The organism is Sphingobacterium sp. (assembly GCF_039596235.1).
Lineage (GTDB): Bacteria > Bacteroidota > Bacteroidia > Sphingobacteriales > Sphingobacteriaceae > Sphingobacterium.
In genome coordinates this window covers 173,015-230,685 of the sequence record NZ_JBCNKE010000008.1, presented here as the reverse complement: position 1 = coordinate 230,685, position 57,671 = coordinate 173,015, and the positions used below count along the sequence as shown (strand labels likewise).

46 protein-coding genes (2 of these 46 running past the window's edge) are annotated in these 57,671 nt (G+C 42.5%); 27 read left to right on the top strand and 19 right to left on the bottom strand.

Features of this window, described 5'->3' with window-relative positions; all coding sequences use genetic code 11:
* The 4 genes in view from ABDW32_RS17080 to pstB are tightly spaced (at most 5 nt apart) and all read left to right on the top strand, a layout consistent with a single transcriptional unit that may run on beyond the window.
* On the top strand, positions 1–650 hold the 3' portion of the coding sequence (locus ABDW32_RS17080) for a PstS family phosphate ABC transporter substrate-binding protein (protein ID WP_343564547.1). Its footprint begins 202 nt before the window's first position; 650 of the gene's 852 nt are visible here — the last part of the coding sequence; the start codon falls outside the window, past its left edge; the stop codon is at positions 648–650.
* A gap of 5 nt (positions 651–655) precedes the next feature.
* The gene (gene pstC / locus ABDW32_RS17075; RefSeq protein ID WP_343564545.1) at positions 656–1,546 is read left to right on the top strand and encodes a phosphate ABC transporter permease subunit PstC; all 891 of its coding nucleotides are present in this window, start codon (positions 656–658) and stop codon (positions 1,544–1,546) included.
* Positions 1,536–2,393 (top strand): phosphate ABC transporter permease PstA, encoded by an 858-nt coding sequence (pstA, locus tag ABDW32_RS17070; RefSeq protein WP_343564712.1) that lies wholly within the window; start codon positions 1,536–1,538, stop codon positions 2,391–2,393. The genes pstC and pstA overlap by 11 nt, the downstream gene beginning before the upstream one ends.
* Complete coding sequence (pstB, locus tag ABDW32_RS17065) at positions 2,383–3,129, top strand: phosphate ABC transporter ATP-binding protein PstB (protein ID WP_077437549.1); 747 nt, start codon at positions 2,383–2,385, stop codon at positions 3,127–3,129. Before pstA ends, pstB begins: the two co-directional genes overlap by 11 nt.
* Positions 3,130–3,255: 126 nt before the next feature.
* Here the strand turns inward: pstB and ABDW32_RS17060 are convergent, their stop codons facing one another.
* On the bottom strand, positions 3,256–3,666 hold the full coding sequence (locus ABDW32_RS17060; RefSeq protein ID WP_343564542.1) for a hypothetical protein: 411 nt from the start codon (positions 3,664–3,666) through the stop codon (positions 3,256–3,258).
* Between the two features lie 267 nt (positions 3,667–3,933).
* Positions 3,934–5,793, bottom strand: coding sequence for a von Willebrand factor type A domain-containing protein (locus ABDW32_RS17055; RefSeq protein ID WP_343564540.1), 1,860 nt, complete (start codon positions 5,791–5,793; stop codon positions 3,934–3,936).
* A gap of 80 nt (positions 5,794–5,873) precedes the next feature.
* Here ABDW32_RS17055 and ABDW32_RS17050 point away from each other — a divergent pair, with 80 nt between their 5' ends.
* The 3 genes from ABDW32_RS17050 to ABDW32_RS17040 all read left to right on the top strand — a co-directional run bounded on the left by ABDW32_RS17050 (position 5,874) and on the right by ABDW32_RS17040 (position 9,926).
* The gene (locus tag ABDW32_RS17050; RefSeq protein WP_343564538.1) at positions 5,874–6,452 is read left to right on the top strand and encodes a sigma-70 family RNA polymerase sigma factor; all 579 of its coding nucleotides are present in this window, start codon (positions 5,874–5,876) and stop codon (positions 6,450–6,452) included.
* Positions 6,439–7,707: a carboxypeptidase-like regulatory domain-containing protein gene (locus ABDW32_RS17045; RefSeq protein WP_343564536.1), complete on the top strand. Its 1,269-nt coding sequence runs from the start codon at positions 6,439–6,441 to the stop codon at positions 7,705–7,707. Before ABDW32_RS17050 ends, ABDW32_RS17045 begins: the two co-directional genes overlap by 14 nt.
* A gap of 248 nt (positions 7,708–7,955) precedes the next feature.
* Entirely contained in the window at positions 7,956–9,926 is a 1,971-nt protein-coding gene (locus ABDW32_RS17040) for a transglutaminase domain-containing protein (protein WP_343564534.1), read from the top strand.
* Positions 9,927–10,344: 418 nt separating this feature from the next.
* On the opposite strand, the gene ABDW32_RS17035 is transcribed toward ABDW32_RS17040, so the two are convergent.
* A complete protein-coding gene (locus ABDW32_RS17035; protein ID WP_343564532.1) occupies positions 10,345–11,826 on the bottom strand; it encodes a PLP-dependent aminotransferase family protein in 1,482 nt (493 codons plus the stop codon).
* 141 nt (positions 11,827–11,967) lie between these two features.
* Here ABDW32_RS17035 and bioB point away from each other — a divergent pair, with 141 nt between their 5' ends.
* Positions 11,968–13,050, top strand: coding sequence for a biotin synthase BioB (gene bioB / locus ABDW32_RS17030; RefSeq protein WP_343564530.1), 1,083 nt, complete (start codon positions 11,968–11,970; stop codon positions 13,048–13,050).
* Positions 13,051–13,131: 81 nt separating this feature from the next.
* Here bioB and ABDW32_RS17025 read toward each other — a convergent pair whose 3' ends face one another.
* Positions 13,132–15,645, bottom strand: a complete 2,514-nt coding sequence (locus ABDW32_RS17025; protein WP_343564528.1) for a phospholipase C, phosphocholine-specific — start codon at positions 15,643–15,645, stop codon at positions 13,132–13,134.
* Between the two features lie 102 nt (positions 15,646–15,747).
* Here ABDW32_RS17025 and ABDW32_RS17020 point away from each other — a divergent pair, with 102 nt between their 5' ends.
* The 7 genes from ABDW32_RS17020 (at position 15,748) to ABDW32_RS16990 (ending at position 25,193) form a co-directional block, all read left to right on the top strand.
* A complete protein-coding gene (locus ABDW32_RS17020) occupies positions 15,748–16,539 on the top strand; it encodes a response regulator transcription factor (RefSeq protein ID WP_343564526.1) in 792 nt (263 codons plus the stop codon).
* The gene (locus ABDW32_RS17015; protein WP_343564524.1) at positions 16,536–17,918 is read left to right on the top strand and encodes a HAMP domain-containing sensor histidine kinase; all 1,383 of its coding nucleotides are present in this window, start codon (positions 16,536–16,538) and stop codon (positions 17,916–17,918) included. The genes ABDW32_RS17020 and ABDW32_RS17015 overlap by 4 nt, the downstream gene beginning before the upstream one ends.
* Before the next feature lie 118 nt (positions 17,919–18,036).
* Positions 18,037–19,395 carry a TolC family protein gene (locus ABDW32_RS17010; protein ID WP_343564522.1) on the top strand — a complete coding sequence of 453 codons (1,359 nt, stop codon included), beginning with the start codon at positions 18,037–18,039 and terminating at the stop codon, positions 19,393–19,395.
* Positions 19,385–20,476, top strand: coding sequence for an efflux RND transporter periplasmic adaptor subunit (locus tag ABDW32_RS17005; RefSeq protein WP_343564520.1), 1,092 nt, complete (start codon positions 19,385–19,387; stop codon positions 20,474–20,476). The genes ABDW32_RS17010 and ABDW32_RS17005 overlap by 11 nt, the downstream gene beginning before the upstream one ends.
* Positions 20,477–20,496: 20 nt before the next feature.
* Entirely contained in the window at positions 20,497–23,604 is a 3,108-nt protein-coding gene (locus ABDW32_RS17000) for a CusA/CzcA family heavy metal efflux RND transporter (protein WP_343564518.1), read from the top strand.
* A 220-nt stretch (positions 23,605–23,824) separates the two neighbouring features.
* On the top strand, positions 23,825–24,658 hold the full coding sequence (locus tag ABDW32_RS16995) for a sulfite exporter TauE/SafE family protein (RefSeq protein WP_343564516.1): 834 nt from the start codon (positions 23,825–23,827) through the stop codon (positions 24,656–24,658).
* A gap of 133 nt (positions 24,659–24,791) precedes the next feature.
* On the top strand, positions 24,792–25,193 hold the full coding sequence (locus ABDW32_RS16990) for a DUF1634 domain-containing protein (RefSeq protein WP_343564515.1): 402 nt from the start codon (positions 24,792–24,794) through the stop codon (positions 25,191–25,193).
* Positions 25,194–25,213: 20 nt separating this feature from the next.
* Here the strand turns inward: ABDW32_RS16990 and ABDW32_RS16985 are convergent, their stop codons facing one another.
* On the bottom strand, positions 25,214–25,753 hold the full coding sequence (locus tag ABDW32_RS16985; RefSeq protein ID WP_343564513.1) for a GNAT family N-acetyltransferase: 540 nt from the start codon (positions 25,751–25,753) through the stop codon (positions 25,214–25,216).
* Between the two features lie 372 nt (positions 25,754–26,125).
* Here ABDW32_RS16985 and ABDW32_RS16980 point away from each other — a divergent pair, with 372 nt between their 5' ends.
* Both ABDW32_RS16980 and ABDW32_RS16975 read left to right on the top strand, forming a co-directional pair.
* Positions 26,126–26,752, top strand: a complete 627-nt coding sequence (locus ABDW32_RS16980; RefSeq protein ID WP_343564511.1) for a Crp/Fnr family transcriptional regulator — start codon at positions 26,126–26,128, stop codon at positions 26,750–26,752.
* A 107-nt stretch (positions 26,753–26,859) separates the two neighbouring features.
* Entirely contained in the window at positions 26,860–27,453 is a 594-nt protein-coding gene (locus tag ABDW32_RS16975; protein ID WP_343564509.1) for a YceI family protein, read from the top strand.
* A gap of 145 nt (positions 27,454–27,598) precedes the next feature.
* Here ABDW32_RS16975 and ABDW32_RS16970 read toward each other — a convergent pair whose 3' ends face one another.
* The 4 genes from ABDW32_RS16970 to ABDW32_RS16955 form a co-directional block, all read right to left on the bottom strand.
* Positions 27,599–28,384 carry an SDR family oxidoreductase gene (locus ABDW32_RS16970; protein ID WP_343564507.1) on the bottom strand — a complete coding sequence of 262 codons (786 nt, stop codon included), beginning with the start codon at positions 28,382–28,384 and terminating at the stop codon, positions 27,599–27,601.
* Between the two features lie 73 nt (positions 28,385–28,457).
* Positions 28,458–30,113, bottom strand: a complete 1,656-nt coding sequence (locus ABDW32_RS16965; protein ID WP_343564505.1) for an AarF/UbiB family protein — start codon at positions 30,111–30,113, stop codon at positions 28,458–28,460.
* A gap of 113 nt (positions 30,114–30,226) precedes the next feature.
* Positions 30,227–30,868 carry a hypothetical protein gene (locus ABDW32_RS16960; RefSeq protein ID WP_343564503.1) on the bottom strand — a complete coding sequence of 214 codons (642 nt, stop codon included), beginning with the start codon at positions 30,866–30,868 and terminating at the stop codon, positions 30,227–30,229.
* Positions 30,858–31,361, bottom strand: a complete 504-nt coding sequence (locus ABDW32_RS16955; RefSeq protein ID WP_343564501.1) for a sigma-70 family RNA polymerase sigma factor — start codon at positions 31,359–31,361, stop codon at positions 30,858–30,860. Before ABDW32_RS16955 ends, ABDW32_RS16960 begins: the two co-directional genes overlap by 11 nt.
* A 117-nt stretch (positions 31,362–31,478) precedes the next feature.
* On the opposite strand from ABDW32_RS16955, the gene ABDW32_RS16950 reads away from it, so the two are divergent.
* Positions 31,479–31,916 carry a thioesterase family protein gene (locus ABDW32_RS16950; RefSeq protein ID WP_343564499.1) on the top strand — a complete coding sequence of 146 codons (438 nt, stop codon included), beginning with the start codon at positions 31,479–31,481 and terminating at the stop codon, positions 31,914–31,916.
* A 143-nt stretch (positions 31,917–32,059) separates the two neighbouring features.
* Here the strand turns inward: ABDW32_RS16950 and ABDW32_RS16945 are convergent, their stop codons facing one another.
* The 3 genes from ABDW32_RS16945 to ABDW32_RS16935 form a co-directional block, all read right to left on the bottom strand.
* Positions 32,060–32,503, bottom strand: a complete 444-nt coding sequence (locus ABDW32_RS16945; RefSeq protein ID WP_077437576.1) for an Hsp20/alpha crystallin family protein — start codon at positions 32,501–32,503, stop codon at positions 32,060–32,062.
* 292 nt (positions 32,504–32,795) lie between these two features.
* The gene (locus ABDW32_RS16940) at positions 32,796–33,524 is read right to left on the bottom strand and encodes an ATP-binding protein (protein WP_343564496.1); all 729 of its coding nucleotides are present in this window, start codon (positions 33,522–33,524) and stop codon (positions 32,796–32,798) included.
* Between the two features lie 156 nt (positions 33,525–33,680).
* Positions 33,681–34,046, bottom strand: a complete 366-nt coding sequence (locus tag ABDW32_RS16935; protein WP_077437578.1) for a dihydroneopterin aldolase — start codon at positions 34,044–34,046, stop codon at positions 33,681–33,683.
* 177 nt (positions 34,047–34,223) lie between these two features.
* Here ABDW32_RS16935 and ABDW32_RS16930 point away from each other — a divergent pair, with 177 nt between their 5' ends.
* Both ABDW32_RS16930 and ABDW32_RS16925 read left to right on the top strand, forming a co-directional pair.
* The gene (locus ABDW32_RS16930; protein WP_343564488.1) at positions 34,224–34,952 is read left to right on the top strand and encodes a DUF1080 domain-containing protein; all 729 of its coding nucleotides are present in this window, start codon (positions 34,224–34,226) and stop codon (positions 34,950–34,952) included.
* Between the two features lie 157 nt (positions 34,953–35,109).
* A complete protein-coding gene (locus tag ABDW32_RS16925; RefSeq protein WP_343564486.1) occupies positions 35,110–37,290 on the top strand; it encodes a DPP IV N-terminal domain-containing protein in 2,181 nt (726 codons plus the stop codon).
* 100 nt (positions 37,291–37,390) lie between these two features.
* Here the strand turns inward: ABDW32_RS16925 and ABDW32_RS16920 are convergent, their stop codons facing one another.
* Positions 37,391–38,956 carry a M20/M25/M40 family metallo-hydrolase gene (locus ABDW32_RS16920; protein ID WP_343564484.1) on the bottom strand — a complete coding sequence of 522 codons (1,566 nt, stop codon included), beginning with the start codon at positions 38,954–38,956 and terminating at the stop codon, positions 37,391–37,393.
* 148 nt (positions 38,957–39,104) lie between these two features.
* Positions 39,105–40,793 carry an asparagine synthase B gene (gene asnB / locus ABDW32_RS16915; protein ID WP_343564482.1) on the bottom strand — a complete coding sequence of 563 codons (1,689 nt, stop codon included), beginning with the start codon at positions 40,791–40,793 and terminating at the stop codon, positions 39,105–39,107.
* A gap of 238 nt (positions 40,794–41,031) precedes the next feature.
* On the opposite strand from asnB, the gene ABDW32_RS16910 reads away from it, so the two are divergent.
* Together ABDW32_RS16910 and ABDW32_RS16905 are read left to right on the top strand one after the other, a co-directional pair.
* On the top strand, positions 41,032–41,607 hold the full coding sequence (locus tag ABDW32_RS16910) for a Crp/Fnr family transcriptional regulator (protein ID WP_343564480.1): 576 nt from the start codon (positions 41,032–41,034) through the stop codon (positions 41,605–41,607).
* A 225-nt stretch (positions 41,608–41,832) separates the two neighbouring features.
* Positions 41,833–42,294 (top strand): VOC family protein, encoded by a 462-nt coding sequence (locus ABDW32_RS16905; RefSeq protein WP_343564478.1) that lies wholly within the window; start codon positions 41,833–41,835, stop codon positions 42,292–42,294.
* Positions 42,295–42,448: 154 nt separating this feature from the next.
* On the opposite strand, the gene ABDW32_RS16900 is transcribed toward ABDW32_RS16905, so the two are convergent.
* The 3 genes from ABDW32_RS16900 to ABDW32_RS16890 all read right to left on the bottom strand — a co-directional run bounded on the left by ABDW32_RS16900 (position 42,449) and on the right by ABDW32_RS16890 (position 45,895).
* Positions 42,449–42,784: a HopJ type III effector protein gene (locus ABDW32_RS16900; protein ID WP_343564476.1), complete on the bottom strand. Its 336-nt coding sequence runs from the start codon at positions 42,782–42,784 to the stop codon at positions 42,449–42,451.
* A gap of 71 nt (positions 42,785–42,855) precedes the next feature.
* Positions 42,856–44,694, bottom strand: coding sequence for a UbiD family decarboxylase (locus tag ABDW32_RS16895; RefSeq protein ID WP_343564474.1), 1,839 nt, complete (start codon positions 44,692–44,694; stop codon positions 42,856–42,858).
* A 331-nt stretch (positions 44,695–45,025) separates the two neighbouring features.
* Complete coding sequence (locus ABDW32_RS16890; protein WP_343564472.1) at positions 45,026–45,895, bottom strand: hypothetical protein; 870 nt, start codon at positions 45,893–45,895, stop codon at positions 45,026–45,028.
* A 525-nt stretch (positions 45,896–46,420) separates the two neighbouring features.
* Here ABDW32_RS16890 and ABDW32_RS16885 point away from each other — a divergent pair.
* The 4 genes from ABDW32_RS16885 to ABDW32_RS16870 all read left to right on the top strand — a co-directional run bounded on the left by ABDW32_RS16885 (position 46,421) and on the right by ABDW32_RS16870 (position 53,326).
* On the top strand, positions 46,421–47,695 hold the full coding sequence (locus tag ABDW32_RS16885) for a deoxyribodipyrimidine photo-lyase (protein WP_343564470.1): 1,275 nt from the start codon (positions 46,421–46,423) through the stop codon (positions 47,693–47,695).
* A gap of 181 nt (positions 47,696–47,876) precedes the next feature.
* The gene (locus ABDW32_RS16880) at positions 47,877–50,618 is read left to right on the top strand and encodes a 2-oxoglutarate dehydrogenase E1 component (protein WP_343564468.1); all 2,742 of its coding nucleotides are present in this window, start codon (positions 47,877–47,879) and stop codon (positions 50,616–50,618) included.
* 63 nt (positions 50,619–50,681) lie between these two features.
* Complete coding sequence (odhB, locus tag ABDW32_RS16875) at positions 50,682–51,926, top strand: 2-oxoglutarate dehydrogenase complex dihydrolipoyllysine-residue succinyltransferase (protein ID WP_343564466.1); 1,245 nt, start codon at positions 50,682–50,684, stop codon at positions 51,924–51,926.
* Between the two features lie 323 nt (positions 51,927–52,249).
* Positions 52,250–53,326, top strand: coding sequence for a hypothetical protein (locus ABDW32_RS16870; RefSeq protein ID WP_343564464.1), 1,077 nt, complete (start codon positions 52,250–52,252; stop codon positions 53,324–53,326).
* Positions 53,327–53,332: 6 nt separating this feature from the next.
* On the opposite strand, the gene ABDW32_RS16865 is transcribed toward ABDW32_RS16870, so the two are convergent.
* Together ABDW32_RS16865 and ABDW32_RS16860 are read right to left on the bottom strand one after the other, a co-directional pair.
* Complete coding sequence (locus tag ABDW32_RS16865) at positions 53,333–55,258, bottom strand: sulfatase-like hydrolase/transferase (protein ID WP_343564462.1); 1,926 nt, start codon at positions 55,256–55,258, stop codon at positions 53,333–53,335.
* A 139-nt stretch (positions 55,259–55,397) separates the two neighbouring features.
* Complete coding sequence (locus ABDW32_RS16860) at positions 55,398–56,999, bottom strand: LTA synthase family protein (protein ID WP_343564460.1); 1,602 nt, start codon at positions 56,997–56,999, stop codon at positions 55,398–55,400.
* A 516-nt stretch (positions 57,000–57,515) separates the two neighbouring features.
* On the opposite strand from ABDW32_RS16860, the gene ABDW32_RS16855 reads away from it, so the two are divergent.
* Positions 57,516–57,671: the beginning of a valine--tRNA ligase gene (locus ABDW32_RS16855; RefSeq protein ID WP_343564458.1), read on the top strand. It continues 2,481 nt past the right edge of the window; the window shows 156 of its 2,637 coding nt (coding positions 1–156); it begins with the start codon at positions 57,516–57,518; its stop codon lies off the right edge, out of view.

The window sequence follows — 57,671 nt, the reverse complement described above, 5'->3', positions numbered from 1 at the left end:
CTTCCCTATTGAATGGGCAGGCAGATATCGCCAACTCCTCACGGCCGCTGACCGAAGAAGAACAGGCGCTCTTCAGAAAGAAAAAAATAGACCTCAAAACCGTTGTCTTTGCCGAAGATGCTACCGCTTTTGTGGTGCATAGCGACAATCCGATCTCGGAGATTGATGTGAAAACGCTGTCAAAAATCATGAGTGGGGAGATCGAAAACTGGAAATCTGTTTCCAGCAGGAACATTCCGATCAATATTTATGGCAGACAGAGCAGTTCGGGTACCTATTCATTTATTCGCAAGAAACTGAAAATAGTCTACAGCCAAAAGGCCAAGGAAATGACCGGCAATGCACAGATTCTGGAAGCCATCAAAATCGACAAATCAGGTATCGGCTATGTCGGTGCGGGCTATATCTCCAAAAAAATTCAAGATAACAAGGGGATCAAGGTATTGAAAATTAAAAATGATGTCAATTCCAATGCGATATCGCCCTTAGATCCAGCAGCGATAAAAAACAGGTTATATTTCTTCCAACGCCCCCTCTATCAATTTATTCCCGAAAAGTCATGGCCAAAGGTGCTGTCGTTTATCCAATTCGAAACCAAAGGGGAAGGAACGAAGATTATTGAAAACTCAGGTTATTACCTTATTCATTAAATAACATGCAGTACAAAAAACGAATAGCCATCGATCAGATCGCCAAAATCATATTCAAGTCTACCGGATATCTGGTACTTGTGCTTCTAGGAGGCATTTTCTTTATGTTGCTCTATAACGCGGTCGCTTTCTTTCTGGAAGTTTCGCCTTTGGATTTTATCAGCGGAAGCCAATGGAACCCCACAGCAGCAGAACCCGTTTACGGCATTCTACCTTTAATTGTGAGTACCACTATTGTTTCTTTGGGCGCGATGCTGATTGCCATTCCACTAGGTGTAGGTACTGCAGCTTTTATTTCCGAATATGCAAGTCCCAAACTTAAGACTATTTTAAAGCCTGCCATAGAGATGCTTGCAGCAATCCCTTCGGTCGTAATCGGTTTTTTGGGAATTGTATTGGTTGGTCCTGGAATAGCAGATCTAAACAATCTACCCAACGGACTGAACGCATTAAATGGCGCAATCTTATTGGCCATCATGGCTCTTCCAACCATTATTACCATCTCCGAAGATGCCATACATGCAGTACCGCAAACGTACCGTGAAGCGAGCTATGGCCTTGGCGCGTCGCGCTGGCAGACACTCCGTAAGATTACGATTCCTGCAGCGGTCCCAGGAATCATTGCAGCAGTCATGCTCGGACTCGGAAGAGCCATCGGCGAAACCATGACCGTATTGATGGCTACCGGGAATGCCGCGATATTTCCCAAAGGATTTTTTGATTCGGTCAAAACCATTACCGCAACTATCGCTATCGAAATGGGGGAAGTCCCCTATCAGACCACGCATTATTATGCCTTGTTTGCCATAGCGATTGTCTTATTCTTTATGACCTTAGTGGCCAATCTGATTGGTGAGTATTTTATCAACCGCTTTAGAAAATACCATGCTGCGTAAATTCAAAAAACTGGCACCTATTGTCGAATGGACTACACTTCTCCTCTCCACAGGACTTGTCTGCTTCTTTTTATGCGTGATCCTGTACGATATTTTCAGCAAGGGCTATCAGGTACTGTCCTGGGAATTTGTCGCTGAGCTGCCCACCAATGGCATGACACAGGGCGGTATTCTCACCCCGATCATCGGAACCGTATTTCTGACCTTGATCACGGCAATATTTTCCATTCCCTTTGGCATCTGTTGCGCCATTTATCTCAACGAATATGCAGAGAATACTTGGCTGACCCGCACAATCCGGGCCTCAATCCGCAATTTATCCGGTGTCCCATCCATTATCTATGGCTTGTTTGGTCTAGCACTCTTTGTTCAGGCGTTGAATTTCGGGACGTCGATTCTATCCGCCGGACTGACCCTAGGGCTCTTGTCCCTTCCCTATATTATCACAACGACGGAAGAGGCCCTGCTCCGTATTCCGCGAAGCATGCGTGAGGCCGCTCTGGCTGTGGGAGCCACCAAATTCGAATCCATCAAAGATGTGGTACTTCCCGCCTCTTTGCCCGGTATACTAACTGGCATCGTCCTGACATTGTCCAGAGCAGCTGGTGAAACAGCGCCTATACTCTTTACGGGAGCCGCATTCTATATCACCAATTCCTTTGGCAACCTTAATCAGGAGTTTATGGCATTACCCTATCACCTGTATATGTTATCAACACAACATCAGTCTATCGAAGAAGTCAGGCCCATCGCCTACGGAACAGCATTGGTGCTGATTATTGTGGTGTTCCTTATGAATTTAACAGCTTTCTATATCCGGTATAAGTTTAGAAATAATGAAAAGTAAATTGGTCGCAGAACAGCTCAACCTATGGTTTGGGAGCAAACAGGTGTTGAAGAATATCAATATCGAATTTGAAGAAAACAAAGTTACGGCGCTGATAGGCCCTTCGGGCTGCGGCAAGAGCACCCTTTTGCGAAGTTTTAACCGCATGCATGACCTCTATCCGGAGGCCAGAATCGAGGGACATATCAAGCTGGACGGCCGCGAGATCTATCAAAAAGATATAGAGGTTACTGATCTCCGTAAACGTATAGGCATGGTATTCCAAAAAGCCAATCCCTTTCCAAAAAGTATTTACGAAAATATCAGCTATGGTCTTAAGATTAATAATCTGATTGCGGATAAGGCGACCGTACAAAAAGCATTGGAAGAAGCTTATATCTGGGAGGAGGTTAAAGATGATTTAAAAAAGCCCGCCACACGGCTTTCTGGGGGACAGCAACAAAGGCTCTGTATCGCCCGTGCGGTAGCGCTACGTCCCGAAATTATTTTAATGGATGAACCTTGCTCCGCATTGGACCCAGTGAGTACCCTGAAAATCGAGGAACTTATTCATCATCTGAAAAAAAAATATACGATAGTTATTGTCACCCATAATATGCAACAGGCACAACGTGTCGCCGACAAAACGGTCTTTATGTATCTCGGGGAAATAATTGAGCAAGGCGATACGCATCAAATTTTTAATAATCCGCAACACGAAACTACGCGTAATTATATCAGCGGGCATTTTGGTTAATCTCTGACAATCCGAAATACACCTTTTGTGTGCATATTCCAGATTTTCTCTTATGTTCCGCAAGTTCCAGTTTTGCCGAACGTACTAAAAGATAAATGAGTTTAGTCAAGCAACAATAGGCTGATCCTAGCTTCCAAAAGGATCCGTCTTTTTCTCGGTTTTTAATATCCCGATCAAATGCTGTAAGGCTTTTTGCAAACGTTTGGCATCATCTTCGGTCTGGATAGCCCAAAGGATCTCTTCGGTGCTCGCGGCAGATTTATAACGGATTTGATAACCTGATTTTACACGTGCCACAACGAGCGGTTCGGATTTCGACAGATCGCTTCTGTAATGCTGACCAGTAGACAGAAAAACAGTCAGGACTTTGCCATCCACCGTAACCGTATCAATTTTGGTTTCTTTATAGCGATAGGCAATCTTATACAGCTTATTGATGTAGGCCATGGTCTGCTGTTTGTTGAGCGTTGTATTTTGGGCTTCCAAGCCACTGTGTGCTCCAAAAAAGAGAAAACATATTAATAGGAAGTTCTTCATGCTTCAAATTTATTAATAAACTCCACTTTCCCCATTTTATTATCTCAAATTTATTTATTCGTTGAAACAAAAAAACGTGATAAAGATACATTGTTTGAAAATTTCATAACATACAATCAACCAGTTTTAAGGCAAGTCCGGAAATCAGCCACAGGAAGTAAAGGGGATGTTCATTACTCCATTGTTTCTGACCAGCAATTTTATTACTGGTCAGAAACAATTTTCTTTCGAATGTTGATGTAACTCAGTGTGTATTCCAAATCCCTTTTACAATTTCGTTTTCGATAAATCCCGTGCATTTTCAGCCATTCGGATAAATTCAGCACGATAGCCCTCATTATCGGTTCCCTTTGCTGCCTTCGCACGTGCAATTAGACGGTCAAAATTAGCTTGCTGTTTAAAGTCCGAATCACGAAGTAACAGCCCCAGTTCGGCCACAGCCGTTGCAAAACGTAAATCTTCACTGACCTTATTCAACTCGGTTACCTTAGCTTGTACTACTTGTTGCTGCAATTTACTTTTTTCGCCATCCGGTTCCTTATAACGGAATTTGACCGTTGCCAACTCTCCGTTGCCTTTGACCTCAATATACTTAGTTGAATTTTGCTGGTATTTCAATGGATCTACCGTTCCGACCATCGTTGAGCTTACACCTACAGGAACGATTTCATACAGCGCTGTAACCACATGTCCCACGCCCATGTCGCCGCCCATTTTTTGATCGTTATTGAAATCTTCGGCTTCAAGCAAACGATTTTCATAACCGACCAGGCGATAGGCCTGCACATAATTCGGATTGAACTCAACCTGAATCTTCACATCTTTGGCTACCGTAAATAATGTCCCGCCAAATTCGGTCACCATGGCTTTCCGTGCTTCGGAAATATTGTCGATATAAGCGTAATTACCATGTCCTTTATCTGCTAGGATCTCCATCTTGCTATCTTTCAAATTTCCCATACCATAGCCAAGCACGGTCAGGAAAACACCGGATTTACTCTCTTTACTGATCAGTTGCTCCATAGATTCATCGCTGCTTTCGCCTACATTGAAATCACCATCACTGGCCAGGATAATCCGGTTGTTGCCACCCTTGACCAGGTTTTCCCGGGCAATCTCATACGCTTTTTTGATTCCTGCAGCACCAGCAGTGCTTCCCCCAGCCTCCAGCTCGTCTATGGCTGTTTTGATTTTCATTTTCTGGCTACCGCTAGTACTCTCCAGTTTCACCCCCGCTGAACCGGCATAAGTGACAATAGCCACACGGTCGATATCACGCAACTGATCCACCAGCATTTTCAAGGAAGATTTTACCAATGGTAAGCGACCTGGGCCCATCATCGATCCTGATACGTCGATCAAGAAAACCAGGTTAGAGGCTTTGAGTTGGTCTGTCGGGATATCTTTAGCTTTTAAAGTCACCCGCATCAACTGATGTGCCTCGTTCCAAGGCGCCTTGGTCAATTCGGTAACAATATTCACTGGATCGCCATTCTTCGGTCCCGTCACCTGATATTGAAAATAATTGATCATCTCCTCAACGCGTACAGCATCCTGATCAGGCAAACTGCCTGCATTGATAAACCGGCGCACATTGCTGTATGAAGCAGCATCCACATCTGCAGCAAATGTCGACAACGGCTCCTTCAATGGATTGATAAACTTATTTTCTTTGATTTTTTGATACGATTCCTGGCTTTGTTCCGGTATATAAGCACCACGAATATAGATTCCCTGTGCCTGACCTGCTAATGCAGTAGAGGCATTCCCGGTAATTGTATTTCTTTTCGCAACTTTACCATAGCCCACAACAACAACCTCTTCCAGTGCACGGTTATCCTGTACCATACTAATATCCATCGTCGCCTTTCCCTTTACCTTAACCCGTTGAGTAATATAACCAAGTGAGCTGAACGCTAACGTGGTTTTACCGGATGTTACCTGGATCTGATAATTTCCGTCACGGTCGGTCGTTGTACGGGCATTAGTCTCCACATTTGTGACCACAACAGCACTTAAGGCCATTTTTGTCTTTGCATCAGTCACCTTACCTTTCACTTCGTATTGCTGACCGGCATATCCACCAAGGGATAGCAACATGCTCATTAAAAAAAGTATTGTTCTCATATCGTTCAAATTTTGTCAAGGGATGCGTCGAATATTAAATTTCCATAAACCAGAAAAAAAAAATATTTTTAGCAAATAAAATGTTCGCATTCAAGTCGTCAAAAAAGGATTCCACGCAAGACCAGGAGCTCTTGCAGCAATATCAGGAGACCACAGATCTCAAGGTATTGGGAGACCTTTATCAACGACATGCCGAGATGGTCTATTATGTCTGCCTAAGGTACCTTCAAGATCCAGAACTGAGCAAGGATGCCGTAATGAATATTTTTGAAGAGCTTATCTACAAGGTCAATAAGCAAGAAATCAAAGACTTTCCGAGATGGCTCTATGTGCTTGGCAAAAACCATTGCCTGATGTATCTAAGGGCCCAAAAGAACAAACCACAAATTTCTTTGGATGAATTTGTGAAATATCCCGAAGATCTGCATCAGTATGAACAACAGGATGAAAAAGAGGAACAATTGACTGCAATGGAAGGCTGCCTGGAAAAATTACCGGACAAACAGCAACAGTCCGTCAGACTCTTTTTTCTGGAGGAAAAATGTTACAAAGAGATCAGCGACTCGACAGGATATAGCTTAAATGAAGTAAAAAGTTATATCCAGAATGGGAAGCGAAATTTAAAAAATTGCATGGAGGCTTGGAATGGGCGACAGTAATTATGATATAGCATACTTAAAGAAATACGTCAACGGTCAACTTTCTCCCAAAGAGATGTATGCCATTGAACGTGAGGCCCAACGTGATCCCATGTTGGCCGATATTCTTATGGGTATAGAAATGGATCAAAACAGTACTGTTGCTTCCGAACTTGACGCGCGCATTGCGCAGCGCATCGCGGATAAAAAAGAAGCCAGGATAAAAGTCTTCGACTGGAAACGATTGGCCATTGCAGCTACCGTAGTCGCTGTTTTAAGTGTCGGGATACTCTACTTCCAACAACAGAAAAATACATCTGAACAACAGCGCACCGCAGATGTTGCTGTACCGGTAGATGTGCCCGCACCGAAATCCAAACCACAGAACGATACGACGACCTCTTCGCCTATCGCAGCAGATAGCAAAGAGCAGGACAGCCCTAGGCTGGCGGACAACAATAAGCCCTCAGGCCTACCTCGATATACGGAAGAAGCCGCTCCGGTGCATAAGGATTCCCCGATCCGAATCGCTTTGAGTGAAAAGATGAATAGCGGCATCCACAGGGACCGAGCTATAGGTGATTCTAAGATGTTAGATAGTGTTCAGGTAATTGGTTATGTTCCTAAGTCGAAAAAAAATATAACCGGAAGTACGGTTATGATCCGTGGGCAACAGCCCAATCAGAGCAATGCGCTCGCCGGTCGTGTCGCCGGTGTCAATGTAACTCCGCAAACCTATGGTAGCCCACTACAGGTCACTGTACGTGACAAAGAAACTGGCCTACCAATATCGGGAGTTACCATCATACAGCCCAATAGTAAACTGGCAACAAATACTGATGCCCAGGGAAAAGCCACCATCCAGCCAAGCACCGTGGACTCATTGGTCGATATCATGGCTGTAGGTTATAATACAGTTGCGCTGAATATGCGCCGCAACAAAAACCTGAATATAAAATTGCAGCCTTCCAGTGCGAGCCTGGAAGAGGTCGTGGTAACGACCATGTCCGCACGAAAAATAAAGAGCGCAGAACCTGTCTGGGGATGGAAGTCATTTAATAATTACGTTAAAAAGAAAACAGCTAACAGCCGCTATGAGGGCACCGTACGCCTGAATTTCGATATCGATAAAGATGGATTCCCGTCCAATATCACAATCCTACAGAGTGCAAATGAGTATCTGGACAACCAGGCCAAGCAAATTTTACTCTCGGGACCGAAATGGAAAGGTGGGGACAACCGGTATGTCTCGCTGACATTTGATTTTAGGTATTAAAACTCATCAGGCCAGAACGGCAACTTGCAAAAAAAAAGCGCTTTCTGAAATCCTGTCGCTAAGATACAGCTTCGCTCATCCCCCTGCCAATTACCCTAGCTGCTTCAGTAGGCCTGCGCGAAATCACACCTAATGCAAGACACTATTTAAAGGCACCCGATAGCGATTAAAGCAAAAATTTTAATGTATAAAATCTAAGATTATTTCATACATTAGCACTATAATTCTTAACCATATAGTGACTTTTTATGAAAGGCTTTTTCACCAGTCTGCTTATTCTCGGCAGTTTTTGGGCTCATGCCCAGGATTTTTCATTCGGTAAGGTAAAAAAAGAAGATTTCGCCATCGATATTGGCAAGTTGGATACTGCCGCCAATGCCTTTGTCATTCGGGAATATGGTTCCGCACAGGTCAACTATACTTCGCAGAAAGGCCTGGTTGTGGAATTTTTAAAGCATGTCCGGATCAAAATATTGAACAAGGAAGGTTATGAACATGCGAACTTCACGATTGCACTTTACAAAAGTGGCAGTGAACGTGAAGTTGTCACTGACATCAAGGGGGCTTCCTATCACCTCGAAGGGGATAAAGTCATTGAAACAGAGATGACAAAGGCAAATATCTTCAATGAAAATTCTTCGGAAAACATTTCCCTGACCAAAGCCGCAATCCCACAGGTTCAGGAAGGAACAATTATTGAATATCGCTACAAAACGGAATCCCCTTTTATTTTTAACCTCAATGCTTGGGAATTTCAGGAAGAACTCCCCAAAATATATAGCGAATATGTCACCCGTATACCCGAAATATGTCATTACAAGTCTAATTTGAAGGGTGGATTTCCCATTAAAGACCGCAAAACCGAGAATTATAATACAGGATTAGAAAGTTCAGTTGGTGAAATCCTCGGTAATAAAACGACCTATATCATGGAGAATATTCCGGCCTTCCACAGCGAAGATTATATGACCTCCTCGAAGAACTTCCGGTCTATTCTCTTTTTTGAACTCGGGCGCTATAGCTTCCCTATGGGACCTACAAAGGACTTCTCCCTGACTTGGGAGAATGTACGGGAAAAATTGGTCGAAGATGAAAGTTTTGGTGGTCAGATCAAGCGCAAAGGAGCCTTAAAAGAATTTATCGAACCTGTGCTGCAGGGCGCGAATAATGATATCACAAAAGCATCCCGTCTCTATGCCTACTTTCAGAAACAGATCAAATGGAACAAGAAGCACTCGATATATGCGAAAAATATCAAAGAGGCGCTTGAAAAAAGAACCGGCAATAGTGCCGACATCAATCTCGGACTGGTCAATGCATTGCGTTACGCCCAGTTAGAGGCTATTCCAGTTATTTTATCCACACGCGACAACGGCTATGCTGGCCTGTATGCACCCGCATTATCGGAATTCAACCATGTTGTCGCTCAGATGAAAATCGGCGAAGAATACTATTTATTGGACGCAACTTCGCCCTATGAACCCTTCGGCAATATCCCCTTAAAATGTGTCAACTACCAAGGTCGTTCCATCCCGCTGACCGGAGAATCCGACTGGGTAAAACTGGAGTCCAAACTTCCCGCCTCTCAAAGTAATTTCTTCTTTGGTGAGCTGATGGAGAATGGTACGCTAAAAGGCAAATGGGTCACCTCCCGCAATGGCTATACGGCTTCACGCATGCGTGAACGCCTACAGGGCAGCAATTCCGAAGAGGAATTTTACGAAAAATTGGATGAGGAAAATAACCGTATCAAAATCAATAGTTTTAAAGTTTCCAACCGGGATTCTCTGGACAAACCTTTCGCCGAAGAATTTGAAATCGAGATTGAAAATTTTGCCAGCCTACAAAATGACCAGCTCGCTTTCAACCCGTATATTGACAGCAAAACAACCAAAAATCCATTTAATCTAACGGAGCGCAATTACCCAATTGATTTCGGCTCGCTGATCCACGAAGAGAACTATATGGAAATCAAATTGCCAAAAGGGTATGCATATGCCCCCGAGACAAAATTAAAGAACATCAGTATGGCGCTCCCCGAACGGGCAGCCCGCTATATTTTTAAAGTCAGCAATTCCGATCCGAATATCCTACTTATTGAGAGCGCAACACAATTTAACAAACCCTTGTTTCTGCCTGAAGAATATTTTGATCTAAAAGAGTTTTTTAGCCGGATCATTCAGGCGCAAAAGCTGGATATTTCACTAAAAAAAATCTAGTTGTCGCCTTAACAAAAACTTCATGTTATATTGACGATAAGCTTAAATAGGGGGCTTAAATTTGAATAACAAAAAAGAATTAAAAATGATTAAAGATTCAGAATTATTCGAACTAGAGTATACCTTCCTTGGTGAAGGTTTCGAGTTAGATGGTGATGACATTATCACCGATGAAGACTAGGTCTTCACTTTTTTAGCAAGTATTATTCCCCTTATATAATCTCTAAGCCCGGTTGATTCCTCTCCGGGCTTTTTCTTTCTTTTACATTTTCATTTTTTCTATTATCACCAAGAATAAAGCAACAGTTCCCTCACTGTTCATTTTTTCTATGGTACCTCCTCAAGATGTAAGCCCCCCCGGAGTACAGCTCGCTCCTTTCTTAACGAGATGAGCAAAAGCCAAGTGCGGGACTATCGGTTATATAACTCCGAGCATCTCGCTATAGGCTTCATACAACAGACTGATCGCATCGCGCATATCTTTTTCCTCGAGATGAGCAAAACCCAAACGCAGGGCTGTCACTGTGCGATTCTGGTAAAGGCAGTTGCTCGGCAGCAGCAATCCCTTTCCTTTGGCCTTTTCCTGTAAAGCGGTCAATGAAAAACCAACATTAAACCTTACCCAAAAAGCCAATCCCGAAACCGGAACCTCAAAAACGATCTTATTTTCAAAATAGGTATACAGCAACGCTGCAAATAAGTCTTTCCGTTCGGCAATGACTTTTTGAAACTTTCGCTGATACCGAAAGATATCACCCTGATGGATAATTTCTCCCAATGTTTTTTCAATCATAAAATTGGGTTTACCAAAAAGGTTCAGGTATTTTTTGCCCTCTTCCAGAAGATCCTGAGGAGCAATCAAAAAATTCATTTGAAAACCTGGATCCAAAAAACGGCCGAAGGTCCCGGTATAAATCACCTTATGCCCTCCATTTTTACGAAAGAGAGATTCTCCTTTATCTTTGATCAACGAGGTTTCAAAATCAACATCATCTTCGATGACGATAAAATCATACTGTTCGGCCAACTGCAACAGCTGTATTTTCCTCGTTTCAGAAAGGCTTACTGTTGTGGGATATTGGCATTTCGTATTGATATAAACAAACCTGATCTCTCCAGGGGCAAAATGATCTGCGATATAGTCAATATTCATTCCCATTGCATCTACAGGAATCGTTTTCAACTTCGCTCCGGCCTGGCTAAAGATCATGTTCGGCAAAAAATAGCTAAGATTTTCGACCAGCACAATATCTCCACGCTGAATCAGTAGGCGCGACAAAATAGAAAAGATCTGTTCCCTGCTGGCAATAGGCAATAAAAAATTTCGGGAGAGATGGAATCCCCGTGTCAAATTGAGATAATAACTTAATTGATCCCTAAAAAACAGATTTCCATCGGCGGTAGCCAGAAATTCATTGCTCTTCTTTTTCCGCTTCACCATGGCAGCGTAAAAACGAACCAGTTCTTCTGTATCGATCACACGGTAGTCCGGGGTGCCGTCGGTAAAATAATATTTTTCGGGGACTTCCATTACCGGTGTATCCAGGATCAATTCCCTTCTAAAATGATACGGAGCCCGATCTGGCGGCTGCCTAAAAACCTCAATCGCTGCCACTCCTGAGCTCAGAGGTTCCGGATTTTTCACAAAAGTGCCCCTGTTGGGTAGGATATCTACCCAACCCTGTGCCTGCAATTCTGCTAGTGCGGCCACGACCGTTTTCCGGTGCACCTTTAATTCTGTTGCAATCTTCCGGCTCCCAGGAAGAAGGTCCCCGTCCTCCAACAGATTCCGCTTGACAGCATTGATAAATTGATAGACGATCTGTATATATACCGCATCTTCCTTACGGCGATCTATCTTGATAATGGAATGAAAAGCTATACTAACCGGACTACTCATTATATTTATTTCGGACTACCAAAGTTAAACTTTAAACTGTAATATTTGCAATTCAGCTGAAAAACAGCCCGCTGAAAATGTGGGATTCACACCCTATCTTTTAATAAAAACTGATTTTTCAAACGATCAAAAACAAACGCTATGCAAGCTAAAAAGAAATGGACACAGGCAGAAGTTATTGCCTTATACAACAAACCGATCATGGAATTATTGTACGAAGCGGCTACTGTCCACCGGACCTATCATGACCCCAATAAAGTGCAGGTATCCACCTTGATTTCGATAAAAACCGGCGGATGTCCCGAAGATTGTGCCTATTGCCCACAGGCTGCACGCTACCATACCGATGTTAAGGCCGAGCGGATGATGGGTGTAGAACAGGTCAAAGCGCTTGCTCTGGCAGCCAAAGCAAGCGGCAGTTCACGGATATGCATGGGTGCTGCCTGGCGCAATGTCAAAGACGGTCCAGAATTTGACCAGGTCTTGGATATGGTCCGCACACTGAACAAACTGGATATGGAGGTCTGTTGCACGCTGGGTATGCTGACCGAAAATCAGGCTCACCGACTATCGGAGGCCGGGCTCTATGCTTATAATCACAACCTGGATTCCTCTGCTGAATATTATGAAGAGATTATCTCGACCCGCAGTTACGGTGACCGTTTGCAGACCATCGAAAATGTACGCAAAACTAATATTACCGTATGCAGCGGTGGCATTATTGGCATGGGGGAAAGCATAGCCAACCGGGCGGATATGCTGATTACATTGGCCTCACTTCACCCGCAGCCCGAGTCGGTACCGATCAATGCGCTGGTGCCCGTCGTAGGTACACCGATGGAAGCCATGGAGACCGTATCGATCTGGGAGATGGTGCGCATGGTTGCCACCGCACGAATTTTATTGCCACAAACGCAGGTTCGCTTATCTGCTGGCCGTACCAAGATGAGTCGCGAAGGGCAGGCCCTCTGTTTTTTTGCAGGGGCAAATTCCATTTTCGCGGGTGATAAACTGCTCACAACCGCCAATCCCGATGTGAATGAGGATCTGGATATGTTCAAAACATTGGGCTTGATCCCACAACAGCCCTTTGAGAAAAAAAGCCAGCCTGAAACCCTCGCAATGGAAGACAGGCAATATCGGGCGTTGGACGAAAAGCCACAATGGTCACGACCTGCTCACAGGATTCCACGCAACCTGGCTAAACAGCAAGGGAAAAAATAGATCAGCCTGCCACAGCTTCCTAAAAAATCAGGCAAGCAACGACAGCATTAAGCCAGTGTTATGTTGCTTGCCTGTACAAGATTAAGCCAACAAGGGATCGGTTGTGGTTTCCACTCCGGTCTCCAACCGTCCTGCAAGCTGTAGCTCAAAACTGGCGTCGCCAAGTCCCTTAATTTCAAGATCATACCAGTTGCCCTGTGCGGCAATATCCAAAATCAGCACAAGTTCTTTACCAGCTCCAATTTCCTTTGTCGTTGCATAATGCTGATAATTCAAACTTTTTATCGCCAGCCGAACAGGCTTTATATCCAGATTTCGTACGGCCAACTGCAGCTTGCCTGTTGCTGTTCGGGTCAGTGATTTGAGTTCAGGGCCTACGGTAGCCAACACCGCGGGCGCATCTTTTTGTCCGGCAAACTTGCGATAAAAACCATTTGGCCCATGCAGCTCAAAGGCATAGCGCTGTCCTTCAAACTGCTGCAGGTCCCACCTGTAGTCGAGGCGATCCCCGGCTTTGACCGCAAAATTCCAGTTTCGATAGCTTTCGCTTTCCCCCGCTCCGTCTATATAGACAAGTGGACTATACACATTGAAAGGTACACCGCTGGTCTTTTTACCAAATAGCCCTGTATCCACCTGCATCGTCAGGTTAAATTGACCATTCTGCACATATCCAAAAGCATCATGTCCGTAAGGCAATGCTGTCGATTTACGGATTCCCTTTTCCTGTACGCGATTGAATTTCGACGTCCAAACCTGCTGCTTAGCTTGGTTTAGATCCGTAATTTCAATAAAGCCGCCTGGATTATCTTTAAATTGGGCGTTGTATATAGTTTCGATATATTGGTTACGTTCGAGGAAGGGAAGCTGCTCCTGCACCTGGACAAAAGGCGTGAAAGCCGCTGTCAGGTCTCCACAAATTGTTCTCCGCCAGGCACTGATATGCTCCAGATTGATATTTTTATTGTATTTATGGTTAAAGAAATACTCCAAAAACTGCAATGTGGAGGTATGGTCGAATACTTGAGAGCAAACTTTTCCGCCCCGTGACCAAGGCGATGCAATGTACATCGGTACACGGAACCCCAGTCCCACTGCACCCTCACGCGCCTGTTTCTTTGGAATTCCCTGTTTAAGTTCATTCTCCAGGCGTACCATTTCCACTTCACTGTCAATTCCCGCCGAACAGGCGCCAGTATCTTTTTTCATTAGATCCGGCACGAGGAAAGGTTTCACATGGTCGTAATAACCATCATTCTCATCGTAAGTGATGATAAAAATCGTTTTTTTCCAGACTTCCGGATTTTTGGTCAGAATATCCAATACTTCCGACACATACCAGGCACCGTACCAAGGGGCACTGGGATGATCCGAGAAATTTTTGGGACCGGCCAACCAGGATACTGCAGGTAATTTCCCAGCGTCGACATCTTTTCTGAACTGATCGAGCACATCCCCTTTAGGCACTTCCAAAGTCCGCTTTTTTCCCTGGTCTTTAAATTGCAAAGTCTCCAGTTTACGATAATTATGATCGCCCTTATTGACCGTGAAGGCTCGCTGATGTAAGGATTTGGTAAAATCAGACAGCTTGCTGTAATTATCGGCACGGAACTCCTTTAGTTCAGCTTCGGCCCGCTCGAGGGCTTCACTTTTCTTACGGATATCAACCCGGATTTTTTCTGCCTGCTCTTCCGATTCGGGCGATCGCTCTTCAAGCCTGGAAATCTGTCCCGGTAGATCGCGTACCTGCGCCTCAAGGTTGCTGACATAGGTATCTTTAAACTTGACCTGATAGGCCTGAAAAAATTCCAATAGATTACAGCCGAAGTTGGACAGCCAGGCACGCTCTTCACCCGATAGTCCACCCCCGCAGCTGGTTTCATTTTGATAAAAACGCCAATCTATATTGTTCTTTTCTAATAGTTCGGGAAAGGTTTTCCAGGTCATTTTTCCATATCCAAAGTCATCATTCCGAATATTGACCTTTTGCAATCCATCCTTTATTTCCGTGATCTTCCCGGTCCAAAAGAAGGAACGGTTGGGTGTTGTACTGGTCATGCCCGAACAGAAATTCTGATCACATACGGTAAAAGCATCGGCCAATGCATAGTGGAAAGGCAAATCCTCACGCGTGAAATAACCAAGGGTCAGTGGCATCGTTGCATATTGCTTATTGCCCGACTGTTTGGCCGTTAACCATTGGTCGTATTTCCCGCCATTGTAGGCATCCACCTGACTTGCCCTGCTATGGGGAAGTGAGCCCATCCAGGTTACCTTGCTCTCTTTGAGATTTAGCCGAAAAGGGGCAAACACTTTCCCTGCCTTATCGGTTTGATACCAGACCGGCAGATCGTTGGGCAAGCGCACTGCACGGGGATCGTTAAACCCACGTACGCCAGAGAGACTCCCCAAAGTATGATCAAAGGAACGGTTTTCCTGCATCAGGATCACGATATGCTCGGCATCCAGAAAGCTACTTCCAGACGCCGGATCGATGGCAAAGGCTTTTTGGATAGAAGCCGGCATAAAATTGGCGATACCGGCAGCTCCTGAAAATAATAAGGTCTTTCGGAGAAACTCTCTTCTGCTTTCCATAATGTTTATCTATAATTTCGATTTGAATCTACTTAGATTTCTTTTTGTTTCATATTTCTTCGTGTAAATCTTGTGTTACTAAATTATTGACAGGACACGAATATGTCAAAAGTGGGAAAATGTCAATGGGAGGAATATCGTAAACGGATGCATTGGATAGGGTTGACAAAATTTGCTTACTTTTACGGAAGGACAATGCATACATTTATGGTGGACATTTTGTTACTCGAAGACGACAGGATTCTTTCTACGGAAATTAAATCCTTTTTATTAAGTCAGGGTTTCTCCTGTGACCAGGCCTTTGATGGCATTGAATTTCTCGCGCAGACACATCAAAAAAAATATGGCTTTTACCTGCTCGATATTAATGTACCCAAGATCAACGGCTTAGAAATCTGTAAAAAAATACGAAGTCACGATGCCCTGACCCCGATTATCATTCTTTCGGCCTATGATGATATCGACGACAAAAAGGAAGCCTTTCTCCGTGCTGCGGACGATTATCTTGTTAAACCTTTCGTACTGGACGAGTTGTTGCTTCGCATCAATTCACTTCTTCGCCGGCAGCAGCATAACGAAAACAATAGTCCCAAAACGCTGATTATAGATGATCTGGTCATTTACCCTGACGAAGCCCGGGTACTCCGGTCAAATGAAGAAATCAACCTGACACAGAAGGAATTTCAGTTGCTGCTCATTTTGGCGCAGGCCAATGGACGAACTTTATCGAAGCAACATATTTCGGAGGAAGTCTGGCAAAATCAATTCCAGACAACACAAAATACCATCGAAGTTTATATCAATTTTTTACGTAAAAAAATCGACAAGAATTTTGAAAACAAGCTGATCCATACCAGACCTGGATTTGGCTATTACCTCGCTGCGGATAAATGACTTTAAAAAAGAAAATAGCGATCAGTTTTAGTATTGCGTTCTCCATTTTATTTGGCATTGCAATGCTCATCATCTATTATGCCAGCGTTGATTTCAGAAACGATCAATTCCGTCAGCGTCTGGTCGATAAACTGGATTATATCTCACATTACATTGCCAATACGCCTTCTTTTGACCGCGAATCTTATAAAACGTATTTTCAGGATATTGAAGACGGACTTTTTTATGAGGATGTCATTATCCTGGACAGCCACAAAAAACTTATTTTCAGCACGGTAAAAGACAAAACAATTACCTGGAACCAAGCGATCATCAACCGTCTGGACAATGAAAAACGAATTTTCTATAAACAGGATCAATATGAAATTTTGGGCAAATATTACCTGATCAACAATCGGGCGTATTACCTTTTGGTCAAAGCCCAGGATTATTCCGGCAACGAAAAGCTGGATCACCTGGCTATTGTATTAACGATCTTGTTCCTACTGAGTACGTCATTGATCTGGATCTTTAGCTATAACCTTATTCTCCGCTTACTGAAGCCATTGGACAAACTCAAAAAGGATATCACACAGATCAATGCCAGTAAGCTGACAAATCCGGTCAAATATGCCGGGAACACGGACGAAATCGCGGTATTGACCCAAGCGTTTAATACGATGCTGAAACGGCTTTCCGGCGCATTTGAATCCCAAAAAGAATTTAATTCGAGTGCTTCCCATGAGCTTCGTACGCCGCTGGCCAGAATGTCATTTCAGCTGGAGAACCTCCGACATCAACAACAGCTGGATGAAGATGTCAGTCATGTACTTGACAATATTGCAAAAGAAACGCAGCATCTTTCGGAAGTCACCAACTCACTGATGCTGCTTTCGAAATTTGATTCGGCAACGCTCCAAACGACTTATCAGGAAGAACGGATTGATGAGATCATTTTTACGGCATACGAAAAGGTTGCAAAGGCTTTCCCCGATCTGCAACTTGATTTTTCCATTAAAGGCATCGCAGATCCCAGATTAACCCTCATTTGTTCGGCACAGTTAGTTGAAATCGCTTTTGTCAATCTGTTCAAAAATGCAGCACTATACTCCTATCATCCAGAGGTAAGTGTCGTTATCCATGAATCTCCGACGCAGCTGAAAGTATTGGTCACCAGTCATGGGGCTGCCTTGAGTGCCAGTGATCAAAAGCGCATTTTTGATGCGTTCAGCCGCGGTGAGAATGCCACCGAAACCATTGGTTCGGGTCTTGGACTACGGATCGTCAAACGCATTATGGATTCCCATCAGGGCAATATCGAATACAAAGCCAATACAGCGCATTCAGCGCATATATTTATACTCAGATTCCCGGATCCCCAGTTCGGCCACCGAAGCTGACAATTTCCGCCCTCAGCCATAGCTGAGGTGAAGAACGATTAAATTTTAAGCTTTTTTTAAGTATTTATTAAGGGGCTTTTAATCTGGGTCCTCTTTCTTTGTTGCATAAGATTCGATCATGATGACAAAGAAATCCTTGCTATTTTTACTGTTTTTAAACTCGGTTGCTTTAGCACAACAGAAAGCGACGGTAGCGCTCAATGCTATTCGTCCGGGAAATGCAACCGTCCGTTCTGAAACTACAATTGATAGAACAATACAGCAGTCTTCCGGCAGAAAAATGACGCTTCTTGAATGTGAAGAAGCCTTCCGTAAGAACAACCTCTCTTTATTGGCGCAACAATATGATATCAGTCAGGCTGAAGCGGATGTCATTCAGGCCAGGATCTGGGAGCTTCCGCAACTGGAGGTCGCCGTCAATGCCTATGATCCACAAAATAAAAAGGCATTTCATGTGGGGGGATCAAAAGATGCCAGTATATCCCAATTGCTTTATCTGGGTGGAAAAAAGAAAAATGAGGTTGAATTCGCCAAATCAAATGTCGAACTTTCGAAATTACAGTTCAGCCAGTTGCTAGCCAGTCTACGCGCACAACTAAGAACAACATTCTATTCCCTTTATTTCGAACAACATAAACTGGCCGACATCAATGTGCAACTGGATTACCTCAACAGCTTATTGACCGCCTACAAAGAAGAAGGAAAAAAAGGAAACGTTTCCCTTCGGGATCAGGTTCGTCTGCAAACCATGGCCATCGACCTTAGCAACGAAAAAACGAGTGCCAACAACAGCATTATCGCTATGCAACAACAGTTAAGGGTGCTACTCTCCAATCAGGAGGACGTGCTTCCCAATCTGTCAGATGCTGAGGCCGATCGGGAACTGGCCATCAAACCGGCAATAAGCATGGACAAAATATTTGACCTGGCACTTGAAAACAATGCGGACTATCAGTTTGCATTAAAAACAGCCGAAAGCTCGCAGCTGTTTACCAAGTGGCAAAAATCCCTGAATACACCGGATATCAATCTGGGCATAGAATACAGCCAGAACGGAGGCACATTTCACAATGAACTGAACCTCAAAGCGGCTATTCCACTTCCGCTATGGAAACAAAACAAGGGAAACATCATCAAGGCCAAATATGCGGAAGAAGAAGCCAAAAAAAATATCGAGGTACAGCGGCAGCTACTGGAATCACAGATCCGCGCCAACTATCAGTCCTGGGAAAATCAATACAAGCAATACTTCGCGATCACGGCCGACGACCTGCACAATATTGCTTCTGTCTACGATGGTGTGTTCAGCAATTTCAGAAAAGGCAATATTTCCCTGGTTGAGTTCAGCGATTTTATGGATAGTTACCGCATATCCATACTCAAACTTTACGATATGAAAAAAGAAATTATCCTCAATGCCGAGCAACTTAACTACTTGGCGCAAACCCCTATATTCAATTCAAGCCATGTCAACTAAACTACTTCTCCTAAGCACTGTGGCCATCGTATCCCTATACGCCTGCCAGAATCATAAAGAAACAGACAATTCTGCGATTGTCAAAGGTTTTGAAATCAGTGAAACGATGCTCAGATCGACAAGTTTCGTCCCTGTAAAAAAAGAAAATGTGACCGAGGAGCTCAATTTCTTCGGTAAAATATCGGCCGATCAGAATAATTATATTGACATCTTTCCGCTGGTGGGTGGAAATGTCGTATCCGTCAATGTATCCCTGGGTGATTATGTGCGTAAAGGTCAGGTACTCGCCACAATCCGAAGTACAGAAGTCGCGGGGATACAGAAAGATCTATCCGATGCAAAAACAGATCTGCTCCTAGCCGAGAAGAATTACCGTGTTGCGGAGGATATGTATAACGGCAAACTAAGTACCGACAAGGACATGCTTGAGGCCAAAGGACAACTGGACAAAGCCAAAGAGCAACTGCGCCGTTCACAAGCCGTCAGTCAGATCTACAACGTCCGTACCGGCAATATTTATTCCGTTGTCTCTCCTATTGACGGATATATCGTCCAAAAAAACATCAACAAGGATATGCAGTTGCGCAGCGACCGCAGTGACAATATTTTTGATGTTGCCAATACCAAAGATGTGTGGGCAATACTCAATGTGAACGAAACGGATATCGATAAGATCAGTATGGGTATGCCGGCCGTGGTTTCCACGTTAAGCTATCCCGACAAAAAATTCAAAGGTAGTATCGACAAGATCTTTAAAATCATTGATCCGCAAACCAATGCCATGCAGGCGCGTGTTGTGCTTGACAACAAGGACGGTCTGCTTATTCCAGAAAGCAAGGCCACAATTAAACTACTCCATCATTCCAATACACAGGCATTGGCCATCCCTTCGGATGCAGTGATTTTTGATCAGAACAAGTATTTCGTATTAATCTATAAGTCACAGAATGACATCAAGATCCGTGAGATCCAGCCGCTGAAACAGAATGAAGAAATCACATATGTCAGCTCAGGTTTACAGGAAGGCGAGCAGGTGATTGTCAACAACAAGCTTTTGATCTATAGAGCATTGAATAATTAACCTGTATAAGCTTTTCGAGCATGAACAAATTCATTAAAAATATCATTGCCTTTTCCATAAAAAATAAAGCCTTTACCTTTATCTGGGTTGGCATTTTGGCGATTGCCGGCTTTATAAGTTTCAAAAGTATGCCCATTGAGGCATTTCCGGATGTAACCAATACGCAGATCACCATCATCACCCAATGGAATGGCCGTAGTGCTGAAGAGGTCGAACGTTTTGTGACCACTCCTATTGAATTGGGCATGAGTCCTGTTCAGAAGAAGACCAGCATACGCAGTACCACGATGTTTGGGCTTTCCATTGTTAAAATCATCTTTGATGATGGCGTAGACGATACTTTTGCGCGCAATCAGGTCAACAACTTGCTGCGCTCAGTCAGTCTTCCTGAGGACATTGATCCGGAAGTGCAACCACCATACGGTCCAACGGGAGAAATATTCCGGTATACCCTGCATAGCGACCAACGGAATTCAAGAGATCTATTGACCTTGCAAACCTGGGTTATTGACCGGGCATTGCGAGGTGTTCCGGGCGTGGCCGACATCAATGTGTTCGGTGGGCAGGATCTGGTCTATGAGATCAGTACCGACCCCATCAAATTGGACAAATATAATCTTAGCCCCCTACAGGTTTACGATGCCGTCAGCAAGAGCAACCTCAATGTTGGGGGTGATGTGATCGAGAAAAGTGGACAGTCCTATGTCGTGCGCGGTATCGGTTTGGTCAACTCCATCAATGACATCGAAAACATTACCGTGATCAACGAACGCGGCAACCCAGTATTTGTTAAAAATGTAGCGGAGGTCAAAGAAAGTTCCATGCCCCGGGTAGGGCAAGCCGGTTTTGGTAAAAGCGATGATGTTGTTGCCGGTACGGTGGTGATGCGTAAGGGAGAAAACCCCAGAGAAGTACTGACCGCTGTAAAAGCAAAAATTGCGGAACTCAACGACAAGATATTGCCCAAAGACGTCAAAATGCAAACGTTCTATGACCGTGACAACCTGATGGATTTTACGACACATACCGTCATGCATAATCTGATCGAAGGTATCGTTCTGGTTACCCTAATGGTATTGCTTTTTATGGCGGACTGGCGGACGACTGTAATCGTTTCCATCGTTATTCCCCTCGCCCTTTTATTCGCGTTTTTATGCCTTAAACTAGCGGGTATGAGTGCCAATCTGCTTTCTTTGGGCGCCGTGGATTTCGGAATTATCATCGATGGTGCCGTAGTCATGGTCGAAGGTATATTTGTGATGCTGGATCATAAAGCCCATAAACTGGGCATGGAAAAATTCAACAAAATGGCCAAGGCGGGTTGGATCAAACAAACCGGTACTGGATTGGGGAAAGCCATTTTCTTTTCCAAACTGATTATCATCACCTCCTTGATCCCGATCTTTTCCTTTCAAAAAGTGGAGGGCAAGATGTTCTCGCCGCTGGCCTTTACACTCGGTTTTGCCTTATTGGGGGCACTGTTATTTACACTGACCCTCGTACCGGCCCTATCCCATATTCTGTTGAACAAAAATGTCAAAGAAAGGCATAATCCTTTTGTGGAGTTTTGGAACCGAATAGTGGCAAAAGGCTTTGGATTTACTTTTAGAAATAAACGCCTGAGTTTACTTGTTTCATTAGTTATACTGGGTACGGTATTATTTTCCGCTAAATTTTTGGGAACTGAATTCCTGCCGACATTGAATGAGGGCTCACTTTGGGTAACCGCCGAAATGCCGATGAGTACTTCCTTAAAGGAATCCATCAAAACAACGAAAGTGTTAAAAACGACGTTGGAATCCTTTCCGGAGGTAACCGGTGTGTTATCGCAGACCGGACGGAGTAATGATGGAACAGATCCGAATGGTTTTGGATTTGTGCAATTTGCCGTAGCACTGAAACCAAAGGAAGAATGGACACGAAAGATCAGCATGGATCAGCTGATTGAAGAAATGGACCATAAACTCAAGCAGTACCAAGGGATTACGTACAACTATTCACAACCCATTTCGGACAATGTCGCGGAAGCTGTCGCAGGATTTAAGGCCGAAAATGGGATTAAGATCTTTGGAGACAACCTTGCTACCTTGGACCGCCTATCGAAAGAGGTCTTTGCACAGATCAAGGATATACAGGGGATCAAAGAGCCTGGCATTATTCTGAATATCGGGCAGCCGGAAGTCAGTGTTATCCTGGACAGAACACGCATGGCTGCATTCAACGTGCTTCCGGCCGATGCGCAGGCCGTACTGGAAATGGCTTTTGGCGGAAAGACTGCTTCAGTCTTATACGATGGTGAACGCAAGTTTGACATTCGCCTGCGGTATGCCCCGGAATATCGGAAGACAGAAAAGGATATCGCCCAGCTGATGGTGCCCTGCGGCGACGGTACGTTGATCCCCTTGAAAAGTATCGCAACAATAGAAAAAGACAATGGGGCGGCCTTTATCTATCGGGATAATATCAAACGCTATATCGGCATCAAATTTTCTATCCGTGATCGTGACCTTGGTAGTACCATTGCCGAAGCACAGCAGAAAGTCAGCAAGATCAAATTGCCCGATGGTTATTCCATTGGCTGGACAGGTCAGTTCGAGAATCAGCAACGGGCGACACATCGCCTGGCGCAGGTAGTACCGATCAGCCTGGTTTTGATCTTCTTCTTATTGTTTATTTTATTCGGAAATATCAAGGATTCCTTGCTTGTATTAGCCAACGTTCCTTTTGCACTGATCGGTGGAATTATTGCATTACATGTGACCGGTATGAATTTCGGTATCTCCGCCGGCGTGGGTATGATTGCTTTATTTGGGATATGTATCCAAAATGGTGTTATCCTGATTTCGGAATTCCATCAGAATAAAAAAGATGGCCTGCCTAATGATCAATCGATCTATAAGGGTGTCAAATCGCGTACCCGTCCTGTTGTGATGACCGCATTAATGGCTTCCATTGGCTTGTTGCCGGCAGCACTCTCTACCGGTATAGGTTCGGAATCGCAAAAACCTTTAGCGATTGTCATTATCGGTGGATTGATATCTGCTACCATCCTGACATTGCTCGTATTTCCGATCATCTATGATATCTTCAATCGGGGGGAAAAAGTACAAAAAAGAATCACAGATTAATAACGTCCATTTTATATACTATATACTTAGACCGTTAACGGTCACCGATACTGCCTACGCCGTGAGGTGTAAGGCAGTATTTCGTTTTTGGCCCAACTATGGATGTAACATTTGTATCTATTCGGTCCATAAAGTTTCAAAAGCAACAAAAAGCCCTTAAGTTTACAACAAATTATCGTCTGCGGGGTATCGCACCACGCAGGTTCAATAGACAAAATATATGACTATTCTCACCTTTACGCTCATCCTTCTTTTGGGTGCATTTATTGCGGGCCTCTTAGGGTCGCTTACAGGCCTGGGAGGCGGAGTGGTGGTCATTCCGTTGCTGACCCTCCTCTTTCATGTCGATATCCGTTATGCCATTGGCGCCGCATTACTGGCTTCGATCGCTACCTCTTCGGGGGCCGCTACCGCTTATGTTAAGGAGGGAATTACCAATATCCGGCTCGGGATGTTTCTGGAAATTGCAACTACGGTAGGTGCTGTTATCGGTGCTATCATTGCGATCTATATGCCCACCAATACCATTGCCATTATCTTTGGCGTAGTACTGATCTTTTCAGCGGCAATGACGGTACGCAAGAAAAATGAGCAGGCTTTTTCGGGTGGTTCGGCTTTAGCCGAAAAGTTAAAACTAAACAGTACATATCCTTTGGATGGCAAACTTGTGCCCTACAAACTGAGCAATGTCATCGGAGGTTTTTCATTGATGGGCGTTGCAGGCATCCTATCTGGCTTGCTGGGTATTGGCTCGGGTTCACTTAAAGTACTCGCCATGGATAGCATGATGAAAATCCCCTTTAAGGTCAGTACTACAACAAGTAATTTTATGATCGGGGTAACAGCAGCAGCCTCAGCAGTAGTCTATCTACAACGGGGTTATATGGATCCGGGGATTGCCTTTCCCGTTATTTTGGGTGTTCTTTGTGGTGCGATTACCGGTTCAAAGCTTCTGAAAAGAATGAACCCCAAGACCTTGCGTATTATTTTTGCCGTCGCCATTACCTTGGTTGCACTGGAAATGATCTTCAATGGATTTCAACATAAATTTTAGACAATACATTAGAGGTTTGATATTCAACGGCATCACAAACGTTATATCCATTTTTGAACAATAAAGCTTATTTGAACAAAAAAAGTAACGTACTCGGATTGGCAATAGACATTTTATAAGTAATTATTTACAGATGAAACAGGTATTTTCAAAAAACTATTGGGGCGATAAAGATATCTCATTGCTCGTGGGACAGATCTTACGCACCGGTGTCATCCTGGCTTCCGCGATCCTGGTGATTGGTGGAATCTGGTATTTGATCGCGCATGGGCAGGATGCAGTCCCCAACTATAAGGATTTTGTCGGTGAAGGAAAAGCCAATACGACGATCAGCGGTATTATCGTAGGCGCATTTAACAAAAATATTCCCCAGATCATACAACTCGGGGTCTTACTCTTGATCTGCACCCCAATCGTACGGGTGATCGGCTCCCTATTTGGCTTCATCATCGAAAGAGACAAGCTCTATGTTATCATCACGTTGATTGTGGTGACTGTTATTATAGGCAGTATATTGAGCGGAGTCAAGGGATAATCCGCTCGGAGCCCCCTTCTTTATCTTTTGGATCTCAGCCAGGTAGATTTCTCCAGTGCATATTCAAAATTTCTCCGCTCGGGTTCATTAACATAGGACACCAATTTCTCGGCTACCTTGCTGGCCCCTAAGCGTTCAACGGCTTTCTGTGAACGTATATTTTCTGCGCCTACATGTAAATAGATCTTATCGACAAAATTAAAGGCAAAGTCAAACATCATTTCTTTGACCAAAGGATTGATCCCGGTCCCCCAGTAAGCGCGCGCATAAAACGTGAAACCAACAAAAATAGATTTTTCGTCCTCATTCAAACCATAATACCGGGTGCTACCGATGCATTCGCCCGTCTTTTTATCCACAATAAGATAAGCTGCCTTGCTTTCCAATGCGGCATCAAAAAAAGAGCGAAAAACCTCTTCTTTCCAGCGGTCTTTATTGGGATGCTGTTCCCATATCAACGGATCTTTTGCCACTTGATAAAGTACATCAAAATCGCTGGGGTCAATCAGCTTTAATACGACCTTATCATTTTCAAGTTTATTCGGTGCTACAAACTTCATCTGAACATATTTAACGTAGGATTTTTACCAAATTTTAAATTTTAATAAAAGATACCAATTATTGATGAAACCAAATTGAAATACATTTGCTGTTATTCAAATATTACACCAAAATGTTCAATTACTGATCAGGATCGTATTTCGATCCGATGGCCATCCATCATAAATTACGACAATGAGCAACAAACTGTCAAACTGGTAAAAGTGGTCTTGTCCAGCCCTACCGGGAACACAAATATGATTGGGCCTTAAAGTTTCACAAATTGCATTATTCGATAAAATCTTCTGCACAATGAATATCAAATACTGCATTGCGATGATTCTAATTGATGTATTGTTTGCATTTAAAATTGGCAAAAAATCAGCTCGCTGATGAAATTAACAGCGCAAAATTTCGTATTTTACCCGCTAATGGAACAATTCAAGGAATTTGTAAGACAGCGCATCAATGTCAGCGAAGAGGAGTTGAATGATATTGTATCACGTTATCAGGTCAGAAAAATCAAGAAAAAGGAATACTTTTTAAGGGCGGGTGAGATCTGTCATTATGAAGCTTATGTCCTCAGCGGACTGTTTAAATCATTTTATGTCACAGCTGATGGCATAGAACATATCCTACAATTTGCGATTGAAGACTGGTGGGTGGGGGATATTGCCAGCTTCAACTATCAGGAACCGGCTTTGCAGAATATCCAGGCCCTAGAAGACTCGGTGGTACTTACTTTATCGAAAACAGCGAAAGACAAACTTTACGAAGATCATCCGATCTATGAGAAGCTTTCCAGAATTATGGCCCAACGGGCACAGATTGCGTCCCAACACCGGATTATATCAAGCATAGGGTTTACAGCCCAGGAGCGTTATCTGGATTTTATCAAGCGCTATCCTAAAATATACCCTCGGATTTCCAATATGCAGCTGGCTTCCTATCTGGGGGTAACACAGGAGTTTTTAAGCCGGTTGAAAAGACAGATTTTAAAGCCTAATCGAAATTCTTGACCTACATCAATTTTTTCTATTTAAGATTATCACACCTTTGCAGAAGCTTGTTCAAACAAACATTTTGAGCAATTAAACGTTTGGTAAATAAACAAATAGAAAATAACATGAATAGATTTTTCCAATTTCTGGCAGTAGCAGTATTAATGGTTAATGTTGCTGTAGCACAAGTAAAATGGTCTGCTGACCCCGGACATACCAACGCGAGATTTGACGTCAAACACCTCGGAATCAGTTTTGTCGATGGTCAGTTTACCAAAGTGGAAGGAACAGTGGAAACCGCAACTGCAACAAGTTTTAACAATGCAAAAGTAAACTTTTCCATTGATGTCAATAGCATTGACACCCGTATCGAAGCACGTGATAACCACTTAAAAACGGATGATTTCTTCGCAGCAGACAAATTTCCAAAGATGACTTTAAAATCGGTCAGCTTTAAAAATGCGAAAGTGAAAGGTAAATATATCATGGTAGCCGATCTGACCATCCGCGACGTCACTAAAAAAGTAACTTTTGATGTCACGCAAAATGGTGGCGTCATTACTGATCCCTGGGGAAAAACACGCGCTGGTTTTACTGCAAAAACAAAAATCAACCGCCAGGATTTTGGTATTAAATACAATGACAAATTACCTTCAGGTGTAGAAGCAGTTGCTTCTGATGTGGATATCATTGTTAATACAGAATTGGTTCTGAACTAAGCTACGACTTTTTAAATCACGCAAACTGGAATTGGCTCCCCAAGGTTTTGGGCAGCCAATTTTTGTTTATGGCTATAGCCGTAAACAAATCTCTTTTTCTCGCCTTCAACCCTTTACCTTAATTTTACGGCAGGTATTTTTCTTCTTAAAATCCCTTCAACATCCCACCATCCAGTGGAATATTGGTTCCGGTGAGGTAGTTGGCATAGGCCGAGCAAATGAAAGCAACCAAGTAGCCATATTCTTCGGGCTTGCCCAAGCGGGCTGCCGGAACCTGCTTTAAACGCAGCTGCAGCGCTTCCTCATAGGATATCCCCAATCGCTGCGCATCCATATGAGTCAAGGATTGAATTCTTTCAGTATCAAATAACCCCGTTAAGATGCTATTGACTGTCACTCCATCTTTCGCGACATCATCCGAAAGCGATTTGCTCCAGCTGATCAATGCCGTGCGGATCGTGTTTGATAAAACCAGGTTAGACACAGGTTCCTTTACGGTGGAAGATGACACATTGATAATACGTCCATAACCATTTGCCAACATATAGGGTAAGGCGCGGGAAGTCGTATAACAGTGATTCTGAAACAAAAGTTCAAAGGCATGCTGGTAATCGGCCAGATTTTTCTGATCAATTGTCCCGGCCTGTGGCCCATTGGAGTTATTGACCAGAATATCCACCCTATTGGATTCAAAATAGTTATCTATTTGTACTTTATAGTCTTCATGATCATTGTAATCCACCAGAATATATTGGTGTACTTGTCCTTTGGAACTATCCAGGCCTGCCAGTGTATCTCGCAGCTTATTTTCGTTACGGGAGGCCAGTGTAATGCTTGCACCACAGGAGGCCAAAACCTTGGCTATTCCGGCACCGATACCCGCGGAACTTGCACCAATCAAGGCTTTTTTTCCAATTAGATTGATTTCCATTTTTATTCGTATGCTATTATCTTATCAGATTATTCATTGTGTATAGTAAAGTAGTTAAAATTCAGCAACGGATTTAATCGTTGTCCTTTGCGCGAATCATCGCGATAAACAAATAGACCGCAAAGACCCATGCCGATGCCAGGCATATCCAGGCAAAAACAGGAATTCCCAGCCATTTAGGTTCAATACGTGCAACAATCACCATTCCGCCCAGTAGGTTGAGGGACATAAACATAATACCGATCACAATCCGGTTGACCCCTTTACGGAGTATGGCATTGAAGGATCGAGCACTAATCAGACGATGATTTAAAGTGAAATTACCTGTACGGAATAACCTGACTAAAGCACGCATATCCTCGGGAAGTTTTTCGACATCCCGTGCGAAGGACTCGATCTTATGTTTTCCTTTCTTGAACATTGCTTCCGGCGAAAGCCTTTCCATCATAATCCTTCGGGCAAAAGGCTTAATGCTCTCCATAATATTCAGATCCGGATAAAGCTGGCGTCCGATGCCTTCCATCAGCGAAATACCGCGCATGAGCTGATAGATATATTCAGGAAAATACAAGCGGTTGTCACCGATAATTTTCCAGAGTTTATTGAACAGTAGATCAAGACTCAGATCACCTAGGGAGACATTGTCGATCATATCAAAAATCTCATACAATGAGCGTTCAAACTGGTTTCGATCAGGAATATGGCTCACTACGGCAACATCTTCAATGACATCAGCCAGTCGGACCGCATCTTCGGAAATTGCCGATTGAATAAATTCTTCGAGCTGTCTTCGGTCAATTCCGAGCAGTTTACCCATGTTACCAAAATCCAGAAAGGCAATGCGTCCATCGGGCATCACCATCATATTACCCGGATGCGGGTCACCATGAAAAAAACCGTGGATAATCACTTGTTCCAGATACAAGTTGATTCCATTTTTCACCAAGGTTTCCACATCCATTCCCCGTCGTTTTATTTCCACAGCATCCGTTACTTTGAAACCGTCGAGATACTCCATACAGAGGACACGGTCAGAGGAGAGATCGGGATAAACTTTGGGAACTTTGATCAGTTTGTTGCCTTTAAAATTTTTAGCAAACCGTTCGATATTATGGCGCTCGATGACCAGCGACATTTCTTCCTGCAAGGTCATGGCAAAGGATTCCACGATCAGGGAGAGGTTGAGATTCTCCAGTGCGTCATTGTACATGGTCAGTATCTTGGCAATGTCGCGCATGAGTGCAAGATCAACACGCATCACCTCATCTATTCCCGGCCGTCGCACTTTTAAGACAACATTTGTACCGTCTTTTAGCGTCGCCCGATAGACCTGAGCAATGGAAGCGGCCGCAAAAGGTTCCGCCGCAATGCTTTGAAATTGTTCTGCGACATCCACTCCAAGTTCCTCGGTGAGGTATTCCTGGATATCAACGTCAAAGGGTGGAACATTATCTTCAAGTCGTTTGAGTTCCTCGACAAGATCTTTGGGGAGCAGTCCTTCACGGGTGGATGCCGATTGTCCGAGCTTGATAAAGGCTGGTCCAAGCTCTTCCAAAGCCATGCGGATACGCGTATATACACTGATCTTATCAACATCTATATTACGTTCTAAGCTTGCTCTTGGCCCTTTCCATGGCAATCGGGCGATGGCATCTTTGAAACCATATTTTGCCAATATGCTTAAGATCTGGGAACTCCGTTGTAACTTCTTGGTCGGATTATACATCATGGACAAGGATTTTCGAAAACAAGATACGGAACAAAAACCTTACCTTTTTCATTCCATGGTTTATTGAAAGTAAAAATTCACTTGCTCCCAGCTTTTTGGCCGTTCAAAATAAGCTATTCTGCTTCCATCTGATCCAGGTTTTCTTTGATCCGTTTGAGATAATCTCCGTAATAGGCGCGGATCATAAATTCGGTAATCAAGACGATAATTAAGATGGAAACAATCGCCGAGAGCGCCATCCATGCTATAAAATTGGGATCTTGATGGAGTGTCTGTTTAAAATGATATAATTTTTCAAACCAGGCGATAGCCCTATTTTGACCAATCAGAATGAGGTAAAGGAATAAGCCCTGGGGGATCATCACATAAGCTACGATACGATAGGTCTCTACCGCGTATTTAAGATCGTAATAGACCTTGAGCAGATGTTCGCGGGATGCCAGTAGATCGATCTGCTTAGCGCTTTTGATCAGGTAATAGAATCTACGGTAATAGAGCAGGCTAGACAGCGAAATCTGTACAAGAAAAAAGTAATACGCAAAAGCTGCATACCCTGAGATTTTATAAACCGGCAACATAGGCACAGCAATCAGGACAAACATAGATACCACCCAGGACACAAATTCCCGTTTGATATTACGTCTCAGCTTGACCATGATATTACCGACCTCCTTATAGTGTTTGAGATTTGGATTTTGTAAATCCTCATCTGTAGGCTGTTCTTGCCACGATTTTTTTAACTCATCAAAATTCATAATTGTATTTTTTAATGATTTGTTGAATCCGCTCTTTCGTCCGGTTTAATTTAACCCGGGCATTAACTTCAGATATGCCCAGATGCGCCGCGATTTCGCGGTGGCTCTGACCTTCCAAAAACAAAAAGATCAATGCCTTTTCTACAGCGTTCAGTTCATGTACTGCCTGATAGAATATTTTTAGCTGTTCGTCTCTATCCGGATTATAGGATTCTTCTGCGAAGTCATGCCGCTCTTCCAGGCTATCGTAGATCCGATGTTTTTTCTCTTTCTTTAAAAATACCATTGCGGTATTCAGTGCTACCCGATACATCCAGGTTGAAAATTTACTTTTCTGCTTAAATGTTGCATAAGATTTCCAGAGCTGATATACGATTTCCTGATAAAGATCCTGCCGATCCTCCTGGTCATCCATATACATACGGCTTACCTTGACGATAATTCCTTTATTTTCGTCAATCAACTGGAGAAATTCTGTTTCCGAATGGGCCAATGGTAAATTTTTCTTTTAAGATCTTTTCAGGTAATAAGTATAGCAAATAAACAAAGTGTTACAGCTTAATTTAAAAATATGTAAATTGTTCATAAAAAGGAGGTAAATCACAATATTATGGAAAATATATTTTATGAGGGGCAGGTCATCTGGGCGCAAATAGATGCCAATAGGCATATGCGTCATTCTGCCTATGCTGATATCTGCGCACAGGCCCGGAGCAATATGTTGAATAAAATGGGATTTTCTTTGGACAAGTTCGCCGAGTTTCAGATCGGACCGATCCTATTTCGGGAGGAACTAATCTACAGCAGGGAAGTGCATCTGGATGAATATGTTCAGGTAAAAGTAGAATTGACCAAATACAATAAGATCAATAGTCGATTTTCTTTTATCCATCAGGTTTATCGTCAGGATGGTACCCTATGCTGCACGGTAAATGTTGATGGGGCCTGGCTGGACCTTAAGCTGCGAAAATTAACCAAATTACCGGAAGAAATGGAGCCCTATCTCGCCAAAGTGCCGCGCGCAGCGGGATATGAAGAGATCGGATAAAAAAATCCCTCGGAATACGACATATTCCGAGGGATCAAAACATAAACTAACCTAAAAACTATCTTATTCTGTGCATCAACCGACTAGCTGTCGGGAGCTGCTAATCCTATGATCGATATACCCATGATATGATCTGGATAAACTTATTTTACCTCGATCAAACGCTTTGCAATGATTGCGTCTTCCTTCTTACCAACAGTCAAGACCAATATTCCACCTTCATAGGCAGCTTCGATATTGCTATAGTCAACCGTTTCGGGTAATGTAAATGATCTTGAAAACGAACTATAATTGAACTCCTTCTTGCTATATAGCTTTTCTTCGCTTACTTGTTCCTCTTTTTTCTCAGCTGAAATCGTAATCAGATTTTTATCCACATTGATTTTAAAATCTGATTTATCCAACCCCGGAGCAGCCATCTCGATCTTAAATGATTTTTCGGACTCCGAAATATTTACTGCCGGAACACGTGAGACCAAACGGTCTGAAATAAAATTATCGTTAAATAAATTGTCAAATACAGTATTTACAAATGGATTTACTGCGTCCGTATTCAAACTTTTTGTAGGGAATTTAATTAATGCCATTTTTAGTCCTCCTAATTTTTTTATTTTTTGTTAAGCTTTATTTTCTAACTCTTTTGAAGGGAATGTTCAATTCACGTACCAACTGCAAAACAAAGACAAAATGACATCTTTAATTAACTTTAAGCGCCATTTTGACACTAATACTTTAAGATAGCCGACAAAAGAGCTTGCGTTACCATGGTATTGCTTGATGCATCTCACCCCTGATATAACTTTAACGTCGCAGCAGCAAAACTGTTTTTCAGACGGATTTAATTTGACAAAACATTAACCATGAAGCTCCATTTTCCTACTACGGCGTTTCTCGTTCTGATTTTTCTTTTTGTTCCAAGGCCGTGATCAGCAAAAACTTAACCGCATCATAGATATAATCTTTTGCTTCGGCATAAGAAACATCGTAGATCCGGGACACCAATGCATCATATTGAGGGAAAGGGGAAAATAATTTCGTATAATAGGCATCCAGTTGCGCACGAGTCGGCAATTCAAAGGAAAGACGTAATTGGAATCGTCGTATAATCGCCGTATCTAAAATTTCCGGGTGGTTAGTCGCAGCAATCAGCACAGCTTCTGCTGGAAAATAATCGATCAGTTGGATAATCGTGTTCACCAGCCGGCGCATCTCACCTACATCTTTTTCTTCACTGATCCGTGCTTTTCCAATCTGGTCAAATTCGTCCAGAAAAAGCACTGCTTTTTCCCGTCCAGCCTTGTCGAAGACCTGTTTGATATGCTGTGAGGTCTCACCGATACGGGAGGAGATCAGGTTACTCAGGTTCAACACATAGATAGGCTTGTCAAGCGCCGTCGCCAGCGCCTTGGCGGTTGTTGTTTTTCCGCAGCCCGAATAACCGTGCAAGAGAATCTTGTTGCTGACAGGCAGACCATATTCTGAGAGTGCCCGGATATAGCGATGTTCCTTAATCAGCTGTTGCAGTTTCTGCCGGCTATCTTCCGCTAAAAAAACATCTTCTAATGCTATCTTTTCCTTATCGGCTATAACTAGATCGTAAATATTCATAGGTTAATTCAAATACTAAAAATGGTTATAAATTTTTGTAAACCATAAATTCACACTTTACACTGCATTCAGCTGATCTTAGCAGTAAAATTGTAATGTAAATTTGACATTTAAACAGCAGATCCATGCAGCGAAAAAAAATCTCAATACTGAATACTATATACTATATTTCAAGCCAACTTGTGAACAGGACAGGTCTCCACCGAACGGAGGATTTGACTTGCGAATAACAACTTCGATCATTTCGGCATGCGGTACCCCTAGCCGAATCTGTTCCAATATTTCCGCCGCTGCAGATTCCAGTAGTTTCCGTTTGGGTTGCATCACTCGGGCAGTGATCTGGTACAATTCCTCGTAGTTTAACGTATTGCGCAAATCTTCGGTTTCGGTATTATGAAAAGGGAAAGAGACATCAATAGACACAAAAAATTCATTTCCGAGAATCTGCTCCTCCTCGTAATAGCCAATTGGCGCATAAAATCGCGCTTCTTTCAGTGAGACTGTCTGTAAAATGGTTGCCATGCACAAACCTAAGCAAATTGTTCCAAATCAAAAAACCTGCGACTTTAGCGACTTCCAACATATGCCCGCGCAAAAAACATCCGGATCCAGAGGGACATTTAAATCGATCCTATTCTAAAATTAAATTGTATATAAAAGTAAATTTTCCTAAGTTTAAATACACCAAAAACCAAACAGATGAACTTTTCTTTACCTGCGGCATTAGCCATAGCGATCTTATGTAGTTCCAGTGCAGTCTATGCCCAAACAAACATGAAACCCAGCGATACAGAATATTACAAACCTGTTCCGCCTACTGTAACCCTTGACAGGGGGATCCCCAGCGACGCCATTGTTCTCTTCGACGGCAAGGATCTGAGCAAATGGAAAAGCGAGAAGGGGAAAGCAAATTGGACAGTCGCCAATAATACACTTGAAGTAAAACCTGGCAGCGGAAATATCGAGACCACGGAGCATTTCAGTGACTTCCAACTCCATATTGAGTGGAAGAGTCCGGAGCTTATCAAGGGAGAGGGCCAAGGCAGAGGAAATAGTGGTATTTTCTTACAGGGGCTATATGAAATCCAGGTCCTGGATAACAACAACAATCCTACATATGTAAATGGTGGTGCAGGAAGTCTTTATAAACAACGACCACCTCTCGCTCAGGTCATTGCAGCAGACAAATGGCATGTATATGATATCATTTACAAAGCTCCCCAATTTAACAAAGATAGCCTGCTGATCAGCAAAGGCACCGTCACAGTTCTGCACAATGGTGTGGTAGTCCAGAACAATACCCAGATTGATGGTACAACAGAGTATATTGGACTCCCAAAACAAGTGGCTCATGGTCCTGGTCCCATTATCCTGCAAGATCATGGCGACCTGGTGCAGTTCAGAAGTATCTGGCTCCGCAAACTATAGGCCCTGATAGCAATTTCAGTTAGGCAAGCAACAATTCTGTACTAGGTTTTATAGGGCTATTTCCCTAATTTAGCCCTATAAAATTTAAAAGCAAACCCCATCATAAGGGCAAAAATACCTATGATCGGCTCAGCATCATTAAAAATAAATTATTCTAATGAAAAGAATTGCGCTATTCTTCTTGTTGGCAAGTGCCCTAACCGGTCATGCCCAACGAAACCTTAATTTGGAAGAAACGGTATTCGGACCGCGCACCTATGCGCCCACATCGATTACAGCTGCTTCCTGGATACCAAAATCAAACAGCCTTTCCTACCTCGATAAATCCTATCAAAACCTGCTCTATAAAAGTGCCACAAACAACTGGACGGAGACTACCTTGGTATCCAAAGCAGCGCTCGAGGCTGCTTTAAAAACCGCTATGCCGAACGAAACATTCAATTTACGTATGTTCCCTTACGACTACAAATGGCATGATGGCAATTCACTCTTACTTCAGGTAGACGGAAAGGACAAGACATATACGGTTGTCTACAACCTCAAATCCAAAAGTATTGAACGTGTTATCGGCAACGATAAGCAGGGAGCTAACCGTGAACTGACCACAGATCTTTCCAAAATCGCCTATCTGGTGGACAATAACATCTCCATCGTCGACAAAAACGGGAAAGTAACGGTAGTAACAAACGACAGCGACAAGGGCATAGTCAATGGTAGTGATTATACACACCGCCAGGAATTCGGCATAAAAAAAGGAATGTGGTGGAATCCCCAGAATGATAAATTGCTTTATTACCGAAAGAATGAGACCATGGTCGCCAACTATCCACTACCGCAATGGAGCCCCGAAGTTGCCGAAATAAAGTGGATCAAATATCCCATGACCGGACAGAAATCAGAAGAGGTAAACTTGGTTGTCTATAACAGTACAACTGGACAAAAAGTAACTTTACAGACCGGAGACCATAGCGAGCAGTACCTGACCAGCGTAACCTGGGATCCTTCCGGAAAATTCATTTATGTCGGTGTGCTCAACCGCGGTCAAAACGACCTCAAATTCAATAAATACAATGCGGAAACAGGGGCATTCGTTAAAACACTGTTCGAGGAAAGCGCAACAACTTGGGTAGAGCCGGAAAATCCGCTAACTTTTCTTCCAAACTCAGCAGATCAGTTTCTTTATCAATCCGATAAAGAGGGCTACAACCAACTTTACCTGTACAATACGGAAGGAAAGCTGATCAAAAAATTGGGCTTCAAGGATATTGTATTAGAAAACCTACTGGATTTCTCGGCAGATGGAAACAACATCAGTTATATCGGTGTCACTAATAATGGCATGGACCGTCAATTATTTCAGGTAGACCTTAAATCGGGAAAAACAGTACAGCTAACAAATGAATCGGGTATACACCAAGCTTCTTTGAGTGCTGATGGCAAATATATCTATGACCAATATAGCGATCTGAAAACACCAAACATCATACAGATCAAGGAGGTTAAATCAGGCAAGGGAACTGTCCTGGTCAAAGCTGACAATCCATTCAGCGGAAAAATTAACAATCCAAAAATAGAATTTGTCCAACTGACTTCGGCTGACGGTAAATATCCCCTGACCGGGCGCATCATCTATCCAAACGATTTTGATCCTGCAAAGAAATATCCGGTCATGTACTATCTGTATGGCGGTTCCCATTCCCAATTGGTTTCCAATAAATGGTTGGGCGGGGCAGGTTACTTTGATCTTTATATGGCTCAACAGGGCTATATTGTCTTTACGATGGACAATCGTGGCACCAATTACCGAGGCCGTGATTTCTATACAGCAACTCACCGTAATCTTGGTCAAAATGAAATGGCCGATCAGCTTAAAGGAATTGAATTCCTAAAATCAAAACCCTTTGTCGACCAGCAACGCATGGGCATCTTTGGCTGGAGCTTCGGTGGATTTATGACGACGTCATTTATGCTGCATCATAATGATATTTTTAAAGCTGCTGTCGCTGGGGGGCCTGTAATTGACTGGAAGTTTTACGAAGTGATGTATGGCGAGCGTTACATGGACACTCCACAGGAAAATCCGGAGGGATACAAATTGACCTCCCTGTTGAACAAAGCGGATCAGCTAAAAGGACGCCTGTTAATCATCCATGGCGCACAAGATCCCGTGGTCGTGCAGCAAAACAGCATGGAGTTTTTGGAAGCCTGTATTAAGGCCGGGAAGCAGGTCGATTATTTCCTATACCCTACCCACGAACATAATGTAATGGGCAAGGACCGCATCCATATGTATGAGAAAATTGCAGATTATTTTAATCAGCATCTAAAAAACAAATAGTTAACAGCTCATCATGCAAAGGCGCCTTTCTTTTCCGATTGGCGCCTTTGTATTAGTAAGAACTAATCGTTCAATAGCAAACGGGGCTACTATTTCATCATTAATTACCACTAGTCCTTTTGGACCGTAAATTTGTTGGCCATTCCATTTGTTTACCGGTTTTATCCACAGGTAATACGATTTTCTCCCTTGACACCAATTCCGGCTCTTCACAAGCGAGGTAAGTTAATACCGCAACAATAATGGCATTCTGCTTGACTTCGTCGAAGACAATTTTATCGTAGGTATCCCGATTGGTATGCCAGGTTAATTTCCCATAATCCCAGGAGGTCGAGGAAAGACCAAAGGCCGGGATTCCTTTTTGGACAAAAGAAGAGTGGTCACTCCCTCCTGTCCCCGGCATTCCCGGAAAGCTCGTTTGGATCTCGTTACGAAATTCGTCGGGTAGATACTGCAACCAACGGCCGATATATTCATAGGCCTTTTCAAAACCACTGCCAGCGATACGAACAATACGCCCCGTTCCATTATCCTGGTTCCATACTACCTGAATATTTTTTGCGACATCGGGGTGATCTTCCACAAAAGCCGACGAGCCGTTTAAGCCCTGTTCCTCACTTCCCCAATTGCCGACCAGGATCGTCCTTTTATTTTCGGGATATACTTTTCGCAGGATACGAACAGCTTCCATCATCGTAATCACTCCTGTAGCATTGTCTGTCGCACCGGAGGCTCCATCCCATGAATCTAAATGTGCTGATAAGACCACATATTCATTTGGCTTTTCTTTCCCTTTGATTTCGGCAATGCTATTATAAGTCTTCGTTGTCCCAAGCTCTTTGGATTTACCCTGTAAAAGTATGCGCGGTTTAACTCCCCGTGTAGCCATGCGGTAAAGGAGACTATAGTCTTCCAACGCAATATTAAACACCGGCATCTGTTTGGATTTCGCATCAAAAATCCGCGTGAGCCCCGGCAGTTCGGTCCAATAGGAATCAATCACCCCCACTGCTCCGGCAGTTTCCAGCGCCAAGGGCAGCGTACGCCGTGTATTCCCCGTATAACTCATGCTGAGCTCCCATTGTCTGAGCTGTTCATTTTTTAAGGTCTGGTATTTTTCATAGCCTTTGGCCGAGGCAGATTCTTTCCAATTCGCATCTGAGCGACCCGAGACCGGGTTCATTCCGATCAGCACAATTTTACCTTTTACCGTCTTCAGCCAGGACTGGAAATCGAGCTGAGAACTAAACAAGGGCATTGCAACAACTTCTGCCTCTACCCCTTTTTCCTTCGTCATTGGACTGAAGGCGAGTTGAGTTCCCTCGAGTGATTTAATCCGTGGGTAAGTCATCGTCGCTTGTGAGGTCCCCCGCTCCCAAGAGCGCCATTCTCCATAAGGTTCATTACGTGCGTCAGCTCCTAGTGCGGTATACTGTTTGACCACCCAGTCATGTGCCTGTTGCATCTGTGGACTTCCAACCAAACGTGGACCGATCATATCAACTAGTTCAAAGGCATAGTTTTCAAGCTGTGAGTTTGCCTGGGCTTCCTGGACAATTGCAGCGACGACAGCATCTTTATTTTGCGCAAAAATTGCTGAGCTACTCAATAATATACAGGCTAGCCCAAAAGCTTTCAAATTTCTCTGTTTAGTATATAGTTTCATTTGTGATTTAATTCGTTCTTCTTCCTGTAGGTTCTGCAGGATTTGTTTTTCCGAAAATTACTAATTTTAATTCAAAAAACATATTTAAAAAAATAGGGGTATCCAAAGATACCCCTATAACAACATTAGTATATGGTTGGTTGATTATCTACACAGCTTCTGCTTTCGACTTTTCGTAACTCTCCTGATGTACAGAAGCTACTGCTCTTCCAGATGGATCGTTCAGGTTTTGGAAAGAAGCATCCCAGGCAAGGGCTTCCGGTGTACTGCAAGCAACCGATTTCATGGAGGGAACGGTCAGTGCCGCGGCAGTAGACGAAAAATGTGATTCAAAGATTGTACGATACAAGAACTCCTCTTTGTTTTTTGGCGTGTTGATAGGAAAACGTTCCGCAGCGGCTGCAAATTCCTGATCTGAGACCTTACTTTCTGCCTGTTCCTTTAAGGTATCTATCCAGCTATAGCCGACGCCATCTGAAAACTGTTCTTTTTGGCGCCAGGCAATGCTTTCGGGAAGATAATCTTCGAATGCTTTACGCACCACCCATTTCTCCATCCGCCCATCACGGATCATCTTGTCCGATGGATTGATGCGCATGGCAATATCCATAAATTCTTTATCCAGGAAAGGCACCCGTCCTTCAACACCCCAGGCTGCCAGTGATTTATTTGCCCGCAAGCAGTCGTAGAGGTATAGTTTTTTCAGCTTACGTACGGTCTCTTCGTGAAATTCCTGTGCATTGGGTGCTTTGTGGAAATACAGATAGCCACCGAAAAGCTCATCAGACCCTTCACCGGATAACACCATTTTGATACCCATGGACTTGATGACACGCGCCAATAAGTACATCGGTGTTGACGCACGCACGGTCGTAACGTCATAGGTTTCCAAGTGATAGATCACATCACGGATCGCGTCCAGACCCTCCTGTATCGTAAAGTTGATTTCATGATGAATCGTTCCAATATGATCCGCAGCCTTTTGTGCCGCGATCAGATCCGGAGCCCCTTTCAATCCCACTGCAAAAGAATGCAATTGTGGATACCAGGCTTCTTCTTTATCGTCGGTTTCAATACGTTTAGATGCAAATTTTTTCGTTACCGCTGCAATTACCGAAGAATCAAGCCCGCCTGAAAGCAATACACCATAGGGCACATCTGACATTAATTGACGATGCACCGCGTCTTCCAAAGCTTTACGCAGGACTGAGATATCAGTCGCGTTATCTTTTACAGCATCATAGTTTTCCCAATCGCGTTGATACCAGCGTTGTGGTGTCGTACCTGCTTTACTATATAAATAATATCCTGGAGGAAATTGCTCGATCGTCTCACAGAAGCCTTCCAAAGACTTTAATTCAGAAGCGACAAACAGTTGTCCCTGCTTATCCTTACCGTAATACAGGGGAATAATCCCCATATGATCACGCGCAACAAAAAATGAATCATCACGGGAATCATATAATGCAAAACCAAAGATACCGTTCAACTCATCAACAAACGACGGTCCTTTGGCTAAGTACAATGCTAATATTACCTCGGAATCACTCTGCGTTGCAAACGCATAATCCGGAAGGCTATTCCTTAATTCATGGTGGTTATAGATTTCGCCGTTTACAGCCAATACAACTTTGCCATCCGGACTGTACAAAGGTTGACTACCTGATTTCGGATCAACAATAGCTAGTCGCTCATGGGCCAATAAAGCTTTTTCGCCAGTGAATATGCCAGACCAATCTGGACCACGGTGACGAATACGTTTTGACATTTCCAATACTTGGGATCTCAATGAGTCTGCGGGTTGCTTCAATTCAAAAGCGCCAATAATTCCACACATATTATGAAAATTTTAAATTTTTCGTTTTTACATTATGTTCTTGATACAAAGTAAAACAATTAAAAACTAAATTCATAATGATTTTTAATTTTTATTATGTTTTTATCAAAAAACATAATTCAAACAAATAAAATTAGCAACAAAACCCTTATTTGTTTACAATAATCACACAATACAATAACAACACATTTCAAGATTTATCTTTAAATTCACTGTGTAATCAAATAAACCAAGGACAATGGATTTAATAGGAACTTTTTACCAGGGCCTCGCTATCACAGCAGACGAACTGAATTCCATAAAAGATAAACACCAGGCCGTTACGATCAAAAAAGGTGATTTTATACTGAGCAAAGGACAGGTATCCAATGCTTACTATTTAATCGAATATGGACTTACCCGTTCTTTTTTGCACGACTATGAAGGGAATGAAGTTACCATTGGCTTTTGTAGTGATCATGATGTGGTGATCGAGGTTGCATCTTTTTTCCAGCGTACCCCCACAGTTGAAAATATCCAGGCGCTTACCGATACAAAGCTTTGGAAAATACGATTTGAAGATCATCAGGAACTGTTTCATCGCATCCCAGAATTTAGGGAATGGGGGCGTTCATGGATGGCACAGGAACTGGTTCACAGTAAAAACAGGGCAATTGCCATGATCACCGAACCAGCCACCAGTCGATACCTGCGTCTGATTAAAGAAAAACCTATCCTGATCCAGCAGGCTCCATTAAAACATATCGCCTCTTATCTTGGTATCACGGACACCTCATTGAGCCGTATCCGTAAAGAGATTGTACACGGGAACTAAAGATTTTCCTGTTGCGAAAGTTTATTTTCAAATCTTGCCTTAGGGCAAGATTTTTATCGAAAGTTCCGCTTAATTTTATCTTCACTTCCGAAGATAGCCCACCTGGCTGCTATGTTATAGGAAATAATTTGAGAAAATAAGGTATTGCGTGGATCTTTTGGAGTCATCAAAAAGATAAAGATACACGCCAAAAGAGACAATCAATATATTCAAAAATTAGAAATCATGGCAAAATTACACGCTTATTTAAATTTCGACGGTAACTGTGAAGAAGCTTTCACATTTTACGAAAAGGTTTTTCAAACAAAAAATCCAGGTTTTATGCGATATGGCGATGTTCCAGCGGACCCGCACATGCCTCCAATTTCGGATGAAGCCAAAAACAAAATCTGTCATACGGCCATTTCCATCAATGGCGAGAGCATGCTTATGGGCGCTGACGTCATTCCGGACTTTGGTCAGGCCTATGTACAGGGCAACAATACCTATGTCATGTTGATGTGCGACAATCGCGATGAAGCCAAAACACTCTACGAAGCACTTAGTGTCAACGCAAAAGTAGTGGAAATGCCTTTAGGCGAAACATTTTTCGCAGAATTATATAGCTCATTTCAGGATCAGTTTGGCATCTGTTGGATGGTTTATTTCGGAGGCAATAAAGACGAAGATTGCGAAAGCAAAGGTTAAAGAATCCCTGAGATTTAAATCCTTAAATGAGGTTGCGGAAGACCGTAAAAAAGGGGCTGTCAAACATTGGACTGCCCCTTTATATTTGATAATGCAAAACTGTTTTCAAGCGGCTGGTTTATCTTTGATAAGAACCATTGGTAAAAGCTCCGACTTATTTATTGGTCAGCACATCCGCTTCGAAGGCAACACCAGCCCAGCCATTTGCCATAAACTGTCGGATGTTCTGATGACCATCTCCTGTCGGGTTGTCCAGTACATTCTGATAATGTTCTGCAAATAGCTTCAAGGTATCCGTTTCTGAAAGATTGTTTAATTTGGCAAAATACAATACTTTGGCGCTCCCCTGGTTTTCGGTTGCCGAGTTTTTCAGGCTCCCATTTTGAAAGGATGCTGGGCTATATGTATACTGTTCTGCAATATGATCCAGGACTTCCTGAAACTGAAGTTGGCTCCCTTTTGACTTCGCTAATAATTCTTCTATTTTCATCGGATTAAAATTGTATATGCTTTTGCTAATTGTCTCTTAAATTCGCTGTAACTGATCATTCTTACGGAATTTTAAATAACTCCATAGAGTGAGCCACCTTTTGCGCCCAGTTGATCCACCCTCTTTTCGACCGCTTCATCTTTAATCAATGCCGGAGCGTGATGAGGTTTTGTTCGGGCATCAATAATCATTGGACCTTCACAGCCCCAATGCTTGAAGGCAGTAAAGCTTTTGATTCCATGGATATCAAATGCGGGGTTACTACGTGTAAAGGTTGTCCAAACGAAATTATTGACTGTTTCGGCTGTAAAACTGGCATCGTCGCATAGAACCAGTAGGGGGAAACCCTCCCAAGCCAATCCTTCGGCCGCATGGCACCACTGGCGAATCAACTCAGTCTCATCTGCATAGGTGGTGAAGGCTTTTCCATCAATCGCCAATACACCCGGCATCACCAGCTTTGCCTGGTTAAAAGGTCGCGGCAGATCAAAATTTGCAGGCAACGCTCCTGCCAGTTCCCTTTTCTTTGTCCCGGCAGCAGCAAACACCACCTTCGACCCCGCGTTTAATCCATCACCTGAATAATCTAAGGTATCAATGGTCGTATTTGTCTGAAAATGAAGGTCCCGTGCAGGGTCAATCCTTTCCAGGATATGTGCAAAAAACGCCGGAATATCATAGATATCCAATTTAGGATTATCCTCGTGGGCTGAAATAAAAAGATACTTCGCCAGGCTCAGTTGGTTTTTTCCAAGGATCTGGTTGGCGATGGTTAAAATTTCCTGCGGCCGGTCCACACGTTGATAAGGTGTATAGCGCTCTGATCCTATAGCAAATAATAAGGGATGTACTCCAGCCGCATCCACCGCGTTGACAGCATGCAAGCCTGAGATTTCCTGTGGGATGGCTGAACCGGTTATTTCGTGAATCAGCGCCCCAAAGCTGGTATCCTCCTGCGGTGGCCTGCCTACCACGGTAAAGGACCAGATCGGATCTTTCTTATGGTATACATTATGCACTTTCATTAAAGGAAAAGGATGAGTGAGACTGTAATAGCCAATATGATCACCAAAAGGACCCTCTGGTTTATTCTCATTGGGATAGACGGTACCGGTAATCACAAAATCCGCATCTGCCGAAATACAAAAACCTTCGTCGTCGTAAAAATAGCGGAACCGTCTATTGCCTAAAGCTCCGGCAAAAATCATTTCAGACAGTCCCTCTGGCAGCGGCATCACCGCAGACAAGGGATGCGCAGGTGGGCCGCCCACAAAAATACTTACTTTAAGTGGCACACCAAGTTCATTGGCCTTGGTCTGATGGATACCTATTCCACGGTGCAACTGGTAGTGTAATCCTATTTCCTGATCTGGAATATAGTCATTGCCTGAAAGCTGAATCCGGTACATCCCAAGGTTGGCATGCATTATTCCGGGCTTATTTACATCTTCTGTATAGACCTGCGGCATCGTCACAAAAGCCCCGCCATCCATAGGCCAATTAACGATCTGAGGAAGCTTGCTAATGCTTGTTTTACCATGAAGGATCGGAGCTCCCGCCTTTCTTTTCCAAGGCAGGGCGCCTAGGGCAGTCATGGATGAACCAAGATATTGGAATGGATTTTTTAGTACAGCACCTGGATTCATCTTGACGTCCACCAATTTCTTAAGATGATCCAATGAGTCACGGAACATAAATTTCGAACGGTCCAATGTACCAAATAGATTGGATACTGCAGGAAATTCCGAACCTTTGATATTTTCAAAATACAATGCCGGCCCTGCTACATCAAACACCCGCATGTGAATTGCGGCCATTTCAAGGTAAGGATCGACTTCTTCTTTAATCCGGATTAAATGGCCATGTTTTTCAAGATCCGCAACACATGCCGCTAGACTATTGTATCCCATATATTAAATCTGTATCAACGCGTTAATCCACAAATTTAACAGAATATTTTAGAAGTAAATAATTATTCATTCCTGTTTATCCCCACTGAAATCACACTGACAAGCTAATTTAATGTATCAGGTCAGTAAGCTAAAAAGCCTACTTACTATCTCCTGCCACAGCTGCAGCGCCATAGCACTATCTAGGAATAGCGTTTTAGTATTGGTGAATGCGAATCAATAAAAAATAGACCATTTAGAAAAAAACCTTCATGCTCTTATAAGCAGCAACAGTCAGGAAAATCAACTGAAGGTTCTTTCAGACCGATAGAAAACAGACAATTCAGCAAAATCAGGTATCCATGCTAACATAAGCCTTCAGTGGCGTAAATTCAAAGGGCTGAACTTTCTGCCAAGTCGAATTATCTACATTTTTTTCATAATAGAGTACTCTTCTAAACTCATCAATATCTTCCTTATTGATATCGTTTAACCGGCTCAGCAGTAACTTCGCGAAGAATTTATTCACACCAATCTCGCGTTTTTGCGTGCCGGAAGTATATTTGAGAAATTGATAAAATAAGTTTCTAAACGTCACCTCTTCATGCCCGCCGAGATAGATAATCTCGGATATAAAATTTTCCTCCCAAGGCATTTCCCGCAACCAACGGTACACATCCAACAAGGGCAAGGGATGAAATTTCAGGGAAGCGACCCAGTTCCAATAAAATATCGTCTGCCGTTTGGCCAGTTTGCCAAAAATCCGGTTCAGGACACTTTCCTTTCCGATAACACTGCTTTTAACAACTATCGTATACTGTACACGCAGAGCCTCCAATAGATTACGAACAGGTTCTAAAAAATGCTCATCCATCAACCGGGCTACATAAATCACGCGGTTATTTCCCGCCCGCTTACAGATTTCAACGAAATTACGCAGGCCAAGCAGTTCCAGCTGCAGCTGTATATCATTGTCCAGTGTCGGAACCTGCGTAAAATAGATCGCGAAGTTCACATCACTAATCTGAAAATTATCGTAAGCCGGTCCTTTTCGCAACAGATCAAGCTCAAACAATCTTGCTGTTACTTTCTCTTTCACAATTTTATTAAAAATGGATAAGTTGCGTACCAAACCTGTCACATCAAAATCCTCCGTCTGTAAATAGCATGACGCCCGTCGTCCCAAATAGGTATTTAGCCCACTAATTAAAACCTTTTTCATTCTTATAATTATTTATGAGCATTCGCTTTTAATGGTAAAAATGAGCTTGTTGCAGCTTTTCCCAATATTTATCTTCCTTATTTCAGGCAGTCATGATGCTACCTTCTGCGGTTTTAATGAGCAGCCCGATGTTTGACCGGATCTCATTTTTGACTATCCTATAAGATTGCAAAAGTCCATGTTGGTTTTTTCTTCAAATACGTTGACTAACCCGTATCATAATTTCCTAATTTTAGAACAGAGAAACCGCAAATAAGTTTAATACTATTTTTATTTTTTCTGTTGCAACAACTTGTTTTTGTTGCTAAGGGAGCAATCATTGATCGGTTGGCGCATTTTCTATACTAAAATTAAGGGAATGAAATTCCAAGCTTATTTTTTTGATAGAGGACAATTTGTCCAAAACCGCTTCTTTGTCCTTTTTGTGTCAATTCACGCCTAAATATTTTCACAAACACAATATCCTTATATATTTGTAAATCTTCTGAAAATAGGCTGCACTAAAAAGTATTTATCTTCACCTCTATGGACAAAAGGGCTACAATGATCTGGTTTAGAAATGATTTAAGACTTCATGACAATGAAGTATTTTATCAAGCCTCGGAAAAGAGTTCCTTTATCATTCCAGTCTATTGTTTTGATCCCCGTTATTTCGACCGTAATCAATTTGGCAATTTAAATACAGGTGTGCTGCGGGCAGCCTTTGTAATCGAAGCTGTCACAGCCTTAAAAGAGAAGTTAAAAAGTCATGGCAGTGACCTGCTGACTTATATTGGCAAGCCAGAAGATATTATCCCACGTATCGCTCAAAAATATCAGGTCAACGAGGTCTATCACCATCGGGAGGTTGCATTGCGTGAGACTTCCATTTCGGAAAAAGTAGAGCGCAAGCTCTGGAACAGCAAAATCAACCTGCGTCATTTTATCGGGCACACACTTTACCATAAAGAGGATTTGCCTTTTCCGATCAAGGATATTCCAAATGCGTTTTCCGTTTTCAAGAAAAAGGTAGAAAGGGAGAGTTCGGTACGTCAACCGATTCCATATCCCTCAAATTTCCTGACGCCACCGCATCTTGAGGACACTAAGATTCCCACGTTAAAGGATTTGGGCTATTCAGATGAGGACATCAAGTCTGTTGATGATATTTATATTTTAGGTGGTGAAGACACTGCATTGAGTATCATGCACTCGGTTTTGTCCACTTATCCGGAGACCGACCAAGATCCAGTGATATTGGGTCCTTTTATTGCTGCTGGAGCTTTGTCCCCGATTCTTCTTTACAACAACATTAAGAAACTGGGGGAAGGAAAAAAGGACAAACGATTCGAGAAAATAATAGACAGTTTACTTTGGCGGGATTATTTCCGTTTTATGCTCAAGAAATATCCTAATATATTTTTTAAACCATTGGGCGCTAAAAATAGCGGTACAGTGGATATTCCTGCATTAACGGTAAATGAAGAGCTATTTGAGCAATGGAAATCCGGTCAGACAGCCGATGATTTTATCAATAGCACTATGATACAACTTAAAAAAACGGGTTATATTCCCTATCAGGCGGGACTGATCGCCGCAAGTTATCTGGTGCATGAATATCAGGTCAATTGGTTAAAAGGCGCTTCCTGGTTTGAAGAACAGCTTTTGGACTATTCTCCGGCCACCTTATATGGACAATGGGCCCATGTTGCTGGAGTGGGCACCAGTGATAAGGACAATAAAGCTTTGGACTGGCAGAAATTGATCAAAACCAACTTCCCCAATGGTCTTCCAAAACTGGATGAATTGCTTGCTAAATAAATCTTCGGCAGAAATAAATAATTTCAGAACAAAAGAAATTTGTAGGGCACTGCAAGGCACTTTTAAAACCCGCTAAAAATGTTAAGAATTGGATAGATTTATTGATTAAATTATTCAATTTCAGTATTAGAAACTCTTTTTTTATTCATAACTTTGACAAATTTCATAGTTTTAATTGTAAATGGACAATCTGACATATTTGAGTAATGCTGATTCGGCCTATGTCGATGGCTTATATCAATCGTACAAGCAAGATCCTCAATCGGTAGATTTCGGATGGCAAAAATTCTTTGAAGGTTTTGATTTCGGTCAACATGCTGGTGGAACAACAAATTCAGTAGGCGAAGCAACTCCTGAGCACGTATTGAAAGAAATCAATGTGCTGAACATGATCAACGGTTACCGTGACCGCGGTCACCTCTTCACACATACAAACCCTGTTCGCGAAAGACGCAAGTACTACCCTGGCAAGGAATTGGAAACTTTTGGTCTTGCTGAGGCAGACATGAACACAGTTTTCAATGCAGGTGTTGAAGTGGGTTTGGGTCCAGCAACATTAAAAGATATCCGTCAACTGGTTGAAGACACCTATTGCCGTTCTATTGGTGCAGAATTCAAATATATCCGTAATCCCGAGAAAATTAAATGGTTACAGGACCGTATGGAAGCGGACCGCAATATGCCAAAATTCTCTTTGGATACCAAAAAGAGAATACTAAACAAACTTAATGATGCTGTTGTATTTGAAAACTTTTTGGGCACCAAATTTTTAGGTCAAAAACGTTTCTCTTTAGAAGGGGCAGAAAGCTTAATCCCGGCATTGGATTCGGTCATCGAAAAAGGAGCAGAGATTGGCATCCAGGAGTTTGTTATCGGTATGGCCCACCGCGGTCGTTTGAACGTCCTGACCAATATCATGGGTAAATCTAGCAAATCCATCTTCTCGGAATTTGAAGGTAAGACTTATGCAGACGATCCTGAAGTAAACTTTGGTGGTGACGTAAAATACCATTTAGGTTTTTCATCTGAGGTTAAAACAAACGATGGTAAATCTGTCCATTTAAGTTTGGCACCTAACCCTTCGCACCTGGAAACAGTAGATCCTATTGTAGAAGGTATGGTACGTTCTAAAATTGACTTCAAATACGATGGTGATTCATCGAAGATTGCGCCGATCATTATTCATGGTGATGCTGCAATCGCTGGTCAGGGCGTGGTATACGAGGTAACTCAGATGTCCAAACTGGATGGTTATAAAACGGGTGGTACAGTACATATTGTCATCAATAACCAAATCGGATTTACAACGAACTATAAAGATGCACGTTCTGGAACATATTGTACAGATGTGGCTAAAATCACGTCTTCACCTGTATTCCATGTCAATGGCGATGATGCAGAAGCTGTCGTTTATGCAATTAATTTAGCCGTTGAATACCGTCAAAAATACAAGACAGACGTATTTATCGATTTGTTATGTTACAGAAGATTTGGTCACAATGAGGCTGATGAACCTAAATTCACACAACCTTTGTTGTACAAAATCATTGAGAAACATCCGAATCCAAAAGAAGTATACGCAAAAAAATTAATCGCCGAAGGAAGTATTGATGAAGCGTATTCGAAAAATATAGAAAAGGTATTTAAAGCTGAATTGCAGACCAAACTTGAGGAAGCAAAAACAGTTGAAGTACTGACGGAAGATATTCCGATGTTTAAAGGTGCCTGGGAAGGATTACGCCCAGCGAAAAAAGGGGAAGTCTCTACCACTACGGATAAAACTAAAGTTACAAAGGATTTATTCTTAAAATTAGCGAAAGAGATCACCACATTACCTACTGATAAAAAATTCTTCCGTAAGATCACGCGTTTATTTGAAGATCGTGCAAAAATGATCAGCAATGATTCGTATGACTGGGCAATGGGTGAATTGATGGCGTACGCGACTTTATTGGATCAAGGAAACCGTGTTCGTATCTCGGGTCAGGATGTACAACGTGGTACATTCTCGCACCGCCATGCGGTATTGACATTGGAAGATTCGGAAGAGAAATATATTCCATTGGCAAATATCAAAGGTGGAGACAAATTCTCGATTTATAACTCCTTACTTTCGGAATATGCTGTTTTAGGTTTTGAATATGGTTATGCTTCTTCAAACCCTAATTCATTAACCATCTGGGAAGCGCAATTTGGCGACTTTTACAATGGTGCCCAAATCATAGTCGATCAATATTTGTCAAGTGCTGAAACAAAATGGAAACGTTCAAATGGTTTGGTGATGATGCTTCCACATGGTATGGAAGGACAGGGACCTGAGCACTCTTCGGCGCGTATCGAAAGATTCCTTGAATTATGTGCAGATGAGAATATGATCTTAGCAAACTGTACAGTGCCGGCCAACTATTTCCACTTGTTACGTCGTCAATTGGTACGCGAATTCCGCAAGCCATTGGTGATCTTTACACCGAAATCATTGCTGCGCCATCCTAAAGTGGTTTCGCCATTGAAAGACTTCACAGAAGGTGTGTTCCAAGAGGTCATCGATGATGCAAATGTAGCTGCAAAAGATGTAAAACGTGTATTATTCTGTTCGGGTAAAGTTTACTATGACTTATTGGAAAAACAGGAAGCTGACAAACGTAAAGATGTCGCCATCGTTCGTATCGAGCAATTGTTCCCAATTCCAGCTGAGCAATTGAAGGCGATCCGTAAAAAATACAATAAAGCAAAAGAGTTTGTATGGGTTCAGGAGGAAAATGAGAACATGGGTGCATGGTCTTACTATTGCCGCAAATTGATGGGTACTGAAATTGCATTTACAGGTTTCGTTGCCCGTAAAGAAAGCGGAAGTACAGCGACAGGTTATATGAAACAACACGTTGCCCAACAAGCAGAGATCTTAAATAAATCATTCGAATAAAAACAATTTAAAATCAATTGCGTCTTAGCTATAGGACGCAATTGTCAATAAAGAACATTATATATGAGCTTAGAAATTAAAGTACCAACCGTAGGTGAATCAATCACGGAGGTAACCTTATCACAATGGTTGAAACAAGATGGCGATTATGTGGAGATGGATGAAAACATCGCCGAACTGGAGTCAGACAAAGCTACGTTTGAATTACCAGCTGAAAAAGCGGGTATCTTAAGAATCATTGCGCAAGAAGGCGATACTTTAGAAATCGGTGCTGTCGTTTGTACAATTGAAGAAGGTGGAGCTCCTGCTGGCGATTCAGCTCCGGCTGCTGCACCTGCTGCTGAGGCATCATCTAATGCAGCTCCAGTTGCTGCCACTGCAAAAGACGAAGATCCAGATAGCTACGCTGCTGGTACAGCTTCTCCTGCTGCTGCAAAAATTTTGAGAGAAAAAGGAATTGATCCTTCAACTATAAAAGGAACAGGTAAAGATGGCCGCATTACAAAAGAAGATGCTGAAAAGGCTCAACCTGTTGCTAAAGCTGCAGCCCCAGCTGCGAAGCCTGCTGCTCCTGCGGCAACAACTACTGCTGCACATGTTGCTGGTTCTAGAAATGAGCGTCGTGAGAAATTATCGTCTTTACGTAAAACTATCGCAAAACGCCTAGTTGCCGTTAAAAATGAAACTGCCATGTTGACAACTTTCAACGAAGTCAATATGCAACCGATCATGGATCTACGTGCTAAATATAAAGATACATTCAAAGAGAAATTTGGTATCGGCCTTGGTTTTATGTCTTTCTTTACAAAAGCCGTAACAACAGCATTGGCTGAATGGCCAGCAGTAAATGCACGTATCGAAGAAAATGAAATCGTATATTCTGACTTCGCGGATGTTTCCATCGCTGTTTCTGCACCTAAAGGGCTGGTTGTACCAGTAATCCGTAATGCGGAATCGATGTCTTTGGAGCAAATTGAAAAAGCAATTGCTACATTGGCTGGTAAAGCACGTGACAACAAATTAACGATCGACGAAATGACTGGTGGTACATTTACAATAACTAATGGTGGTGTATTTGGTTCCATGATGTCAACCCCTATCATCAACGCACCACAATCAGCAATTTTGGGTATGCACAACATCATCCAACGTCCGATCGCTGAGAATGGACAAGTGGTAATCCGTCCAATGATGTATATCGCGCTTTCTTACGATCACCGTATTATTGACGGCCGTGAGTCAGTAAGCTTCTTGGTTCGTGTAAAACAATTATTGGAAGATCCAGCTCGTTTGTTGTTGGGTGTATAATTGTTATCAAATTATATAAAAAGACCTGTACGGTAATCGTACAGGTCTTTTTTGTTATTGCACTTTGCCTTCTCTCCCCTAGCCCTGATTTCTTTCAGGATTTTACGAATATAAATTGGGTATAAGCGCTATCCTCCCCCAAGCCCGCCTTATACTGCTTTTGTGAGTTTTCTACCTACGAATCTAAATTGAGGTTTTAATTTCTTTATTTTAATTTATACTTTCACCTGAAGATATCTGGTTGCTAATCGATTATCAGCAAATCAAACAACTAACAAGATTCATTTTTTGCCGACAGCATGGATAATATTAAACAAGCAATTATGAACAGTAATATAATAGGTCTAACAATTATTCTTTTGCTCCGTGTGCTGACGCTCTCAGCCAACATGGCCAATCCTTACAGTCCCCATAGTATTACTGCACAATTGGTTCCTTCAAGTAAAGCAAAAGTACTTCGTGAGCGAATAGATATACAGCTTGTGCAAGACACGTTGGATTATGATTATCAGAGCCAATTCAATATCGAATATATTATCCATGCGGAGGAAAATATGGACTTTCCTTTGGTGTTCCTTGCCCTCAATCTAGATCGCTTAGAAAGGGTAAATGTTAACCAAAAAGAGATTAAATCTATTCCTTTGGATCAGCGAAAATCGCAGTTCTCCTTTTTGCGGCTCAACAATGGTTATTATGAGATCAACTATGGGCAAGATGAATGGGAACGAATTGAGTTAAGTGACGGATTCTATTTTACAGCTAAACTTCATAAGGGAGAAAACAGTATCAAAGTTCAATACCGTGCTTTTATGGGCTATGACCGGCGGGATATCATCAGAAAATATAAGATTGAATATCTCCTATTTCCCTCCAAGTACTGGTCTTCCTTTGGCCCAATTGAGCTATACCTACACACGGGGAGTAAAATAAAAATATATACAGCGGATCTAGGCACGCCCCAACAGCAAACGGACAGGCTGACTCATTGGAACATCGAGTCTGTCCGAAAAAAAGAGAGCTTTACGATCGAAGTCGGGGAAAAGGCTCCCTTTCTGGCAAACATCATCCTTTGGATCCATCCAGAACTCCTTGCATTGATCGGATTCATTATGCTATGCTGTTTACATATTAGGTATATCTACAAAAAATACAAAATAGGCGGTTACCGTTATGCCTTGTTAATTGGAAATCTGATCGTACCAGCCACATTTAATATTTTGTGCTGGTTTTGGACTAGTGTAGCCAATTACTTGGTCAACGGAATTTTTGATCATAATGCCCGTGGGTTTATCTTATTGTTTATTGTTAGCATGCCATTATATTATATCGTGTATGACCTAGTCCTCTTTGTCATCGATAGAAGCATCCGGATCAAATTTCAAAAACAGCAATCAAATTAAGCTGACCTACTTTTTATAGGTCAGCTTATTGTCAATCATCCGATTGTTATATTGTTGAATAAAAGCTTTCATCTTGGTTTCCATTGTGTCCAAGACCGCTGGATGCTGTTTGATCAGGTCCTGTTTCATCAGCCGATCCTGTTTCATATTGTAGAGGGAAACCGGTTTAAGACCATCATAAGACATCATATAATCTTTGTAGTAAAAATTGTAGCTTCCTGCATTATTGTTCAGGACAAAATTATCCCGTCCTGGTTTAAATGCATCTGAGCCAAATGCAAAATAAGGTTCATCGTAATGGAGGTAGTTTAAGACGGTAGGCATAATATCGATCTGCTGCACCAATTTCTCCGCCTTTCCGACTAGCTTATCACCTGGGGCATAAAATATAATCGGAATCTGAAATCCTCCCGCAGCAGTCTGATACTCGGGGAGATAGCTTACCGTAGCATGGTCAGCACAGATCACAAATAAGGTATTGTTAAACCAGGGCATTTTAGATGCAGTCGCAAAAAATTCACGTAGTGCATTATCGGTATAACCGATCGGTTCCTGTACCGGTAGTGGTCCTTTCGGAAATTTACCCTGATACTTTTCCGGTACCTTAAAAGGATGGTGCGAGGACAGCGAAAAGAAGCTTGCAAAAAACGGTTGTTTTAACGTATTGATTTTATTGGCGGTAAACTGTAGAAAAGGTTCATCCCAGATTCCCCAGATCCCATCAAAATCCTGATCGTTATTATATTCATTTTTACCAAAATAATGCTGTATTCCTGCCAATTTCATATAGGCAGAAAAGCCCATGCTCCCATTTGGAGCTCCATGGAAAAATGCAGTTTCATATCCTTTCTTTCCTAAAAGCTTAGCCAAGCTGGTGGTTTCGTTCCCCGAATACACAGAAAGCACAAAAGGTTCGCCAATGGAAGGAATGCCTGTAATCACCGAAGGCAAGGCGTCGATGGATTTGCGCCCATTCGCATAGGTATCGGTAAAGGTATATCCGTTACGGATCAGGGAATCTAAAAAAGGCGTATATCCTCTATATTTTCCCCCTTGAATATCTTTATTCAGTTCACCAAAATGTTCCTTTGCGAAACTTTCCAAGATGAGCACAACAACATTCTTTTTATTGAAAGGTTTGTCTGTCTGTGGAAGATGGATTGGATCATACAGTTTTGTCAGTTCCTGTTCCGAGTAATAATGTACAGGCTTGAGACTGACAGCTTTTAATGTTTTCAATATACTGAAGGGTGTATTGAGCACAATATTCATCTCTTCGGGCGTATCTACATAATCACCGGCATTGCTCAGGGTAATCGGGCGGGTACTGTGTGCCCAGCCCCCGCGAACACCACCTATAAAAAGAAAGGCAGTCAATAAAAAGAAAGGCAGCTGAACAAAGAGAGATTTCCATGAATAGCTTTTCGGTTTTTCCAGTTGGATCAATCGATAGGATTTTGACAAACCATAAACAAGCAACGCAAGTACCAACAGGAGATACCAGTAATCAATACAAAAGTCAAAGGCCAATTTGAAAAGATTGGATTCATTCGAGAACTGGCTCAATACCGTACCGGTAGTCCGTTTTAAAGTAAAGGGATAGTAGGCATAGTCAATTAGATTCAGGGCAATTCCCAGCGAATTGACAAGCACAAAGATCCATTTGGAAATCCGTTGATAGGTCGGATTAGCTATGAATGGTCCGGGTACCGTCTGCATAACAATGTATAGAATATTCAGGTAGAGCAAAGCAACTATATCAAAACGTAGTCCACCTCCAAACATCACAATGAGTTTTGGGGTGTTTACGTTAGGAAATAAGGAAGCATTCGACAGGTAAAATCCCCATCTCAGCAGGGCGTAAATGACCAAAAGAAAGATAAAGCGAATGGCGACGGCAAAATAGGGAGCTAATATTCCTTTTAATTTCATATGTAAACAGTTTATTTATTCATCAGTTCATTTTCCCCCTTTTTTAAGGTCTTCCTATTACCTAGGGAAATTTAAAAGTCATCTGCCCCTTATATTCCTCGAACATTTTCGCTTCTTATACAAGAGGTATTTTATCAGGTTAATATTTTAGAAATTCACTATAAACCTGCTGATAATATGCTTTTGCAATATTCAATATACTATCTGTTTTGGCAGCGGGGTATTCTTTATTGGATCTATAATTAATGATCCGGCCAACATTATCAAAAGATACCGACTGCTGCGGTGTAACGGCACCGAAAGCATCTTTGGAATTATAAAAAGCAATCTGTGGCGTCGTTGGATTAAATAAATCGCGACTCCAATGGTACCTGCTGGTCGGAAGTTTCAATTGTGTCAACAGTGTTGTTGCTAAATCAGTCTGGTTTCCGATGCGATTAAAGATTTTACCCCGATATTCAGGTTTGATCACGTCTCCGAAAAAGAGCAACGGGATATGAAATCTATTCGGATGGAAAAGTTCCCACTTTTCCGATGGTAAACGATGGCCGTGATCTGCTACAATCACAAAAAGTGTATTCTTGTACCAGGCTTCTTTCTTGGCTTTACCAATAAAATCAAAAACAGCTGAGTCCGTGTAGTTCGCCGTACTTCGGAATTTATCGGCATTGGTGCTACTGCCAAATTTATAACCATGCTTTAATTCAAATGGTTCGTGATTGATCAGCGTAAATATGGTTGAGAAAAAAGGCTGTTTCTCTTTGTTAAAATCATTGATCATCTGATTGAAGACCACATGATCGTAAACTCCCCAGGAAGCCCGCTCAGCATCCAGGCCAAAGTTAGCGTTATCCACTACTTTGGAAATACCATGTGTCAACATATAGGACTTGAAATTATAAAATTCACTTTGTCCGCCATGATAAAAAGAGGTTTCGTAGCCTGCATGATCAAATTCTTGACCAATAGCGGGCATATTTTCGTGTTTGTCGATATATTTAATGATACTTTCGGGCCCCTGTGCAGGGAATCCGCTCAGTATGGCGACCATTCCCTTATCCGAGCGGTCAGCTGCGGAATAGATATGATCAAATAAAATTCCGCCTTTGATCAGTTCTTCCATATGTGGGGTAATTCCCTTCTCCCCGCCCAACGATTGGATAAGGTCACCAACAAAACTTTCCAGCATAATAATTACGACATTGGGGCGTGTGGTGGATAACACTTCAATCGATGAATCGGGCTGACTCTGGAATGCAGGCTTCAGGAGTTCCTGGATTCCCTGTTTATCCGAGCCATAGAAATCATAAGGGCTTTTCAGTTTTGTACTCTTGGTGAAAAAGTCGCGCAGAAGCGACCATTGGGTATTCACAGCAGCGTGATTATAGAAAGTAACCTCAGAATAATAGGCCTTACTTGGATTTAGAGTCGCACGACCATAACCACCACGGATAAAGGTGAAGAGAACAAAAACTCCAAGGGCCAGTTTCAGAAAGTTACCAAGCGCTGATTTGAGATTATAGAAATATACTTTCTTGAACATCCAGCGGTAGAGAAAATATCCACAGCATATCCCCACTAACATCCCCAGGATCGGGAAAAAAACCGGTGTAGATTCCGCGGAAGCTACTGCGCCAGATGGTGAAGCAAGAAAGGCATCTATCGCACGCTTAGATATTTTATCTCCCCATTCCCGATAGATATTGACATTGATAAAACTCGTCACAAAAAATAAAACCAATACAACTATCGTGTAAATATCAAGGATGGTGCGTCGGGGCTGAATCTTTGGGAAAAATCCAAGAATACAATAAACAAGAAAGGGAAGAGCACAGATATAGGATACCGCCGAAAAATCAAGGCTTAATCCATGAAAATATATTCTAAAAATCTCCGTGAAATGAGCAGTTCCTATTTTCTCAAAAAAAGCAGAAATAAAAATAAATCTATCTATAAAACAGATAATTAGCCAAAACAAAAAATATTGTGTTAACGCTCTAAGTTCGTTCGCAAATCGTTGCATCCCTTCGTGTAAAAATAAAACAGGCAAATTTACATTAATTTACATTAAAACTAGGCTAACCAACTAGTAATATGAAGAAAAGATTAAAAAAGTATTAAGATCTGAGTATCAAATATTGAGATATGAGTGTGGAGGTTTTGATCTACCATCAATAACAAGATCAATGATAACAAGGAAAATAACGTAGAATTCCTTACTTTTGTATTCCTTAAAAATTTGTATATAAAATTTAAAATGAGCATAGCGAAAACTTACAATCCAAAAGAAGCTGAAGAAAAATGGTACAGCTATTGGAAAGCGAACGGATTTTTCCGTTCCACTCCTGATGAACGTGAACCCTATACGATTGTAATGCCGCCACCGAATGTCACTGGCGTATTGCACATGGGC

Coding starts and splice junctions, on each gene's coding strand:
- ABDW32_RS17005 (WP_343564520.1), top strand. CDS start 19,385: ATGTCAACTAAACTACTTCTCCTAAGCACTGTGGCCATCGTATCCCTA.
- ABDW32_RS17050 (WP_343564538.1), top strand. CDS start 5,874: ATGTTCGCATTCAAGTCGTCAAAAAAGGATTCCACGCAAGACCAGGAG.
- ABDW32_RS16865 (WP_343564462.1), bottom strand. CDS start 55,258: ATGAAATTAAAAGGAATATTAGCTCCCTATTTTGCCGTCGCCATTCGC.
- ABDW32_RS17055 (WP_343564540.1), bottom strand. CDS start 5,793: ATGAGAACAATACTTTTTTTAATGAGCATGTTGCTATCCCTTGGTGGA.
- ABDW32_RS16920 (WP_343564484.1), bottom strand. CDS start 38,956: ATGAAACTATATACTAAACAGAGAAATTTGAAAGCTTTTGGGCTAGCC.
- ABDW32_RS16940 (WP_343564496.1), bottom strand. CDS start 33,524: ATGAATATTTACGATCTAGTTATAGCCGATAAGGAAAAGATAGCATTA.
- ABDW32_RS16950 (WP_343564499.1), top strand. CDS start 31,479: ATGGAAAATATATTTTATGAGGGGCAGGTCATCTGGGCGCAAATAGAT.
- ABDW32_RS17000 (WP_343564518.1), top strand. CDS start 20,497: ATGAACAAATTCATTAAAAATATCATTGCCTTTTCCATAAAAAATAAA.
- ABDW32_RS17040 (WP_343564534.1), top strand. CDS start 7,956: ATGAAAGGCTTTTTCACCAGTCTGCTTATTCTCGGCAGTTTTTGGGCT.
- ABDW32_RS16985 (WP_343564513.1), bottom strand. CDS start 25,753: ATGAAGTTTGTAGCACCGAATAAACTTGAAAATGATAAGGTCGTATTA.
- bioB (WP_343564530.1), top strand. CDS start 11,968: ATGCAAGCTAAAAAGAAATGGACACAGGCAGAAGTTATTGCCTTATAC.
- ABDW32_RS16885 (WP_343564470.1), top strand. CDS start 46,421: ATGGACAAAAGGGCTACAATGATCTGGTTTAGAAATGATTTAAGACTT.
- ABDW32_RS16930 (WP_343564488.1), top strand. CDS start 34,224: ATGAACTTTTCTTTACCTGCGGCATTAGCCATAGCGATCTTATGTAGT.
- ABDW32_RS16975 (WP_343564509.1), top strand. CDS start 26,860: ATGAATAGATTTTTCCAATTTCTGGCAGTAGCAGTATTAATGGTTAAT.
- ABDW32_RS16905 (WP_343564478.1), top strand. CDS start 41,833: ATGGCAAAATTACACGCTTATTTAAATTTCGACGGTAACTGTGAAGAA.
- ABDW32_RS16980 (WP_343564511.1), top strand. CDS start 26,126: ATGAAATTAACAGCGCAAAATTTCGTATTTTACCCGCTAATGGAACAA.
- pstB (WP_077437549.1), top strand. CDS start 2,383: ATGAAAAGTAAATTGGTCGCAGAACAGCTCAACCTATGGTTTGGGAGC.
- ABDW32_RS16900 (WP_343564476.1), bottom strand. CDS start 42,784: ATGAAAATAGAAGAATTATTAGCGAAGTCAAAAGGGAGCCAACTTCAG.
- ABDW32_RS16990 (WP_343564515.1), top strand. CDS start 24,792: ATGAAACAGGTATTTTCAAAAAACTATTGGGGCGATAAAGATATCTCA.
- ABDW32_RS17015 (WP_343564524.1), top strand. CDS start 16,536: ATGACTTTAAAAAAGAAAATAGCGATCAGTTTTAGTATTGCGTTCTCC.
- ABDW32_RS16960 (WP_343564503.1), bottom strand. CDS start 30,868: ATGAATTTTGATGAGTTAAAAAAATCGTGGCAAGAACAGCCTACAGAT.
- ABDW32_RS16880 (WP_343564468.1), top strand. CDS start 47,877: ATGGACAATCTGACATATTTGAGTAATGCTGATTCGGCCTATGTCGAT.
- asnB (WP_343564482.1), bottom strand. CDS start 40,793: ATGTGTGGAATTATTGGCGCTTTTGAATTGAAGCAACCCGCAGACTCA.
- pstA (WP_343564712.1), top strand. CDS start 1,536: ATGCTGCGTAAATTCAAAAAACTGGCACCTATTGTCGAATGGACTACA.
- ABDW32_RS17060 (WP_343564542.1), bottom strand. CDS start 3,666: ATGAAGAACTTCCTATTAATATGTTTTCTCTTTTTTGGAGCACACAGT.
- ABDW32_RS16910 (WP_343564480.1), top strand. CDS start 41,032: ATGGATTTAATAGGAACTTTTTACCAGGGCCTCGCTATCACAGCAGAC.
- ABDW32_RS16995 (WP_343564516.1), top strand. CDS start 23,825: ATGACTATTCTCACCTTTACGCTCATCCTTCTTTTGGGTGCATTTATT.
- ABDW32_RS17045 (WP_343564536.1), top strand. CDS start 6,439: ATGGGCGACAGTAATTATGATATAGCATACTTAAAGAAATACGTCAAC.
- pstC (WP_343564545.1), top strand. CDS start 656: ATGCAGTACAAAAAACGAATAGCCATCGATCAGATCGCCAAAATCATA.
- ABDW32_RS17010 (WP_343564522.1), top strand. CDS start 18,037: ATGATGACAAAGAAATCCTTGCTATTTTTACTGTTTTTAAACTCGGTT.
- ABDW32_RS17020 (WP_343564526.1), top strand. CDS start 15,748: ATGTCAAAAGTGGGAAAATGTCAATGGGAGGAATATCGTAAACGGATG.
- ABDW32_RS16890 (WP_343564472.1), bottom strand. CDS start 45,895: ATGAAAAAGGTTTTAATTAGTGGGCTAAATACCTATTTGGGACGACGG.
- odhB (WP_343564466.1), top strand. CDS start 50,682: ATGAGCTTAGAAATTAAAGTACCAACCGTAGGTGAATCAATCACGGAG.
- ABDW32_RS16945 (WP_077437576.1), bottom strand. CDS start 32,503: ATGGCATTAATTAAATTCCCTACAAAAAGTTTGAATACGGACGCAGTA.
- ABDW32_RS16925 (WP_343564486.1), top strand. CDS start 35,110: ATGAAAAGAATTGCGCTATTCTTCTTGTTGGCAAGTGCCCTAACCGGT.
- ABDW32_RS17035 (WP_343564532.1), bottom strand. CDS start 11,826: ATGAGTAGTCCGGTTAGTATAGCTTTTCATTCCATTATCAAGATAGAT.
- ABDW32_RS16935 (WP_077437578.1), bottom strand. CDS start 34,046: ATGGCAACCATTTTACAGACAGTCTCACTGAAAGAAGCGCGATTTTAT.
- ABDW32_RS16895 (WP_343564474.1), bottom strand. CDS start 44,694: ATGGGATACAATAGTCTAGCGGCATGTGTTGCGGATCTTGAAAAACAT.
- ABDW32_RS16870 (WP_343564464.1), top strand. CDS start 52,250: ATGAACAGTAATATAATAGGTCTAACAATTATTCTTTTGCTCCGTGTG.
- ABDW32_RS16970 (WP_343564507.1), bottom strand. CDS start 28,384: ATGGAAATCAATCTAATTGGAAAAAAAGCCTTGATTGGTGCAAGTTCC.
- ABDW32_RS16965 (WP_343564505.1), bottom strand. CDS start 30,113: ATGATGTATAATCCGACCAAGAAGTTACAACGGAGTTCCCAGATCTTA.
- ABDW32_RS17025 (WP_343564528.1), bottom strand. CDS start 15,645: ATGGAAAGCAGAAGAGAGTTTCTCCGAAAGACCTTATTATTTTCAGGA.